Source organism: Faecalibacterium sp. AF27-11BH (assembly GCF_003603005.1).
GTDB lineage: Bacteria > Bacillota > Clostridia > Oscillospirales > Ruminococcaceae > Faecalibacterium > Faecalibacterium taiwanense.
Genome location: NZ_QVGS01000009.1, coordinates 56,610 through 114,074, shown reverse-complemented (window position 1 = coordinate 114,074; position 57,465 = coordinate 56,610). Strand labels below are relative to the sequence as shown.

Here is a 57,465-nt window from a genome sequence, read left to right as displayed (position 1 = left end):
CGACATCACTGAAATTTCTAAAGTCTACGGCGTATCTCGGCCCACTATTAGTATCAAAATCAAGAGAATTACTAAATTTTTGAAAAACTTCAATTTCAATGCTACGAATTGACCTTTCTCGTCGGCTACCAAGTGAGAGGACGATTTCCCAAGCGGCACCTGCCGCAGGGCGAAACGTCCGACCTCAGGGACCTTGAAAACTGAATAGTTCCGTCATCTGGTACTCCGATAATGATACTTCCGTAATTCGCGGCCCGGTCACAAAGCAGACGGGGTGGCTGAAATGCCAATGAAGCGGTACAAGTCCGCTGCCAGATGTTCATGCCCCACTCGCAGGGAGCCGAGGGCGAATATGCGAGACCTTTAATCATATTGATCCGGGAACTGTCGGGTACGTTCCACGCATCCGGCAGTTCCCGTTTTTTACGTACTCTTATTTATTCTTTATCCGAATATTCACTTTTGATACATAGGAGGACACTTTTATGGACGAGTTGAACCCCACGGTGCGCGAGCAGGAGATCTACGAGGAGATGGAGCTGACCCCTGAGATGGTCAAGTCCATCCGAACTCTCTGCGGTACCTGTCTGCGGCACTTTGTGGATGCAAAGGCTTTCAAAATCGCGCTTGTACCCAGCCCAGACCGGAGCATGGACACATGCACCGTCTGCCAGATGCGGCGCGGCTATGATTATGTGGTCATGCACCGCAGACCCAACCATACCACCATACCTTGAACGAAGCTCGTTGCGGAACATCCGGCAGCGGGCTTTGCACATAACAACATGGAGGTACAATTTTGCAGCAAAACTGGAAATTCCAACGCGGAGACATCTTCTTCACCCATTTCGGGGCGAGCACCGGCTCGGAACAGCACGGTGACCGCCCGGCGGTCATTCTTCAGAATGACGTGGGCAATTATCACTCTCCGACCCTGATCGTTGCGACCATGACAAGCAAGGCGGAAAAGAAAGTAAACCAGCCGACCCACTGCCTGTTGGAAAACGCAGGGTTGAATATGCCGTCCGTTGTGCAGGCAGAGCAGATCTTCACCATCGACAAAAGCCGGGCACTGAAGTATCTGGGGCATCTGACCCCAGAGGAGATGCGCCGGGTGGATGATGCGGTTCGCATCAGCCTTGCGCTGAACCCTATGGGCAGCATCCAGCAGATAGAGCCTATCCGGCGCTCTACGGCGGTTTATGCGCCGCCTGAGGTGGTGGATGGCAAACCGCCTGTCTACCCCTATACGCCCATCCGGTCGTCCTTTGAGAACGCCGGAAGCATCGAGGAAATGATGCTGTACACCGAACTGCAATCCGCGGTTCATGCCATGATCCAGCGGCTCGAATATAGCTTCACCTTCAATCCCAGCCTGCTCACCAGCCCGAAGCGTAAGCAGCAGGTGACTGAGATCTTAGAGGAAGCCGAGAAGTACATTTGGAGGATTAAGGAGGAAATGCGATGCGCCTGAACGACAACAATACTTTCATTGGTATCAACCCGCCGTACCAGCTCATGGTCATCCACAGCAGCAAGCTGATCTATCCCCGCGAGATCTACCAGCGGGGCGTAGAGCGCAAGAGGGTGGAGCTGATCGCAAGGGACTTCAACGAGTACATCGTTAACGAGCCGAAGGTCAGCTTCCGCAACGGCAGGTACTATGTAATGGATGGGCAGCACACCATCGAGGGCTGCATCCTCCTCAACGGCGGCGAGGACCGCCCGATCCTCTGCAAGGTCTACACCGGTCTGACGATGGAGCAGGAAGCCCTGCTCTTTGCCGAGCAGAACGGTCACGCCGCACCCCTGTCGGCGGGCATCAAGCTGCGCGCCAAGGTGGTGGGCGGCGATGCGCCTTCCAAGGCGTTTGTCGCAGCCACTAACCGGGCGGGGCTTTCCCTCAACTACGACAGTATGCAGCTGAGCGACTACCGCATCGGCTGCGTGGGCACGGCGCTGAAGCTGTACGACCAGCTGGGCGAAGAGATCTACTGCGAAGCTCTGCGGCACATCGTGGAAGCGTGGGAGGGCAAACCGGATTCCTTCCGGGCGGCTGTCCTGCGGGGCGTGATGTACTTTGTGCAGCTGTATCATGGGCAGTACAGCGAGGAGCGGCTTGTCCGTGCGCTGAGCGGCGTCCATCCCATGGAGCTCTACCGTGTCAGCCGGGATAACCCCGCCAAGCTTCCGGGCTGGCGGCGGTACGTTTACCCCATCTACACCACCTACAACGGCAAGTGCAGGAAAGACGCACTGCCGATGAAGTTCTAAGCTCAAATATCTCCTTTGGCAAGTGAGATGGTCCCCGAAAAAGACCATCACACTTTACATATAGTATTTTCTGCTGAATAATCGACATATTGAACTAGAAAGAGAGGACAGGAATGAGCGAGATCGCAGCCTGCACTTTGATTCAGGAAGAGCCTGACCGAAAGACGGAGAGGTATCTGACGATGTTCAAGGACTACCCGGATGTGGTGACGGTGGAGCATCTTCAGGAAATGCTTGGCATCTGCCGGAAGAATGCGTATCTGTTGGTCAAGCAGAATAAGATCCACTCGGCGCGTGTAGGACGCAGCTATAAGATACCAAAACTCTGCGTGGTAGAGTACCTGCTCGATCAGGATCGGCAACTTGGAGGGATGCACCTTTCAAACTCCCTTGTGCCATCCTTGCAAAACACTCCAGAATCTTCTAAACTTATGATGCCTAAGCAAAGGACGTTTGGCTGCGAACAGAAAGGAGCATAACTATGACAAATGTGGCCGGACATTTAAGAGAACAAAACGGTATGTATCAGATGATTCTGAGCTGGAAAGACACAGATGGAAAGCGCAGAACCAAATCCATCAGCACAGGACTTCCTGTTAAAGGAAACAAAAAAAGAGCTGAATCTCTGTTGCGTAAAACACAAAAAGAGTTTAACCCTGAAACGATGCAGCAGGTTTCCGACCTGCCGGTATCGGAATATCTGAACCGCTGGCTTCGGGAAAGCGTGATGAACCTTCCGCCCGAAACCTATGGCAGATATGCTTATGATCTGGGAAGAGTAGTTGTCCCATACTTTGAAAAGAAGCGGCTGTCTTTGAAAGCACTCTCTCCGCGCGATCTGGAAACGTTCTTCCGCTATGAGCGTCAGCAGGAGGAGGCCAGTGTACAGCAGCTTCTGGATTGGCACAAGGAGTTGACCGATGCCCTACAATATGCCGTTGACAATAATTGGCTGAAGGTCAGCCCCATCAAAGAAGTTGACCCCTGCCTTGATAACTCCCCGGTACTTTTCACCGACTTCATCACGGACTGGTTGAAAATGATGAAGTCACGAGTGGAAATCACAACCTATACCAGCTATGAAAGAGCAATCGTTCACAAGATCGTCCCATATTTTGAACCGCTCCACTATACATTGCAGGATATGGAACAGCATCCCAAATACATCCAAGACTTCTACCAGCATGAGTTGGATCGTGGCCTTACGGCAAACACCGTCATTCACTATCACGCCAACATCCGCAAATGCTTGCAGTACGCTTTTCAAATCGGCATGATCCGTTCCAACCCGGCAGATCGCGTTGAACGTCCTCGTAAGGAAAAGTTCAAGTCGGAGATTTACAGCGGTGAAGAACTGGAGCAGCTTTTCAAAGCGATTCAAGGTGACCCTTCGGAGTTTGGCGTTATCATGGCTGCATTCTACGGCCTGCGGCGCAGTGAAGTTGTTGGCTTGAAATGGGATGCCATTGACTTTGAAAACAAGAAAATCAGCATTCAGCATACGGTTGTGACCGCAAAGGTCAACGGAACGCTAACAGAAATCGCACGAGATAAGACAAAAACAAAGTCGAGCTGCCGGACACTTCCCCTAATCCCTGCCTGTGAGCAGATGCTCAATAAAATGAAAAAGGAGCAGGAGCAGAATCGGAAGGTCTGCGGCAAAAGCTATTGCACCGATTATCTTGACTATATCTATGTAGACCCGATGGGAAAACGGATTCGGCCCGATTTCCTGAGCCAACATTTCCCGGATTTTCTGGTCGCACACCAGATGAAGCGTATCCGCTTTCACGATCTGCGCCATAGCTGCGCCAGTCTGCTCTATGCCAATGGCGTGAGCCTGAAGGAGATTCAGGAGTGGCTGGGGCACAGCGACATCAGCACGACAAGCAACATTTATACACATCTGGATTTCTCCAGTAAGGTATCTTCGGCGAATGCAATCGTCAATATCTTCCCAGAAAACGCCAAAGTATAAAAAATGGACAAAAAAGAAAAACAGCCTAAAATCTTTCGATCCTAAGCTGTTTTATGATGGAGTGCCGATGGTGGGACTCGAACCCACATGGTTTCCCGAACGATTTTGAGTCGTTTGCGTCTGCCATTCCGCCACATCGGCTTATATTCAATTTTGGGACATTAGTACCGGTTTCTGGAGATTGGAGGGATGTTCAGGAGGGATGTAAGAAATCTTGCTCCGACAAACCCTCAAAATCCAACGTATACTCGTGAATTTCTCGTACAGACACGGAAAATCACGAAGGGGATTTTGAGTCCCCCTCGTCTGCCATTCCGACACACCGGCTGATATACAATTCAAAAGAACGTTACTATTATAGCGGATTCTGCGCACAAAATCAAGACTGAGTTTCCGGCGGAAACACGTGGACTGTTCCCGGGCAGAGCGGGCAGCAGACGGCCGGAAAACTGCACTCCCCAATTTGCGTCGCTTTGTGCGGCACAGTACGGTGTCTGATGAGGAAATTTGACAAAAATAAAGAGCTTACGTTGATTTTACAGGATCAAAACGACACATTCCGCACCGCGGGCTGCAAGGGGTGAAGATTGACGTATTCTGGTAAAAAATAGTATAATGTTATTCGTGAAGGAATGCCGTGCGGCCCAAAACGCGCGGTTTTGCAGCGGGGGATATGCGATGACGAGCAAAAAAAACAGAACACGCCAGCAGATGGAAGAGGAAATGCGCCAGCTCCGCAAGGTGTTCATGACGGTGCGCCTGATGAAGGCGGACGAGGTGCAGGGCGGCAAAAAGGGCAGCGCGCCCTGCTATGCCCAGTGGCGGCGCAGCCGTCCGTGTGAAAACTGCGTGGCAAGGCAGGCGCTGGAAAAGAACACCCGGAAAACAAGGCTGGAATACTTTGGGCAGGAGCTGTACGAGATCACGGCCAGCTGTGTGCAGGTGGATGGCCAACTCTGTGTGCTGGAGCTGACCCGCAAGATCGACCGCAGCGTTCTGTTGGACCCGGAAAACGGTGAGCGGCTGCTCAACAGTATTACCGACGAGCGGGAAAAGCGCTACCGCGACCCGCTGACCGGTGCCTACAACCGCACCTATTACGATGAGAACTACCGCTACCGCAGCATTACCGCCGGTGTGGCGATGCTGGATATGGACGATCTGAAGTTCTCCAACGATGTTTACGGCTCCGGTGCAGGCAATAGCGTGCTGGAAACGGCGGTAAGCACCATCCGGCGCGGCCTTTCGGAAAAAGACCGCCTGATCCGCTACGACGGCGGCAGGCTGCTTTTGCTGCTACCGGACATCCGGCAGGAACAGCTCAGCCCGCGTCTGGAACAGATCCGTCTGCAGCTGCAGGCGGCCAGCGTGCCGGGCTACTCCCGCATCCGCATGTCGGCCAGCATTGGCGGCGTGTGGATCGACGACGAAAATGTGGACGATGCGGTGCAGCACGCGGAACGACTGATGCACTATGCACGCATCCAGAAAAACACCGTGATCACCGAGCGTCAGCCGGAGCCGCACGCCCTGCAGCCCACCCACAGCCGCCAGAGTGTGCTCATCGTGGACGACTCGGCCATGAACCGGATGCTGCTCAGCCAGATGCTGAACAGCCAGTTCGACACTGCCGAAGCGGCTTCCGGCGAGGACTGCCTGCGCCTGCTGGAACAGAACCCCACCGGCATCTCCGTTGTGCTGCTGGATATCCACATGACCGGCATTGACGGCTTTACCGTGCTGGAAGCCATGAGCCAGCGCGGAATGCTGGAAGAGATCCCGGTCATCATGATCTCCAGCGAGGACAATGTGGACACGGTGCGCCGCGCCTTTGATCTGGGTGCGTCCGATTATATCAGCCGCCCCTTTGATGCAAGGGTGGTGTATCAGCGCATTACCAACACCATCCGCATGTATGCAAAGCAGCGCCGCCTGAGCGCCATGGTGGCGGATCAGGTGTCGCAAAAGGAAAAGCGCAGCCAAATGATGATCGGCATTCTGAGCCGGGTGGTGGAGCGACGCAACGGCGAGAGCCGCACCCATGTGCAGCACATCAGCACCCTGACCGGAATGCTGCTGGACCATCTGGTGCAAAAGACCGAGACTTACCCCCTGACGCAGGAGATGCGCCGTACCATCAGCATGGCCTCGGTGCTGCACGACATTGGCAAAATGGAGATCGGGGAGCAGGTCCTGAACAGCCCGGAGCCGCGCACGCCGGAGGATGAAGAAACCATGCGCCAGCATACCCTGCTGGGTGCACGGATGCTGGAAGAGCTGGATGCCTACCGCGACGAAGATTTTGTGCGGGTAGCCTATCAGATCTGCCGCTGGCACCACGAGCGGTACGACGGCAGCGGCTACCCGGACCAGCTGGTTGGCGAACAGATCCCCATTGCGGCACAGGTGGTCGGTCTTGCGGATGCCTACGAAACGCTGACCACTGGCAGCGGAAGCCAGCCGCCGGTACCCTGCACGGCTGCAGTGCAGATGCTTTGCACAGGCGAGGCCGGGGCGTTCAATCCGGTGCTGCTGGACTGCCTGCGGGAGATCGAGAACGAGATCGACGATGCCATGCGTCGTCGGCCGGAGACCTTATAAATCAGACCGGAGAGCAGCCCGAACGGGAAAGGCCCTCCGGTTTCTTCTTTGTCCAGATGTGAAAACGAAAGTCCAGTCCTTGCCCGCAGGCGCAGGCTGTGTTACACTGTAAAAAATACAGTCAGAAATCTGCAAAAAACAGGAGGAGATCACTTTTGAAACATCTGCATCGGTTTGTGCGCCGCGCGGCGGCGTTTGTGCTGGCAGCAGCACTGTGCGTTTGCGTGCTGGCCCCGGCGGCTTCGGCAGCCACCACTATGGGCGGCGCGGACACGACCCTGATCCCTGCCGAGGAGGAAAACTGCCTTGCATGGCTCTTTGGCACCAGTGATACCATCACCATGCCTTACCTCAACATCAAGGGAAAAGGCCTGCAGCGCAATGTCACGCTGAACCTTGTGGACTGCCTTGTGGGCATTACCTACACGGAGCTTGGCTCCATTGGCAGCTATGTCAGCGCCAGCGCCGCCCAGCAGGCGTGGAAGGCGCAGGCGGTGGCCATCCATTCCTATCTGGAATACCACAAGCAGTACGGCGCCTCTTCCAATGCGCTCATCTACACTCCGGTGGATCAGATCCCGTCCTCGGCACGGGAAGCCATCCGCAGGGCGGTGGAACCGGTGAAAAATGAGATCCTTACCTACAACGGCAGCGTCTGCGACGCCGTGTGGTCGGCCAGTGCGGGCTATAACACCCAGACCGGCGTGTACGGCACCTGCTCCAGCCGGGACGCATGGGGCACCGATGTGCCCTATCTGCAGAGCGTGGAGAGCCCCTACGAGGAGCAGTACCACAACAAGCTGCGCCGGGTCATCGGAAAAGACTATACCTATAAAGAGTATAACGACAGCCGCACCGGCGAGCCCTACGTCAGCGCCGACACCACCCACAAGGATCTGGGCGGCTTTGTGCAGTACAACACCTTTGTTTCCAATGGCCGCAGCTACCGCTATATCGGCCAGTTCGTTTCCTCCCGCTACTGCTTCGACTTTGGCGCGGACGAAAGCGGCACTCCCTGCATGACCTATTACGGCTTTGGCCATGGCGTGGGCATGAGCCAGTGCGGTGCTGTGGGTTACGCACAGGAGCAGGGCATGGGCTACCGGGAGATCCTGAGCCACTACTACACGGGTGTGAGCATTTCCACTTCCGGCAGCTCCGGCGGTGGGTTCTTTGGCTGGCTGCACAGCCTGTTCCACTGGTAAGCAGTGGAAAACTGCAAAGAAATGCGCGCAAAACCTTCTCAAATCATGCCGGATTTGGTATACTATAAATCGTGTGATTTTTTGAGAGATCATTTTAAGATAAAAAAGTTCCATAGGAGCGGAGATCGGAATGGATCAGGAAAAAGAAACCAAACGACAGGCCGAGCGCTGCCGTGCACTGGCGCAGCGCATCGTGCGGGAGCTGACCCCTGCCAGCATTCAGGTGCTGGGCGGCAGCGGCGCACTGGCCGAAGCACTGGAAAAGGCCGGCGCACAGCTGCTGCCGGAGAATGCAGAGCAGGGCACCGCTGCCCTGCTGGTGGTGGAGGACCCGGAATGGGTGGATCTGCCCGCACTGCAGTGTGCACAGGTGCTGCTGGTATGCACCGATGCATCGGCCATGGCTGACTGTGCAAAGCAGCTGGCCGCACAGGGCCTGTACCGGGATTTTGAGTGGAAGAACCGCGGCAAAGCCCAGCAGACCGCGCTGTTCTGCCGCAGCGCCGCTGTGCAGGATGCACAGCAGCTGCTGGCAGGCTACGAGATGACGCTGGACGATCTGCGAGAGCGGATGCAGCAGGCCGAGCGCACCAGCGAAGAGCAGACGGCTCAGCTGGAACGCCTGCGCAGTGATCTTTCGCTGAGCCGCAGCCATGAGCAGGATCTGGAAAAGACACTGAACAATGTGACCAGCTCTACTTTCTGGAAGATGAGCTGGCCGCTGCGCTACTTTGTCAGCAAGGGCCGTCAGCTGGCACACACCTTCCCGCCGTTCGTCTTTCTGGGCCAGCTGCGTCGGGTGGGCATTTCCGGCGTGCGTGCGCAGGCAAAGGCCAAAAAGGAATACGCGAAGCTGTTCCCGGGCAGGACCATGCGCGCCGACCGCTTTGCCAGCGCAGAGCTGCTGGTAAGGCAGGCGGCCGACCAGCCCGCCGCGCCGCGCATCAGCATCGTGGTGCCGCTGTACAATACGCCGCAGCAGTTTCTGGTGGAGCTGCTGGACTCGGTGCAGAACCAGACCTATCAGAACTGGGAGCTGTGCCTTGTGGATGCCGGTCAGGACGAGACGGTGGGCCAGACCGTAGCAGCCCGTGCTGCGGAAGACCCCCGCATCCGCTACCAGAAGCTGGAAAAGAACGAGGGCATTGCGGGCAACACCAATCAGGGCTTTGCGCTGGCAACGGGCGAGTTCATCGCCCTGCTGGACCACGATGATATCCTGCACCCCTGTGCTCTGTGGTACGTGGCACAGGCCATTGCCGAACAGGGCGCAGACTTTGTGTATACGGATGAAGTGACCTTTGAGGGCGACATCGACCATCTGACCGTTTACCATTTCAAGCCGGATTATATGCTGGATAATCTGCGCTCCAACAACTATATCTGCCACCTGAGCGTGTTCAGCGCAAAGCTGCTGGCCGCTGTGGGCGGCGATGAGCGTGCAGCCTACAACGGCAGTCAGGACTATGACCTCTACCTGCGCCTGACCGAAAAGGCGCACAAGATCGTGCATATCCCGCATCTGCTGTACTACTGGCGCTCCAGCCCCACCAGCGTGGCAAGCAACATTTCGGCCAAGACCTACTGTCTGGAAGCTGCGGTCAAGGCCCTGTATGCTCACTACGAGCGTGTGGGTGTGCCGGTGGATGAAGTTTCCATGATCCCGGGTACGCCGGGCTTCTATAAGACGGACTATACCATCACAAAGCCGGGCCGGGTCAGCATCCTGATCCCCAGCTGCGACCATTCTTCCGACCTGCGCACCTGCGTGGAGTCCATCTACCGCAGGAGCACCTATGAGGATCTTGAGATCATCGTCATCGAGAACAACAGCAGGGAGCCTGCCACCTTCCGCTGCTATGAAAAGCTGCAGAAGGAGCACAAGAACCTGAAGGTGATCACATGGCGGGGCACCGGCTTCAACTACAGCGCCCTGAACAACTTTGGCGCAAAGGAAGCCACCGGCGAATACCTGCTGCTGCTCAACAACGATACCGAGGTCATTTCTCCGCGCTGGATCGAAGAAATGCTCATGTACGCCCAGCAGGACCGTGTGGGCTGCGTGGGCGCAAAGCTGCTTTATCCGGACAACACCATCCAGCACGCGGGCATCGGCTTCGGCTTTTTGACCCTTGCGGCCCACATGCACAAGAACTTCCCGGTGGGCCACCCCGGCTATATGGGACGTCTGGTCTATGCACAGGATGTGTATGCGGTCACTGCCGCCTGCCTGATGGTGCGCAGGAGCGTCTACGAGCAGGTGAATGGTCTGGACGAGAGCTTTGCTGTGGCCTTCAACGACGTGGACTTCTGCGTGCGCGTGCGCGAAGCGGGCTATACCAACGTGTTCACCCCGTTTGCACAGCTGTACCACTACGAGAGCAAGAGCCGTGGTCTGGACGAGAACCCGGTCAAGCGCAAGCGCTTTATCTCGGAGGTGGAGCGCTTCCAGAAGCGGTGGGCAAAGCAGCTGGCCGCAGGCGACCCCTGCATGAACCCGAACTTTGACCTGATGAAAGAGGACTTCAGCTTTGACATCAAACCGCTGGAGTGAACGACATGGAACTTTCTGCTTGTATTGTAGTTTATAACGGCGCGGATGAAGCGCTCAGGGCGGCACAGACCGTGCTGGACTGCACCCGCCGCCACCCGCTGACGCTGTATCTGGTGGACAACGCCAGCCCGGACGGCAGCGGCCAGTGCCTTGCCAAGGCCGCAAAGGACGGCACCCTGCACATCCGCAAGGACCAGAAGGTGGAGGTGCTCTGCCGCATGGAAAACGGCGGCTTTGGCACCGGCCACAACACGGTGCTCAGCCTGCTGCAAAGCCGGGTACACTTTATCCTGAACCCGGATATCCAGCTCACTGCAGATACGCTGAGTGACCTTGCAGACTGGATGGCACAGCACCCCGGCGTGGTGATGGCGCGGCCCGCGCTCACCTTCCCGGACGGGCGGCCCCAGCGCCTGCCGCTGCGCCGGTGCAGTGTGCGGGCCATGGTGTACCGCCAGCTGCCCTGCCTGAAATTCTGGGCAAAGTACAACGAGCGCTATCTCATGGCGGACAAAGACCTGACAAAACCCACCGAGATCGAGTTCTGCACCGGCAGCTTCTCGGCCGTGGACACTGCGGTGTTCAAGGCTGTGGGCGGCTTTGATGAGGACTACTTCATGTATGTGGAGGACGCCGATCTCACCCAGAAGATGCGCACCCGGGGCAAGGCGTATCTGGTGCCCCAGTACACCGCCATCCATGCATGGCACCGCGCGGCGCACCGCAGCCTGAAGCCCTTTTTGTGGCAGCTGCGCAGCCTGCTGCGCTATTTCTCCAAGTGGGGCTTTGCGTGGTAACTCCCCCAGTCAATGCCTGCGGCATTGCCAGCCCCCTCGGAGAGGGGGCCTTTTGGGCGGAACAAATGCGAGATTGAAGGAGTTTCAGAACGGCTTTTCCGGAAAATTTTTCGGGAAAGCCGTTCTTTCTTGCTTTTTGTGTGATTTGATAGTAAAATAAAGTGAACTGCTATTCCCATTTTGCCATTTTGGGCAGGGGGGAGCGGCTCCTGAATTTGTTTACAGCGGACGCAGCTCCGCTTTGAATCCATACGTCATCCGGGCGGTCTCCCGTCTGGGCGGCGTACAGCTGCACAACTTTTCAATCTATTTTAAAGGAGTGCACAAATATGAAAGGTATCATTCTTGCCGGCGGTGCCGGCACCCGGCTTTACCCGCTGACCATGGTCACCAGCAAGCAGCTGCTGCCGGTCTACGACAAGCCGATGATCTATTACCCCCTGTCCACGCTGATGCTGGCAGGCATTCAGGACATCCTGATCATCTCCACCCCGACCGATACGCCTCGCTTTGAGGCGCTGCTGGGTGATGGCAGCCAGTACGGCATCCATCTGCAGTATAAAGTTCAGCCCTCTCCGGACGGTCTGGCACAGGCCTTCATTCTGGGTGAAGAGTTCATTGGCGACGACTGCTGCGCCATGATCCTGGGCGATAACATCTTCTACGGCAACGGCTTCTCCAAGATCCTCAAGACCGCCGCTGCCAATGCGGAAAACAAAGGCCGCTGCACCGTGTTCGGCTACTATGTGCAGGACCCGGAACGCTTTGGCATCGTGGAGTTCGACAAGGACGGCAAGGTGCTCAGCGTGGAGGAAAAGCCTCAGCATCCCAAGTCCAACTACGCCATCACCGGCCTGTACTTCTATAACAAAGAGGTCGTGAAGATGGCAAAGCAGGTCAAGCCCTCTGCCCGCGGCGAGCTGGAGATCACCACCCTGAACGACATGTATCTGAAGAAGGACGAGCTGGATGTTCAGCTGCTGGGCCGCGGCTTTGCATGGCTGGACACCGGCACCATGGACAGTCTGGTGGAAGCAGCCGATTTTGTGCGCATGATCGAGAAGCGCCAGGGCATCAAGATCAGTGCGCCGGAAGAGATCGCCTTCAAGTACGGCTGGATCGACCGCGACACCCTGCTGGAAAGCGCTGAGCGCTACGGCAAGAGTCCTTACGGCCAGCACCTGAAGAACGTTGCAGACGGCAAGCTGCGCTATTAAGCAAAAGAGAGGCATACCCATATGAAAATCATTGTTACCGGCTGCAAGGGTCAGCTGGGCACCGAGATCCTCAAGCAGCTGCGCGAAGGCCGCAGCGAGATCGGCCCCATCCCCGAAAAGCTGCTCAATGCCACGGTGATCGCCGTGGACCTGCCGGATCTGGATATCTCCAACTACAAAATGGTGGACGAGTTCATCCGCCGCAACCGCCCGGATGTCATCATCAACTGCGCTGCTTACACCAATGTGGACGGCTGCGAAGTGAACCATGATGCCGCCTTCAAGGCAAATGCCCTCGGCCCCCGCAATCTGGCACAGGCAGCGGAAAAGACCGGTGCACGACTGGTACACGTCTCCACCGATTATGTGTTCTCCGGCCGTGAGAACGGCGGCGTTGCACAGGACGAAGCCACCATTCCCGGCCCCATCAGCGCCTACGGCTCCACCAAGCTCATGGGTGAAAAGTACGTGGAACAGTTCTGCCACCGTCACTTCATCGTGCGCACCGCGTGGCTCTACAGCTACTACGGCAAAAACTTCGTCAAGACCATCGTGAACGCAGGCAAGAAGTTTGGCAAGCTGGAAGTGGTCAATGACCAGTGCGGCAACCCCACCAATGCGGTGGATCTGGCCCACGAGATCCTGCAGCTGTGCGTGACCCACGAGTACGGCCTGTACCACTGCACCGGCGAGGGCATCTGCTCGTGGTATGATTTTGCGTCCGAGATCATCCGCCTGTCCGGCGTGGATGCCGCTGTGGCACCCTGCACCAGCGAGGAATACAAGGCAAAGCACCCGGAAAGCGCCGACCGCCCCAAGTGGAGCGCACTGGACAACCGGATGCTGCGCTGCACCGTGGGCAACGATGTGCGCGACTGGAGAGACGCTCTGGCCTGCTTCTTCGCCCACTGGGACGGCGACAACGGGATGAAAGACTGAAAAGAGGAAATTGAACCTATGAAAACCTATCTGATCACCGGCTGCGCCGGTTTTATTGGCTCCAACTTTGTGCATTATATGCTCAAGAAATACCCGGAGATCCTGCTGGTCAATCTGGATAAGCTGACCTACGCCGGCAATCTGGAAAACCTGAAGGATGTGGAGGGTGACCCCCGCCATGTGTTCGTGCAGGGCGATATCTGCGACAAGGAGCTGGTGGAAGGCCTGTTCCAAAAGTACGATTTCGATTACGTCATCAACTTTGCCGCCGAGAGCCACGTGGACCGCTCCATCAAGAACCCCGAAATTTTTGTGCAGAGCAACGTGATGGGCACCGTCAACCTGCTGCAGCGCGCCAAGGAAGCATGGTATGATGCCGATGCCAAGACTTGGAAAGAGGGCAAGAAGTACCTGCAGGTGTCCACCGATGAGGTGTACGGCGCACTGGGTGCGGACGGCTTCTTTATGGAGACCACCCCCCTGTGCCCCCACAGCCCCTATTCTTCCTCCAAGGCCAGCGCCGATATGTTCGTTATGGCATTCCACGATACCTACGGCATGCCCGTGAACATCACCCGCTGCTCCAACAACTACGGCCCCTACCAGTTCCCGGAGAAGCTGATCCCCCTGATGATTAACAACGTCAAGCACCACAAGCAGCTGCCCGTCTACGGCGACGGTATGCAGATCCGCGACTGGCTGTATGTGGAAGATCACTGCAAGGCCATCGACATGGTAGCCAACGGCGGCAAGATCGGTGAGGTGTACAACGTGGGCGGCCACAACGAGCGCCCCAACATCTTCATCGTCAAGACCATCATCAACCAGCTCCACGACCGTCTGCAGGACGAGGGCATCAGCGAGGACCTCATCAAGCATGTGGCCGACCGTCTGGGTCACGACCGCCGCTATGGCATCGACCCCACCAAGATCAAGAACGATCTGGGCTGGTACCCCGAGACCCCCTTTGAGAAGGGCATCGTGCTGACCATTGACTGGTACCTGAACCATCAGGAGTGGATGGACCATGTCACCAGCGGCGATTACCAGAACTACTATCAGGATATGTACAAGAATAAGTAACAGCCTGTAAACCAAGCAAAACCAAAAGCCGGACAGCCCGCAAGCTGTCCGGCTTTGTTTGGTTCAAGGGGTGTTCTTCCGCTTTGCTATATGGCACCTTGGTCTTGCCGGCGGCGCGGAAGCCATTTCAAATCGTCTCGCTTTGGGTGGTGTCTACCACAAAATCCGCCGTCTCCGCAATGTGGTACTGGGCAAAATAGCCCTCCTCCAGCGGCACCCACCGGGCGGCAAAGTTTACATATCGCTCCCCCTCCCGCGCCTGCAGGCGGTGGGTCTGCTCTTCTTTTGCGCAGGTCAGGAACACCCGCAGCGTTTCGCAGCCGGTCAGCAGCGGGTGGTGGCTGTAGCTGCCCTCCAAAATCACCAGCGGCTGCGCGGCCAGCTCCCGCGCGGGCAGGTACGCACCCTCGCGGCAGGAATAGGCACGGTACTGCACCGGCTGGCCCTCGTAGGCTGGGCGCAGGGCTTCGTCCCGCAGGCGGTCAAGGTCCATATTGGCGCAGGGCGTTTTCTCCCAGCTGCGGATGCGCTGTGCAGGCGGCAGGTAAAAATCATCGGTGTGCAGGGTGATGCTGGCCGGGAACTGCCGGGCCAGCGTATTCGCAAGGGTGGTCTTGCCGCTGCCGCAGCGGCCATCCAGCGCCAGCACCAGCGGCTTTGTGGGCTGCTGTGCCAGTGCGGCGGCAAGAAGGGAGATCAGGCCCGGCGGTGCAATGTTCTGTGGCATGGATGCGTGCTCCTTTTATAAGATAGAACCCTCTCAGTCATTGCTGCGCAATGCCAGCTCTCCCGAAGGGGAGAGCTTTTGAATGCGCTGACTCTATAAAGAGCTCCCCCTTCGGGGGAGCTGGCGCGTTAGCGCCTGAGAGGGTTTTCCTTATTATACCACAGCCTGCGCCAAAACGGTAGAATGCACAAAAAGCGAGGTGGAGAAAACTGCGGTTCGTCACGAATAACTTTTTTCAAGAAAAGTGTTGACAACGGCCCACCGCTGTGGTAAGATACAGTCACGTTAGAAATAACTAACCGCAAGAAACAGATCGGCAGGCCGAAGCCTTGAATGCTCCGTGCAAAGCTGCTTCTTTTTTGGAATCAGGGTTAGAAATATCTAACTTATAACCACGGCGCATCCGGGGAACAATAGCCCGGAGAAACAAGGCGGGAGGGCGCAGACATGGAGCGTAATTTTGAAACGGTCATGATCGAACAGTGTGCCCCGGTGCTGGCAAGCCTGAAACCGGCAGGCCTGTTCCGCTATGAGACCCGCGACTGCGCCGACCTTGCGCGCCGGGTGAAAAACTGGAACACTCAGCTGAACCCCAAGGGCCTGCGTGTGCGGGTGCTCAAGGGCTGCGTGCTCAACCACCGGTATCTTGTGTATGTCTACCGCGAAAGCAAGCTGGCTGCCGTGCTGGCAGATGAAAAGGTGCAGAGCTTTCTGCGGCAGGAGGGCTACCGCCTGCCGGAAGCGGGCGAAGCACCGGATGTGGGCAATATGCTCACTCAGCTTTCCCGCAAGCTGTGCTGTTCGGCAGAATTTCCGCATGAGATTGGGGTGTTCCTCGGCTATCCGCTGGGCGATGTTGTGGGCTTTATCGAGAACCGCGGCAAAAACTTTACCTGTTGCGGCTGCTGGAAGTCCTACGGCGACCCGGATGCAGCGCAGAAGCACTTTGACCAGCTGAGCAAGTGCACAGCAGTCTATCTGCGGCTGTTCCACAGTGGAACACCCATTCTCCGCCTTGCCGTGGCGGCTTAAAAATTGTCATTCTCTTTTCAAATACTCTCTTTTTATCCTGGCACCTGCTGGTGTCCACGCACTGGCAGGAAAGAAATCCTCCTTTTGACACGCGGCCGCGCGGTGCAGACTGACCACTGTACCACGCGGCTGTGTCATTTGCAGCAAAAGAGCACAGCAGAGCAGAGAAAAAGCTTTGTGATAGTTTACAAGATGCCGCCAAAAAAGAACAAGAAAATGTAAACAATAGCTAACTTTGATTCAATAATTTGAGTTAGTTGTTGTTGATTGTGGTGAAAAAACGGAAAAAATCAGGCAGAAAAATTGTTTGTTCATATGAACTAACTTTTAATTGTGAAAAAACTATTGACATAAAAGGTTAGTGAGCGTAAACTATCCACGTTGGTAGTTGCGGCTGACTAACCGCAGCGATATCCCAGATTCAAACAGGAAGGGAAGCGGAAGTATGATGCCTTTGACAATGGCAAAAGCAGGGGAGACCGTCACCATCAAAAAGATCACCGGCAAGGACGAGATCCGGCTGCATCTGGCAGAGCTGGGTTTTGTGGTGGACAGTGAGGTAACGGTCGTCAACGAGATCGCAGGCAACCTGATCATTCAGGTCAAGGAGAGCCGCATCGCGCTGGACAAGACCATGGCAAACCGTATCATGATTGGCTGAACAGTGCCCAGGCGCTGTTTGGGAGCTGCTCCGAAACTGGAATAGTCTCTCTATAAAGACAAGCAGAGGAGGATGGTTAAGTATGAAAACTCTGAAAGACGTAAAGGTCGGCGAGACCGCTACTGTGGCAAAGCTGCACGGTGAAGGCCCGGTCAAGCGCCGCATCATGGACATGGGCATCACCAAGGGTGTTGAGATCTATGTCCGCAAGGTGGCACCTCTGGGCGACCCCATGGAGCTGACCGTGCGCAACTACGAGCTGAGCGTGCGCAAGGCCGATGCTGAAATGATCGAAGTAGTCTGATCCCAAAGGGAGGAAGGATTAAGCAATGAGCATTAAAATTGCACTTGCCGGCAACCCGAACTGCGGTAAAACGACCCTGTTCAACAATCTGACCGGCTCCAACCAGTATGTCGGCAACTGGCCCGGCGTTACGGTGGAAAAGAAGGAAGGCAAGCTGAAGGGCGATAAGGATGTTATCATTCAGGACCTGCCCGGTATCTACTCGCTGTCTCCGTACACGCTGGAAGAAGTGGTTTCCCGTACTTATCTGGTCAAGGAGAAGCCCGATGCCATCCTGAACATCATCGATGGTACCAACATTGAGCGTAACCTGTACCTGACCACCCAGCTGATCGAGCTGGGTATCCCGGTGGTCATGGCTGTGAACATGATCGATCTGGTGCGCAAGAACGGTGATAAGATCGACCTGAAGAAGCTGAGCGCAGAGCTGGGCTGTCAGGCGGTGGAGATCAGCGCACTGAAGGGCGAGGGCACCGAGGCTGCTGCAAAGGCTGCTGTGGCTGCTGCAAAGGCTACCAAGGCTGCTGAACTGCCCCATGTGTTCACCGGCAGCGTGGAGCACGCCATTGCCCACATCGAAGAGTCCATTCAGGGCAAGGTGGATGACCGCTTCCTGCGCTGGTATGCTGTCAAGCTGTTCGAGCGCGACGAGAAAGTCATGGACGAGCTGAAGCTCGACAAGAGCCTGATCGACCACATCGACCAGCACATCAAGGACTGCGAAGCTGAGATGGACGATGACGCTGAGAGCATCATCACCAACCAGCGCTATGCATATATCAACACCGTCGTGGGCAAAGCTGTTAAGAAAAAGGCCCGCGTGGAGCACCTGACTGTTTCCGATAAGATCGACCAGATCGTGACCAACCGTATTCTGGCTCTGCCCATCTTCGCACTGGTCATGTTCCTGATGTACTCCCTGTCCATGGGCACCTCCATTGCAGACGGCGGCTGGGCCATTGGTACCTTTGCCACCGACTGGACCAACGATGTCCTGTTCGGTGAAATTGTTCCCAATGCTCTGGGCGGCTTGCTGGAGAGCGTCGGCGTGGCAGGCTGGCTGTACGGCCTGATCATGGACGGCATCGTTGCCGGTGTCGGCGCAGTTCTGGGTTTCGTTCCCCAGATGCTGGTGCTGTTCTTCCTGCTGTCCATTCTGGAGGATGTGGGCTATATGTCCCGTGTCGCCTTCATCATGGACCGTATCTTCCGCAAGTTCGGCCTGTCCGGTAAAAGCTTCATCCCCGTGCTGGTCGGTACCGGCTGCGGCGTGCCCGGTGTTATGGCTTCCCGTACCATCGAGAACGAGCGCGACCGCCGCATGACCATCATGACCACCTGCTTCATCCCCTGCGGCGCAAAGATGCCCATCATCGGCCTCATCGCAGGTGCGATGTTCGGCGGTTCTTCTCTGGTGGCTGTCTCTGCTTACTTCATTGGCATGGCTGCCATCATCTGCTCCGGCGTGATCCTGAAGAAGACCAAGCTCTTCGCAGGTGATCCCGCTCCCTTCGTGATGGAGCTGCCCGCATACCATGTGCCTGCATGGGGCAACGTGTTCCGTGCAACCTGGGAGCGCGGCTGGTCCTTCATCAAGCGCGCAGGCTCCGTCATTCTGGCCGCTACCGTTGTGCTGTGGTTCCTGCAGGGCTTCGGCTTCGAGAACGGTGTCTTCGGCATGGTCGAGGATCAGGACAACTCCGTGCTGGCTGCGATCGCTACCAAGGTCGCATGGATCTTTGCACCTCTGGGCTTCGGCAACTGGCGTGCAACTGTCGCTTCCGTCTCCGGCCTGATCGCAAAGGAGAACGTGGTTGGTACCTTCGGTGTTCTGTATCACTTCGGCGGCGAACTGTCTGAGAACGGCGATGAGATCTGGGCTGCTGTTGCGCAGGACTACACCGCTCTGTCGGCTTACGCCTTCATGATCTTCAACCTGCTGTGCGCTCCCTGCTTCGCTGCTATGGGCGCCATCAAGCGCGAGATGAACAACGGCAAGTGGACGGCCATCGCCATTGGTTACATGTGTGCTCTGGCTTACTGCGCAGCTCTGGTGGTTTACCAGCTGGGCGGCATCATCACTGGTGAGGTCGGCTTCAACTTCTTCACCATCGTGGCTGCTGTGGTTCTGGTCGGCTTCATCTACCTGCTGGTCCGTCCCAACAAGTATGCTGGTGACAACGAGGTCAAAATCGATATCTCCAAGATCTAAAAGAACGCTTTGCACGGAAAGGGTGTGTTTTGTATGATGGAATTTCTCGCCGCGAACTTTAATTTGCCGACGATCATCGTGGGTGCTATCGTGTTTGGCGGTGTGGGCTGGATCACATGGCACTCCCACAAGCATGGCGGCTGCAGTGGGTGCAGCGGCTGCGGTGAAGGCGGCTGCAATGGCAGCTGCAGCGGTTGCAGCGGCTGTCACTGAGCATTGAAATGATCCGCAAAGGGCGCGGGCTGGAAGTTTCGGCTCGCGCCCTTTTTTCAAAAGAAAAAAGTTAGCCTTGAGTAACATCAAAACGAAAGAGAGTGATCGGGATGGAACTTACGTCGGCGCATCTGCGCTATCTGCTGGCGATCTACGAAGTCTCACAGACCCATCTGGATATCAGCTCCCGCAGCATTGCCGAAAAGCTTGGCGTGACCAAGCCCTCGGTGGTGCGTATCATGAATCTGCTCATGGAGCGCGGCATGATCGTAAAGGAGCACTACGGCAAGATCTATATGACAGACCGGGGCATCTGGGTGGCAAAACAGGTGGATCGGGAGCTGAAAACGATCCTGACCCATTTCCCACCGGTCAGTGAGCCGCTGAGCGAAGAAGAGCGCTTTACCGCTGCCCTTGCCATGACCAGTGCACTGCCGGAGCGCATCTTTACCGGCGAATATGAGCGTCTGTTTGGCAGTGATGCAGAAAAAGCAGAAACGGAGAAAGCCCAGTGATCAATAAAAAATTGCTGTCCTTTGACCGCGGTGCGCTGCGGTATGTGGGAGCCAATGTGGCTTTCCAATGGCTGGGGATGCTGTGCAACGTGATCTTTGTGCGGGCCATTGCCCAGCTGGTGGGCGCAGCCTTTGCGGGCAGCCTGACCAGTGCACAGCTGTGGCAGAACCTTGTGCTCTGCCTTGCCACGGTGCCCATGCGCTTTGCCTTTACCATGCTGGCATCGGCCATGAGCGATCAGGCTTCCAAGGATGTCAAGCGCACCCTGCGCAGCAGCATTTACGCAAAGCTTGCCCGCCTTGGCCCCAACTACACCGAGACGGCGGCCACCAGCGAGGTGGTGATGCTGGCCAGCGAAGGGGTGGAGCAGATCGACACCTACTTTGCAAAATACCTGCCGCAGCTGTTTTACAGCCTGCTGGCACCCGTTACCCTGTTTGTGCTGCTGGTGGGCGTGCACGCACGGTCGGCCATCATCCTGCTGTGCTGCGTGCCGCTGATCCCCATGTCCATTGTGGCAGTGCAGAAGTTTGCCAAAAAGCTGCTGGCAAACTACTGGGGCGAATACACCACCCTTGGCGACAGCTTCCTTGAGAACATTCAGGGCCTGACCACCCTGAAAATTTATCAGGCCGACGGCTGGAAGCACGAGCAGATGAACGCGCAGGCTGAGCGCTTCCGCAGGATCACCATGAAGGTGCTCACCATGCAGCTGAACTCGGTGACACTGATGGACCTGATGGCTTACGGCGGTGCGGGCCTTGGCATCATCAGCGCGGTGGCTGCGTTTGCGGCAGGCCGGCTGACCCTGACCGCCACATTGACCATCGTGCTGCTGGCGGCGGACTTTTTCCTGCCGCTGCGGCTGCTGGGCAGCTACTTTCACATTGCCATGAACGGTGCCGCTTCGGCAGAGAAGATCTTCAAGCTTCTGGCAGCGGAAGAGCCTGCCGACGGCGACCGCGTGCCCGGAGAGAATACGACTCTGAAGCTTGAGCATGTCACCTTTGGCTACGAGAAGGACCGCACCATCCTGAACGATGTCTCCTTTACCATTCCGCAGGGCAGCTTTGTCTCGCTGGTGGGTGAGAGCGGCTGCGGCAAAAGCACCATTGCGGCGCTGCTGTCCGGCAGCCGCACCGGCTATACCGGCAGCGTGACGCTGGGCGGCGTGCCGGTGCAGGAGCTGCAGCAGGAACAGCGTCTGCGCACCCTGACGCTGGTGCCCCACAACGCCGCCATCTTCAAGGGTACGGTGGAGAGCAACCTGCGCATGGCAAAGCCGGACGCGGACGAGGCACAGCTCTGGGCGGCATTGGAACAGGTGAATCTGGCCGATTTCTGCCGCAGCCAGAACGGCCTGCAGACCGCTCTGCATGAGGGCGGCAGCAATCTTTCCGGCGGCCAGCGCCAGCGCCTTGCCATGGCCCGCGCCCTGCTGCATGATACGCCCATCTACCTGTTTGACGAAGCCACTTCCAATGTGGATGCCGAGAGCGAGAACGACATCATGCAGGCCATCCACAGTCTGGCCGGAAAAAAGACGATCATCCTGATCTCCCACCGTCTGGCCAATGTGGTGCACAGCGACTGCATCTATGCAATGAGCAATGGCAGTGTGATCGAGCAGGGCACACACGTCGAATTGCTGGCAAAGCAGGGGGCTTACAGCCGCCTGTATCTGGCACAGCGGCAGCTGGAAACACTGGAAGAGGAGGATGCCTGAGCATGAACAAGAGCAATCATCGCAGCCCCTTTGCCATTGTGGGACGGCTGATCGTACTGGTAAAGCCCATGCTGCCCGTTATGCTGGCAGCGATCGTGATGGGGGTGGCAGGCCACTTCTGCGCCACCTTCATTACCATCTTCGGCGGCTTTGGCATCCTGCGTGCGCTGGGCCTTGCCAGTCCGCTCAAAACCGTGAGCACAGCCTTTGCCTGTATTCTGGTGTTTGCCCTGCTGCGCGGTGTTCTGCGCTATGCAGAGCAGGCATCCAACCACTATATCGCCTTCAAGCTGCTGGCCCTGATCCGCGATAAGGTGTTCGGTGCCTTGCGCCGTCTGACCCCTGCAAAGCTGGAAGGCCGTGACCGCGGCGACCTGATCTCGCTGATCACCGCCGACATCGAGGCGCTGGAGGTGTTCTATGCCCACACCATTTCGCCCATCTGCATCGCGTGCATCTGCGTCATCGGCATGACGGGCTTTGTGGGCAGCTGGCACATCCTGCCTGCGTTGGTGCTGCTGGCGGGCTATCTGCTGGTGGGCGTGGCCCTGCCGGTGTGGAGCGCAAAGCGCGGCGACCGTGCCGCCCGGGAGTACCGTCAGGCACTGGCCGATACCAACAGCTATGTGCTGGAAAGCCTGCGCGGCCTGAAGGATACCCTGCAGTATCAGGACACCGCAGCCCGCGCCGAGGGCATCACGGCCCACAGTGAGATGCTGGGCGAAAAGCAGAAGGCGATGAAATACCGCGAGGGCCTGACCGTGGCCATCACGAACACCTTGATCCTGCTCACGGTGCTGGCCGTGCTGGGTGTGAGCCTGAACCTTTACCAGAGCGGTAAAATGGGCGTGGAGGGCGTACTGGTGTGCACCCTTTCGGCCCTCAGCTCCTTTGGCCCGGTGGTGGCGCTGGCAAACCTTGGTGCCAGCCTGACGCAGGTGTTCGCCAGCGCAGACCGCGTGCTGGACCTGCTGGACGAACAGCCCGTCACCGCCGATGTGACCGACGGCACAGACACCGCATTTGCAGGTGCTGCGGCAGAGCATGTGAACTTTGCCTATGCCAATGAGGAGGTGCTGCATGACCTGAGCCTGACCATTCCGGAAAAGAAGATCGTGGGCATCACCGGCCGCTCCGGCAGCGGAAAGTCTACCTTCCTGCGGCTGCTGATGCGCTTCTGGGATGTATCCAGCGGCAGCATCCGCTTTGGCGCAGAGGATATCCGCCGCGTGAACACCGCCGCCCTGCGCGAACAGGAAAGCCTTGTGACGCAGGAGACCGAGCTGTTCGACGATACCATTGAGAACAACATCCGCATTGCAAAGCGGGATGCCACCCGGGAAGAGGTGGAAGCAGCCTGCAAAAAGGCTGCGCTGGACGGCTTTATCCACAGCCTGCCCAAGGGCTATGATACCCCGGTGGGTGAGCTGGGCGGTGCACTTTCCGGCGGCGAGCGCCAGCGCATCGGTGTGGCGCGTGCCTTCCTGCATGATGCACCCTTCCTGCTGCTGGACGAGCCTACCTCCAATCTGGACAGCCTGAATGAGGGGGTGATCCTCAAGGCTGTGCGGGCAGAGTGCAAAGACAAAACGGTGCTGTTGGTCTCCCACCGCAAGTCTACCATGGCGGCGGCAGATATCAGCTTTTCGGTGGAAAGCGGCCGGCTGAGCTGAAAACAGAACAGCGCAAAAAAAGCCTGTCTCGTAAAATGAGACAGGCTTTTTTGATGGAAAGCTCACTTCAGAGCATTCAAAATCTGGTTTGCAATGTACTGGTGGCCCTTAACGGTGGGGTGGCCGTCGGCAGCGGTCTGCGCACGGGGAATGTCCACATAGATCAAGCCTTCCTGTGCGGCAAGGTCTTTGGCAAAGCGGTTCAATTTGCTGAAATAGCTGTTCCATGCGGGCAGCAGCGGCACGGGATTGGTGTAGCCCAGCAGCACGATTTTGGCATCCGGGTTCAGTGCGCGGATACTGGCCACGATCTGCGGCAGGCTGGCGGTCACATTGGTATAGGCCTGATCGCAGATCTCATCCATGCCGCGGAACAGCAGGCGGTTGGTGGCGCGGCTCTCGTCAAAGGTAAGGGTCATACGGTTCAGCGCTTCGAGGAAGAGCCCAAGCTTCTGGAAGTTGAAATCACGCAGGGCACCGCTGACCATCAGTGCGGCAAGCTGCTCGCTCTTCCAGTTGGTGGCCTCGCCCAGACCTACGATGCAGGGCACCAGCGCGTCGTTGGAGCCGATCTGGATGGAAATGATATCGGCCTTGCGCAGATACTCCTGATATTCCGGGTAGACGTAATATGCGCCGGAAGCCTGATTCATCTTGGGCATGGCGCTGTTCTGCACCATATCCAGCATGTCAGGGCTCATCAGGCCGGGCAGGCCCAGATTGATCGCGTGCTGGCGGTCCAGCCCAAGGCCCTTGCCCACAAGGGCGGTGTAGCATTGGGAAGGGTAGCCCTCAAAGTTCGGCTGCAGATCGTAGCCGATCTGGGCGATGTTGTATTTCATATCGGCAAGGCCGACACCGGAGGTGATGCTGTCGCCCAGCGCCACATAGGTGAGCTGCTGCTCCGGTTCGCCGGCTGTCTGGGCATCGGCGGGCAGGGCGGTCTCCTGCTCGGCAGGCGCTGCGGTCTGCTCCTGCTGAACCTCTGCTGCTTCGGCGGCAGGCAGCTCCGTCTGTTCGTCGGCAGCAAATGCAGGCATGGCCAGCAGCACAAGCGCTGCCGCTGCGGCCAGAAAGCTGGCAAACTTTTTGTTTTTCATTGTAATTCCTTCTTTCTGGAATGACTGCACCTGTGCGGCACAGCTGTTGTCTCTATGATAAAATGGAAAGTAAAAATTGTCAACTGACAAAATTCAAAAAATTGCGGCCATCGCTGCGTCCGTATTCTGCGGTTCCTTCCATACAAAAAAGCTCTCCCTTTCGGGAGAGCTCAGTGTCTGAAAAATTACAGGGTGAAGTTCAGAATCAGTAATCGCGGGGAGTGATCTCTTCTTCCAGCTTGCGGTAGTCCACCTTGCCAACAGGGGTAAAGGGCATTTCGGAGATGAACTTGTAGCCCACCGGCTGCACATACTCCGGCAGCTCTTCATTGCACAGCTGGCGCAGTTCCCGCACGATCTGGCGCTTTTTCTTGTCGCCTTCCGGGTCCAGCACCACGTAGACGAAGGGCAGACGGCCCTGCACATGGTCCTTATCGGTGCAGCCCACCACCGAGCATTGATGCACGGCCGGGTGGCGGCTGATGACGTTCTCGATCATGGACGGGAACACCTTGAAGCCATCGTGACGGATGATCATGCGCTTGATGCGGGAATCCAGATACACAAAGCCGTCCTCGTCCATGTAGCCGACATCGCCGGTGTGTGCCCAAATCTGGCCGTCTGCATGGCGGCGCAGGATCATATCGGTCTCCTCGGGTTTATTGTAGTAGCCCTTCATGACGGTGGGGGTGCAGATGCAGATCTCGCCGCGCTCACCGATGGGCAGTTCGGTCTCGGTGCCAGGCTCAAAAATGGACACCACCGTGTTCAGCATGGGAATGCCCACGCTGCCGGGCTTGGTCACGTTGCCGGCGGCAACGGTAGCGGCAGAGGCGACCTCGGTCATGCCGTAGCCCTTGGCCAGCGGATATTCCACGTTGTGCGCCTTCAGGAACTCGTTCACAGTCAGCTCAGCGCCCAGCGGCAGCGAGTCGCCGCCGGCGGCATAGTTGCGGATGAAGGAGAGATCCTTCTTCTTCTTGAGCAGCGGAGAAGCTGCCATCTGCTGGTAGTGGGCCGGAACGCCGAACATGTGCTCGGGCTTGTGCTTCCAGATCAGTGCGCCCAGCTTGTCGGGGTCCAGATTGGGGATGATGACGACATGCAGGCCCATGACCAGCGGCATGTGCACGCCGCAGGCATAGCCGTAGGCAATGAACGGAGGCATGACGTTCATCAGCTTCTGGCCGCGGCAGAACAGGTTGCTCTGGGCGATGAATTCGTGGGCCAGAGAGTTAAAGCAGTCGTCGGTCAGCATAACGCCCTTGGGCGAACCGGTGGTGCCGCCGGTGTGCACCACCACGCAGGCGTGCTGCGGGTCGTAGGGTTCGGCGTTCATGCTCTGATCCTTGCCCTGTGCAATAAAGTCCTTCCAGTGGATCACATTGGACTTGTAGCGGTTCTTATCGGGGTTGGTCAGCTTGTAGCCGACGGCCAGATGCAGCGGCAGAGAGTCTGCGGGGCTGATGACCAGAACGCGCTCCACATTGGTGCGCTTTTCTGCCTTGTGGCAGCGCTCATAGGTCACATTCAGGCAGATCAGCAGGCGGGAATCTACCTCTTCGATGTACTCGTGGATGCCCTCAACGCTGTAGCGCGGGTCCACCAGATTCAGCGTTGCACCGATCATATCGACAGCGTAGAAGGCGTAAATCACCTCGGGGGTCATCACGCTGACAACGGTGATGATGTCGCCCTTTTTCACGCCGAGAGCACGGAAGGCGGCCGCGGTTTTCTTGACATTCACAAAGAGGTCTGCAAAGGTGAATTTGCGGCCATAATACTCCAGAGCGGTCTCGCTCAGATGGTTCTTGTTCTGATGGCAGAGATACTCAAAGGCGCTGCACTTGGGCAGGGGCATGTCGATGTATTTCTGGTCATAGTACTTCAGCCAGGGCTTCGCAGTGGACGCATAGAGCGGTTCACGCTGTTCAGTAGTCATAGAATAAAGTCCTCTTTTCTTTCTTCTTCTTTTCATTGCCAAAAGCCGACAACTTTGCAAAGAAGATGAAAGCCGCCGGTCAGAACACGCTAATAACTCAAAAATCAGAATCAATGATGCAGATTCTATTGTAGTGGAGCTGCCGGAGAATGTCAAGAAATAAACTTTGAATGTTGCGTAAAAGAGCCGTAAAACAACGATTCAGCCCGAAATGTTGGGGGTCAGCGCGGCAGCCACTGCTCGGCTTCGGCAGCGCTGCACAGTACAAAATGCTCAGGCCGCAGTTCGCGCCACTGGGGGGCCTCTCTGGAGTAGTCGTGCATGGCGGGGTCGTACACCAGCAGCTTTTTCTGCCGCTCCCGGCGGGGGTCCGGCATGGGAATGGCGGAAAGCAGGCTGCGGGTATAGGGGTGGATGGCGTGGGCTGTCAACTCTTCGGCCCCGGCCAGCTCCACGATGCGGCCCTTGTGGATGACGGCGATGCGGTCGGAGATGTAGCGCATCACGGAAAGATCGTGGGCGATGAACAGGTAGGTGATGCCGCGTTCCTTCTGCAGGCGGCGCAGCAGGTTCAGCACCTGTGCACGGATGGACATATCCAGTGCACTGATGGGCTCATCGGCAACGATGAACTCCGGCTCCACGATCAGGGCCCGGGCAATGCCGATGCGCTGGCGCTGTCCGCCGGAAAATTCGTGGGGGAAGCGGGAGGCAAATTCCGGCAGCAGACCCACGTCCAGCAGAGCCTGACGCACCTTTTCCTCCTGCTGGGCGGTGGAAAGATCAGGCCGGACGTTCTGCAGGCCTTCGCCTACGATGTAGCTCACCTTGGCGCGCTCGTTCAGCGAGGACTGCGGGTCCTGAAAGATCATCTGGATCTCTTTGATGATCTGCCTGTCCAGCTGGCGGGAAATTCTGCCGTTGATCTTCTGGCCCTTATAAAGGATCTCGCCGCCGGAGGTGGGCAGAATGCGCAGGATGGCGCGGCCAATGGTAGTTTTGCCGCTGCCGCTTTCGCCTACAAGGCCGAAGGTCTCGCCCTTATAAATTTTAAAGTTGGCATCCTGCACAGCTTCATATGCTTTTTTGCCGGAGCCGTAGGTTACGTTCAGGTGGTTCACTTCCACAAGAACTTCGCGTTCATTTTTCATCTTACAGCCCCTCCTCTCGCAGCGTTTTTACCGCAGCAGGCGGCTCAATCTTGGGTGCCCGGGGGTCCAGCAGCCATGTTTTGGCCTTGTGGGTGGGCGTTACCTCAAAGTAAGGCGGGCGCTTGACAAAATCGATCTTCAGTGCCTGCGGGTTGCGGGGCGCAAAAGCATCGCCGCGAATTTCCGCAAACAGGTTTGGCGGTGTGCCCACGATGTTGAACAGGTCCTCGCCCTTCACGCCCATCTGCGGCATACTGGAAAGCAGCGCCCATGTGTAGGGGTGGCGGGGATCGTAATAAATTTCGTCAGCAGTGCCGATCTCCACAATGTCGCCTGCGTACATCACAGCCACGCGGTCTGCAATGTTTGCCACAACGCCCAGATCGTGGGTGATCATGACGATGGTCAGATCGTACTTGAACCGCATCTCCTTCAAAAGCTGCAAAATCTGGGCTTGAATGGTCACGTCCAGTGCGGTGGTAGGCTCGTCGCAGATCAGGATCTTGGGGCTGCAGGCCACCGCAATGGCAATGACCACACGCTGGCGCATGCCGCCGGAGAACTCGTGCGGGTACTGCTTAAAGCGCTTTTCCGGGTCAGAGATGCCCACATCCCGCAGGTATTCCAGCGTTTTTTCCTTGGCGGCAGCACCCTTTAAGCCCTGATGCAGGGCAACGGCTTCCATGATCTGTGCCCCGATGGTCTTCAGCGGGTTCAGGCTGGTCATGGGGTCCTGCATGACCATGGCAATCTCTCGGCCGCGTACCCGCAGCCAGTCCTTTTCGGTTCTGAGGTCAGAAAGGCGCAGCGGCTTGCCGTCCGCCATGCCGTAGTAATCAATGGTGCCGCTGGTAATGGAGCCGTTGGCATCCAGCAGGCCCATGAAGCTCTTGGTAAAAACGCTCTTGCCGGAGCCGCTCTCGCCTACGATGGCAAGCACCTCTCCCTGATAGAGGTCAAGATCGATGCCACGGATGGCGTGCAGCACTTTTCCACGCAGGTTGAACTGGATGTTGACATCTTTTGCGGAGAGAATGAGCTGGTTGTGTTCCATGATATCCCCTCCTTACTGCAGATGGTTTTTCGGATCGGCAGCATCCGAGAAGGCGTTGCCGATCAGATAGAACGCAATGGTAACAAAGCTCAGGATGAGGGTGGGATACAGCAGCTGGTAGCGCAGCCCGGCTTGCATCATCACCTTGCGGCCGTCGTTGACCAGGTTGCCCAGCGAGGGGGTCTCCACGGACAGGCCCAGACCGATGTAGGTGATGAACACCTCGTTGCCAATGGCTTCCGGGATGGTGAGGGCCATGCGCAGCATGATGACCGAGACGAGGTAGGGCAGCAGGTTGCGCAGCACGATGCGGATGGTGGGCGTGCCGATGCAGCGGGAAGCCACATTATAATCCCGGTCGCGGATGATGAGGATCTGGTTGCGGATGAAGCGTGCCATTTCGATCCAGCCCTTGATGGCCATGCCAAGGACCATGGTCCAGATGCTGGGGGTGGCTACATAGGAAATGAGGATCAGCACGATGGCGGTGGGAATGTTATCGAAGATGTTGTACAGCTCGGTGAACACAAAGTCCAGCCCGCGCACATAGCCCCACAGCACACCGGCGGTAATGCCCACCACAGCTTCGATGAGGGCCACGAAGAAGGCGATAGTCAGACTGGTGCGTGCACCGGCCCAGATGCGTGCCCACAGGTCCTGACCGATGGAGTTGGAACCCCAGATAAAGCCGTCCTGCCCGGGGGCGATGTTGCGGTACTGGATGCCGGTCACAGGGTCCACAGCGCACAGGTTCGGGTCTGCCTGACCGGGCAGGTGGGGCTGGATGAAGGCAAAGGCAACCACGACCACCAGCGCGATCAGCAGGGCCACGGCGAACTTGTTCTTGAAAAAGGCACGGAAGGTGCTGCCCCAGTAGCTGTAGTTGGAGCTGGCGGTGGCTTCGGCCTGTTCCTCACTGAACCCGGCGGGGGTGAACAGCTCATCCTCTGGCAGATTTTCCCAGCCGGTGCGGCGCTGTGCCTGAGCAGCATTCAGCTGATCCTCCAGCTGCTTCGATTTTTCGCGTTTCAGAAAAGAGAGCATCAGCGTCCACCTTCTTTCTTGCCAAAGTTGATGCGGGGGTCAATGAGCACCATGAGCACATCGCCCAAAATCAGGCCGATGATGCCCACGCAGGCGTACAGCAGCACGATGCCCTGCACCATGGTGTTGTCGTGGCGCTGCACACAGGTGACCAGCAGGCCGCCCATGCCCGGGATGCTGTACAGGCTTTCGATGTAGATGGAGCCGACGACGGTGTTCAGGAATGCGGAGGGAATGTACTGCACCAGCGGCACCATGGCGTTGCGGAATACGTGGTGCAGGGCGATATTGTTCTCGCTCACGCCCTTGGCGCGGGCCAGCTTGACGTAGTCCTTGTTGCTCTCGTCCACCATATAGCGGCGCAGCCACATGGCGTAGAACGCAAGGTTTGCAAGGCTCATGCTGCACACCGGCAGCACCCAATAGCGCCAGTTGGCGGCATCGAACAGCAGGCCCACGCCCATGGCGGTGGTGCCGTACATCTGGATATACAAAAAGTACACTGCCGCAGGCACCGCCTGAATGAGCACGATGAATGCCGTGCCCAGCTTATCCGGCCAGCGACCCTTATAACGGCCCATGACAAGGCCCAGCGGGATGCCCAGCACAAGGCTCAGCAGCATGGCCAGCACACCCATTTCGATGGAAATGGGCAGCTTCTGGGCAAGGATCTTGGTCACGGGAGCGTTGAGCTTGTAAATGTGGCTCACGCCCAGATCACCGTGCAGCGCATCCCGCCAGAAATGGCCGATCTGCACCGGCAGCGGGTCCAGCAGGCCCATGGACTGCAGCCCGGCCTGGATCTGTGCCTCGGTCATTTTTTCGTAGTTTGCAAAGTAGCCTTCCACCGGCATGAGCCGCAGCAGGCAGAACACCAGCGTCACAATGACGAACAGGGTCAGAATGGAGCGCCCGATGCGTTTTGCGAGATATTGCACCATAGCTGTGCACCTCTCTTTTCTTTATAAATACAGATAAGTATAGAATAACGCAAAATCTTACGTTTGGAAAGTGATTTGTGAGTTTTTGCGGGAAAAATGGGGAGCAAACAAAAACTCCCTCAGCCTTTGCTGCGCAAAGCCAGCTCCCTCGGGGAGGGAGCCCTTGGCATGACGGGAAAGTTTCCGGTTTCGCCAGAGGCCCCATCCCAGAGGGGGCTGTCTGCGCAGCAGACTGGGGGAGTTTCCGATTCAGTTTTTACCGGGCGTCGCGGTTCTGGTTGTACTCCTCCATGGAAACGTAATGGTCGAGGATGTGCACGCCCTTCAGACGGTTGGTGGAAAGGCCTGTGGGCGCGTACTGGCCCTCCCACAGGTTCAGGCGGGTGGCAATGTAGGGCGGCACCGGCATCCCCAGCGGGATGACCAGTGCGTTCTCGATCAGAAAAGCTTCTGCATCTGCAAAAGCTTCGTACCGGGCATCCAGATCCTCGGTGATGGTCTTGGCGTTCTCCACCATGGACATGTACTGCATCACGAGGTCGGCGGTCTCGCCGGTCACGATGCCGTCCTCCACGCCGGTGCGCAGGAAGCTGTAGCAGGTGCCGCGGTCGCCGGCTTCCTGATAGAAGGGGTACACCTCGGTCTCGGGGTCGGAGTAATCGGCACCCCAGTAGTAGGACATCAGCTGGTAGGCACCCACCCGGCGCACCGCATTCAGGAAGTTGTCGGACGGACCCTGCGTGATGATGATGCTGATGAAGTCGAAGCCGTCGTTCAGCACGGCTTCCACCTGCTGCTTGAACACCTGACACTGCTTGTCCCAGTCCACCACAGCGGGGTTGTACGGATACTGGATCTTGATGGGGAAGGTGACACCGGCGGCGGTCAGCTCTTCCACGGCGGCATCACGGTACTCTTTGGCCTTGGCTTCGTCAAAGAAGTCGGAGAGGTTTGCAAGGCCGCCGCACTCAGTATAATCCACGCCTTTGCTGTTGGCACAGAAGGACGGCGGAGTGATGGTGTGCAGCTTGTAGTTATCGTAGCCTTCCGGCGCGGTGACGGCCAGCGTCACAGACGGATTGATGGCATACAGGAAAGCCCTGCGGAAGTTGGTGGAGTTGATGGCCTTGGCCCAATTGTCCGGCTCGTACTGGGCATCCACGCCGGTCACGGTCCAGTTTGAGAACTCGTGGCGGTAGGGCAGGAAGTTGAAGATGTAGAAGTAGCTCTTGCCGGTTTCCGGGCGCTCCATGGAAACCATGTCCTTGGTGGTGTCGTCGGCCAGCCAGCTGTCCAGAATGTCGGAGCTGATGGTAGCCTGATCGATCTCGCCGCGCTTGACCATCTCCGGGCCGCTGATCAGCTCTTCCTGATTGTAGATGTAGCGCACCGTGTCGATATAAACGCTGTCGGCATCGTAGTTTTCGGGGTTCTTCTTCATCACCCAGTTTTCCAGCGGAGTGTACTCGGCCAGATAGAACGCGCCGCAGCTGCAGGCGGTCTCGGCACTGGTGCAGAACTGGTCGGCAAACTCCTCCAGCAGCGGGCCGTAGGCAGGCTCGTAGGGAGCGTAGCTCAACAGGCTGAGGAAGCCGGGAAAGTCGAAGTTCAACGTGTAGGTCAGGGTGTGGTCATCCACAGCCTTCACGCCCACGGTGGAAAAATCCACAGCCGGGTATTCGGTGGTGGTGCCGTCGGCGGCAGCGGCGGTCACGGTGCCGTTGGCATCAATGGCGTAGGTAGTGCCGTCCTCGGCCACGGTGCCGTTATTGGCGTTGTTGCGGTAAACGCAGTAGTTATAGTAGTCGTCCGCACCGGCCACATAGGGGGTGACAAGGCTTGCAGTGGAGGAAGCGTAGTCCGGGTTCAGCACATAGGCCAGCGCATCCACAAAGTCCTGCGCGGTCACAGGGCCAAGCACCTCGCCGTTGCAGTCCACCCAGTTCTCATCCCGCAGGTGGAACGTCCATGTCAGGCTGTCGGCATCCCACTCCCAAGCAGTGGCAAGGCCCTCCCGGATCTTGCCGCGGTTGTCGTACTCCACCAGCGTGTCGATGCACTGAGTGCCGTGGTAAAGGTCCGGGTCAGCTGAGCAGACCAGATAGTTCAGGGTGGCGGGCTGACGGGAATACAGCACGGTGTAGGTGGAGCTGCTGCCGGCAGCGCCGGTGCTGCCGCCATTGGAAGCGGAAGAGCCGCCGCAGCTGCTCAGCAGACCAGCCGCTGCTACAGAAAGGGCGGCTGCACCGCTGCCTTGCAGGAACTGGCGGCGGGAGATGGAATGAGCCATAGTAAAATCCTTCTTTCGTAAGATCTTGGCAAAAGCTTGCTTCGTGCTTTGGGATAAGAAAGGGGTAACGGAAATAGCTCCGTTACCCCTTTGTAACAGTCGGTGGCCACGGTGCGTGGTCTTATGGTCAGTATAGCATTGAATCTGTGCGCCGTCAATCGTTTTTCGGTGTGTCGGGCACATCCTTTTCTGCGGTGTTTTCCGGTGCGGCAGCAGGGGTTTCGTCCAGCGCGGCGGGGGCTGCTTTTTCCGGGGTCAGTGCTGTGATCACGGAACCGGCCGCAGCGGTTTCTGCGGGGGCGGCAGCCATCTGTACAGCTGTCTCAGCAGCGTCGGCACCGGCTTCGGCTGCTGCCTTGGCGGCTTCCTCTGCAGCCTTTTTGGCTTCGCGCTCCTCACGCAGCTGCTTTGCCTTGGCAGCGGCTTCTTCCTGCCGCTTTTTGGTGCGGGCCTTGATGCGGCACACGGTGCACACACCATCCACACTGCCCGGCGCAATGGGCTTGCCGCATTCCTTGCACAGGGTCTTGGTGCATTTGTGTACACTTACCGGGCCAAGGGTGGTGAGCTGGCGCAGCTTCATGCCGTTGATGCCATGGTTGGAGCAGGAGGCCACGCACACCTCGCACTCGCTGCACTTCCACGGCGTGATGACGATGCGGGTCTGGCCGTCGGGCAGGTCCTCCAGCTTCAGCGCACCGGCGCGGCAGGCCTTTTCGCACTTGCCGCAGCCAAAGCATTTATCGGTAAAGTTGGGCAGGTAGTAGCCGTACTTCAGCGGCGTTTCCATGGATGCCTTCAGCTGCTTTGTGCGCTGGTGCAGCAAAAGGCGGAAATCCACACCGCCGTCGTCCTCGCTGTGCAGGCCGGGCAGCATCTGCAGCAGCTTTTTGGTGCCACTTTTGGAGCCGTGGCTCACCTGCTCAAACATTTCGCGGCGGCTCAGCTCCTTTACGTGGTAGAGCGCTTCGTCCGGCTCGTAGGCCAGAGTGAACCGTGCCTCGAACATGGGCTGGCCAAAGAAATCCACAAGCCTTGTCAGCTCCTTGCGCAGCTGGGCGGCGCACAGGTCGTTCTCACATTCACCGCAGGGGGTCAGGTCCAGCACGATCTTTTTGTTCAGGGCAAGGTAGGCCAGTGTCTCCCATGTGAGGGCAGAGATGCAGGTGCGCACCATGGAATTTTTGCGGGTGGACTTTTCGCAGCCGATCCAGATGGTGTCATTGTCGGTATCGGCGGCAGAGGTGTCCCGCTGCACCTGCTCCGGCGAAGGGATGATGCAGCCGCTGCGGCAGGCAGAGACACACAGGCCGCACTCGGTACAGGGGTCCCAGTCCTTCACAAGGTTCGGGCGGGTAAAGATCTGTTCGCCATAGGGGCAGATATCCTTGCACTCGGTGCAGGGCTTGCGATGGGGATGCAGGTTCCAGCACTGGCGGCGGTTGATCTCGGGATGGGTAGTTTTCATCAGCATATCCATCGCGGTGCGTGTAAAAAAGCCCATAGTTTACTCCTTTTCCACAACCGAAGTGATGTTTGCGTGGTCGATCAGGAAACGCTGCACCTTCTGAGTGGTCACGGCAGAGGCCACAGCGTCCCGGCTGAGCACATTGCGGATCTCGGCTTCCGGGGTATCGTGCAGCTTGGAAAGGCGGACGTACTCGGCATCCACCTCTGCGTTGGACACGGTGATCTGTTCGGCCTTGGCTATGGCCTGCACCGCAAGGATGCTGCGCATCTTGCGCTCGGCATCCCGGCGGAAGGCGGCGCGCACCTCGTCCGGTGTGGTCTGGCCTGCCTTGCAGTACAGCTCCATGGTCATTTTGCTGCGGCGCAGCCGTTCGCGCAGGGCGTTCATGTCATGGTCGGCATTCTGGTCCAGAATGGCGTTATCCAGCTCCGCCGTCAGATTGGCACCGGCCATGCCCAGCAGGGCGGCTCCGGCAATTCGGTCGGCGTTGGCCTCGTGGGAGCGGCGCTTTTTCTCGCGGATGCTCTCCTTCAGGGCATCCACCGTATCAAAACCCAGTGTCTTGGCAAAGGCATCGTCCAGCGGTACAGGCTGCTTTTGCTCCACGGTGTGCAGGGTGATGGCGAATTGCGCTGTTTTGCCGGAAAGCTCCGGCACCCGGAACTCGGCGGGATAGGTAAAATCGAACCGGAAGCTCTCGCCTGCTTTGTGGCCGTACACGGCATCCTCGGCGGCGGGCATCAGCTGACCGGTGCCCAGCACCACGGTCACATTTTCCATTTTGCTTTCCGGGATGGGTGCGCCGTCCATGAAGCCCTCAAAATCCAGCGTGACGCGCATCCCGCGCGCGGCGGACTTTTCCACCGGTGCAAAGGGGGCGTGGGTGCGGGTGAGGTTCGCCGCCTCCAGCTCCACGGCCTTTTCCGATACCGGGCGCACCCGGCGGGTGAATTCCAGCCCCTTGTATTGGCCCAGCGTGACCTTGGGCAGGGCGTTTGCATTCTGTTCCATGGGAAATACTCCTTTTATATCCAAAGCGTTTGCAATTTAAAGTCCATGTCCGGCAAGCCAGGCTTCCGCCACCTGCGAGAACATTTCGGGGTAGAGGGCATCCTCCTGCGCGAAGGCATCCAGATAATACTCCACCTCAGCCCGGTCGGCAGGCTCGGTGCGCTCCCACACGGTGAACACGGTGCCGTTGCCCATGTCAAAGCTGGCGGCCTGCGTAAAGTGCTCATCCCGCGCGGCGCAGAAGAGGGCATTCCACCGGCCGGAAAGCTCGCCACCGCTGACAAAGGTCTGGGGGAGCGGCTCTGCGGTGAGCACATACTTTGCTTCGAAGAACCGCACCGGGAACTCGTGGGTGCCCGGGATGGAGATGCCGGCGGCCAGCTTGCCCTGCAGCTGGATGTCCGGCAGGGCGGCGTACTGGAACATGTCTGAGTTGTACAGCATATCGTGGGGGATCATGTAGGCGAACTCACCCTTTTCCGCATCGCAGTGGGCATCGATCCAGTCGTCCACGCGCTGGATCTGGGCGGCATCGGTGCGGTCGTAGGTGAGCTTGTCCAGCCGGACGAATTCCGACACGGCCTTGAGGGGAAAATGATCCACCACAAAGCCCGGCAGAGCAACGGTGGTCAGCGGCGAGCAGCGCACGGACACCGCAAACACCATGGTAAAGCCCCAGTAGCAGAGCTTGACGGCGGTGTGCTTTTTCAGGCCGTCGGCCAGTGCGGCGGAACCAACGAGGAACAGCAGCAGCCACCCAGGCACGAACAGCAGCATCTGGTGGGAGCCGGTGTTCTGTACCCGGGTAAACAGCACAAGGCTCACCAGCAGCTCTGTCCCTGCAAGGCAGGGCAGGGCAGGCAGACGGCGTTTTGCGGCAAACCACAGCCCCATTCCGATGAGGATGAAGTTCAGCAAACCGATGCGCAGTGTCTGTGCGGCCAGCTCCAGCGTGATGCCGCCGAAGTTGTAGTAAGAGTAGCGCCCGGCGTAGTCAAAGCTTAAAATTTTGCGCACCATGGGCAGAAGCAGCAGCACCATGGCCCCGGCCGCACACAGGCCGAACACCACCAGCCGTACCATGCGGTGCACAGCGCGGCTGGGTTGGCCATCTTTTGCCAGCCGGATGCTGGAAACTGCCAGCAGCAGCACGTAGGCAAAGCAGTAGCCCACCACAAAATATAAGTACCAGCGCCGGGTGAGGATGATGCCCGCTGTGGCGGCGAAGATGAGCAGATAGCGGGGCAGGTCGATGCCGTCAAAGCGGTAGTCCAGTGTGAGCAGCATAAGCATGAAGGCAAAGATCAGCCCGAACCAGTCCGGCTGGCCCAGCACCGCCGACATGCGCACGAACGGGAAGGTAGCGCACCACGAAAAGCCGATGAGGAAATACCAGAACCGGTTCTTTACCCGTAGCATCCGGCCCACCTTGACCGTCAGGCCCGCCAGCAGCACCAGCAGGCTGGGCAGTACGCTGAATACCTGACAGAATGCGTAGTCGTCGCCGGTCTTGCCGCTCAGGCAGAACGGAAACTCGGTGAACAGGGTGATAAAATTCGTATAGTCCTCGGTGATGGAATCGAGGAGAAACCGGAAGCCTGCGCCTGTGCTCTGGGCAAAGGCGGCTTCGGCATGATACTGCTTTAGAATGTAGTTTACGTAGTCCCAGTGGTAGAGGAAGGTGCGGCTGCCGAGGGTCCAGTAAAAGTAAAGCACGGCCGCTGCCCACAGGCCCACCAGCACCGCCTTGTGGAACAGGTCCAGCTCCACACCGGCCCGGCGCAGCACCAGCAGCGCCAGTGCAAACAGTGCTGCATTGCACCACAGGCTCAGCAACGGGAAAAACAGGCCGCTGCCCGGTGCGGCAAGGCCGAATACGATAAGCGCCAGCGCCCCGGCAGCAAGGCCCAGCCAGACCTTTCCAAGGACAGACAGACGGGAAACGATTCCACTCATCCCAAAAACCTCTCAGCTGCAGAATATCACAGCTACAGTATAGCAAGCAAAATCTGCACTGTCCAGCCGCAGGGCGCGGAAAACAGCAAAATGTCCCGCAGCTTTGAACGCAGACGGGACATTTTGAAACGAATATTACTTGTTGGAATTGGCTGCGGCCTTTGTGCTGCGGGCAGCGCGGCGCTTTGCGTTCAGGGCTTTGTTGGCGCTGATGCGGGCCGCATCGGGGTTCGGGGCCTCCGGCGCAAGGCGCAGCAGGCAGCTGCCCATGGCAGGCAGGTCTACTGTAAGGGTATAGTCCCGACCAAACACACCGCCATCGGTGGTGTGAAGCTTTGTCTTGCGGCGGCCCTTCAGTGCACCGCCCCACTCGGGGGATTCGGTGTTCAGCACCTCCTCGGCACTGCAGGGAAAGCGCAGATACAGCGGGAACTTTTTGTGGGCGTGGTCCTGCGTGTTCATGGTGCACAGCAGGCTTTCGCCCCGGCCCTTGCGCAGCCATGCGTATACGCCCTCGCTGCGGCTCTCGCAGGCCACCCACTCAAAGCAGTCGGGGTTGTACTCGCCATCGTAGAGTGCAGGCTCAGTGGAATACACCCGGCACAGGTGGGCAAAGTATTTCTGGAAGGCATCGTGGAAGGGATATTTCAGCAGATCCCAGTCCAGCTCCCGCTTTTCGTCCCACTCCCGGAAGTGTCCCATCTCGTTGCCCATGAAGTTCAGCTTCTTGCCCGGGTGCATGTACATATAAAAATACAGGGTGCGCAGCTGGGCGCATTTTTCCGCATAGGTGCCCCACAGCTTATCGATGATGGTCTTTTTGCCGTGCACCACCTCGTCGTGGCTCAAGGCCAGCAGATACAGCTCGTTGTAGAAGTAGTGCATGCTGAAAACGATCTTGCCGTAGGCATTTGGCCGCTCACCGAAGGGGGTAGCAAAATAGTCCAGCGTATCATGCATCCAGCCCATATCCCACTTGTAGTCGAAGCCCACGCCGTCGTAGCGGGTGGGAGCTGTCACCTTGAGGAAGTTGGTGGAGTCCTCGGCGGTGTAGATGCCGGTGGGCCAGCGTTCGTTCAGGCCGTGGTTCAGGCTGCGCAGAAAGTTCACGGCACCCTCGTTCACGCCGCGGTTCGGGTCGCCCTGCCAGTACAGCGCGCGGGAGATGGCATCCATACGGATACCGTCGCAGTGGTATACGTCCATCCACAGGGCGGCAGCGCTGTTCAAAAAGCTGCACACCTCGCGGCGGTAGTAATTGAAGTTGCAGGTGCCCCACTCGCTGTGGCCCACATCGCTGTCGTACTCGTAGAGGTAGGTGCCGTCAAACTTTGCCAGAGCGTCGGCGTTGGCGGCAAAGTGCACCGGCACAAAGTCCATGATGACGCCGATGCCCATGCGGTGGCAGGCGTTGACGAAGCCGGCAAACTGGGCGGGAGTGCCGTAGCGGCTGGTAACGGAAAAGTAGCCGGTGGTCTGGTAGCCCCAGCTGCCATCGAAGGGATGTTCGGCCAGCGGCAGCAGCTCCACATGGGTAAAGTGATGGTCCAGCAGCCATGGGATCAGCTCCTTGGCCAGCTCCTCATAGTTATACCAGCCGTCTGAGCCGTCCTCCTGCTTGCTGCCGGGCTTGTGCCGCCAGCTGCCAACGTGCATCTCGTAGATGTTCAGCGGGCGGTTGCGGCATTTGTCGCGGCGCTCCATCCATGCGCTGTCGTCAAAGTGGAAGTCCAGCTTTGTCAGACGGCTGGCCGTGCCCGGCCGCAGCTCGGTGGAAAATGCGTAGGGGTCGCTGCGCATCACCACACTGCCGTCGGCACCATGCACCCGGTATTTATAAAGGTCGCCCTCTGCAAGGCCGGGGACGAATGCGCTCCACACGCCGGTATCGGCTTTTTCCATGGGCACGCCTGCCTCCCAGCCGTCGAAGCCGCCGCAGACTTCCACTGCCGTGGCACCGGGGGCCCACACCGCAAAGCGCCACCCTTCGGTGCCGTTGTCAGAGCAGGGATGCGCACCAAGGATGCGGTAGGCATCAAAGCAGTCTCCATTGAAGAATTCACGGGGAATGGCGGGGTAATTCATGCAAAGATCTCCTTACATTCTATGATAGGCAGCGCCCGGCGGCACTGCATGTGACACAGGTGTTTGGGCAATATATCCAATAAGAACAAGACGAAATGGGGCATAGTGGCTGATATTCTTGTAGATTCTTGACAAAAATCGGCAAAAATTAACATGTTTTACAGATTCTGTGCTATACTATTCCTGCCGCCGCAGTGGGCGGAGGCTGATTTTTTTGTATGGGAGCGGTATGAACAATGGCTTGGTATGACAACGCGGTATTTTATCACATCTATCCTCTGGGGCTGTGCGGCTGCGCACATGAGAACGATGGGCAGGCGGTGCCCGGTGCGTTTAATAAACTGAACGCATGGGCTGAGCACGCAGCGGACATCGGCTGCACGGCCATTTATATCGGCCCGCTGTTCGAGAGCGGTTCCCATGGCTACGACACCATCGATTACCGGCTGGTAGACCGCCGCCTTGGCACGAACGCAGAGTTCAAGGACTTTGTGGCCCGGTGCCATGCCCGGGGCCAGAAGGTGATCGTGGACGGCGTGTTCAACCATGTGGGCCGCGATTTCTTTGCGTTTCAGGACCTGAAGGCAAACCGCGAGAACGCCCGCTATAAGGACTGGTTCTGCGATGTGAATTTCTGGGGCAACAACGAGTACAACGACGGCTTTTCCTACGGAAACTGGGGCGGCTTCAATCTGCTGGTCAAGCTGAACCAGCGCAACCCGGAGGTGCAGAACTACCACTACGATACCATCCGCTTCTGGGTGGATGAATTTGACATTGACGGCATCCGTCTGGACGCAGCCGATGTGCTGGACTTTGACTTTATGCGCGGTCTGCGCCGCCTTGCCAACGAGGTAAAGCCAGAGTTCTGGCTCATGGGCGAGGTGATCCACGGCGATTACAGCCGCTGGGCAAACCCGGAGATGCTGCACTCGGTGACCAACTACGAGCTGCACAAGGGCCTGTGGAGCGGCCACAACGACCACAACTATTTCGAGATCGCCCACACCATGCGCCGTCTGCAGGGCCTGTGCCACGATACCCGGCTGTATCTGTTCTCGGACAACCACGATGTGGAGCGCCTGCCCAACAAGCTGCGCAACCGGGAGCACATCCGCCACATTGCAATTCTAGTATATACGCTTTGGGGCATTCCGTCCATCTATTATGGCTCAGAATTTGGCATTGAAGGCAAAAAAGAGTGGGGAAGCGATTGGCCGCTGCGCCCCTGCCTGGAACTTTCCGACTTCAAGGACGCTGAGACCACCAACCCTGTCACCAGCGTGTATGCCGCACTGGGCAGACTGAAGGCGGAGCTGCCGGAGCTGACCGACGGCGAGGTGAAAGAGCTGCAGCTCACCACCCAGTGCTATGCTTTTGCCCGGGTGCTGGATGGAAAGGCCTGCGTCGTGGTGCTGAACAACGGCGACAGTCCCGCACAGCTGGAATTCCAGCTGCCGGTGGAGGCATCCTCTGCAAAGGACCTGTTGGCCGACACGGTGGGCGCACAGCCCGTTTTGACCAGCATGGAGTGGGGCCGCATGAAAGTGCAGCTGCCCTCCAATTATGCTACCATCCTGCAGCTGGAAAAGTAAACGCATTCTTGCATGATCCGCCGTCTTTTGCTACAATAAGAGCATAATACCGTAAAGCGGAAAGGAAGCTTTGAAAACCATGAATGCAGCGCAGCGCAGAGAATCCATTCTGAAACGGCTCAGCGGGGCCGAAGCACCGGTCAGTGCCAGCGCACTGGCGGCTTTGCTGGGGGTCTCGCGCCAGATCGTGGTGGGGGATGTGGCTCTGCTGCGGGCAGGCGGTGCGCAGATCGATGCAACGCCCCGGGGCTATCAGCTGCACCCGGCGGAAAAAGGCTATACCGCCATTCTGGCCTGCGTGCACAGCACCGAGGACGAGATGCGCACCGAGCTGTACACCGTGGTGGATCAGGGCGGCATCGTGGTGGATGTGGCCGTGGAGAACAGCCTGTATGGCGAGCTGCGCGGCAACTTGAACCTTGCCAGCCGCTACGATGTGGACAACTTCATCCAGCAGGCCAAAGACACGCCAGAAGCGCTTTTGAGCCGCATGACCGGCGGCGTGCATCTGCACACCCTGCACTGCCCGGATGCCGGGAGCTTTGAGCGCATCAAAAAAGAGCTGGAAGAAAAAGGCATCCTGTACCGCAAGGAGTGATGCGGATGGGGATAGACCCAGTATAAAAAAGGCTGAGGGCCTTGTCTATCCGCAAAACAGGAAAATGGTTGGATAATCAACGAAAAAGCAAAAGAGGTGGGTTTTCTGGATATTCGCATTGAAAAAACGGAGCGTGCCATCAAGCAGGCATTCATGGAGCTGCGGGCGCAGAAACCGCTGGAAAAGATCAAGGTCAAGGAGCTGTGCGATCTGGCCTGCATCAATAAGTCCACCTTTTATGCGCATTATCAGGATATCTATGCGCTGGCCAACGCCATGGAGGACGAAATGGTGGAGGTGGTGGTGGAAAGCCTGCCGCAGCTGACCGCCCGTGATGTAAGCGAGCGCACCGAGTGGCTGACCCGGGAAATGTTCCGGGCGTTTACCCGGAATCAGACCGAGATCGGCATTCTGTTTTCCGGCTCCCGTCAGGGGCTGTTCATCAACCGCGTGGAAGCTGCAATGAGCAAATGCATCTCGGAGAGCGACCCCTCGTTTGATGCCGACGTGGTGCGTAAGATCGTGCTTTCCTTCTGCGTGCAGGGCTGCTACTACACCTTCACCAGCTACTGCGGCCAGATGGACGAAAAGCGGCTGGTGGCTCTGCTTGCGTCCATTGCACGCGCGGCACAGAAGATCCGGATGTAACACAACAATTTAGAATGCCCGCCGCGTGCGCTTTGGGCATGAATAGCGGAAAAATAATTTTAATAGAGCAATGCCGGGCGGTCTGCGGACCGCCCGGCATTGCATTTTCACAGATGGAGCTTGGACGGCAAGGGGCGGATGCCGCGCCTGCTTCCTATGGAAGCGGCGGCGTAGCGGGGGAAGAGCTAGCCCTCTCAGCCTCGCTCCGCTCGGCAGCTCTCCCAAAGGGAGAGCCCTTGGCATGGCGGCAAGGTTTCCAGTTTCGCCAGAGCCTCTCCCTTTGGGAGAGGTGTCACCGCAGGTGACGGAGAGGGTTCCCTCTCGTGAAAAAGTAGATCGGGAAAATCCGCAGATTTTCCCGATCTACAAATTATAGAATATTCTTTCCGCTATTCATGCGCAAAGCAAAGCGGAGCGCATTCAAAATGGTCTGGCGTTACACGCCGGAAGCACCGTAGTTTGCCAGCACGCGGGCCGAGGGGTCGTTGACGTTGCAGTTCGGCCATGCCTTGTTGGGCATCCAGAAGCCCACGATGGTGCGGCTCTGGTCGTGGTAGTACTTCTCGAAAATTTCACGGTAAAACAGGCTTTCCTTGGTGAACGGCATGCAGTGGGCCGAATAGTTTGCCCGGCGCAGCTGGAACTCTTCATCGGTGTAAAGGCTCTCGGCATACTCCTTGATATCATCCACCATGCTGTGGCCCACAGCGTCCGAGAAGGCGGCCTTCTCGCGCCACAGGATCTCCGGCGGTAGCCAGTCGCCCTCAAAGGCCTTGCGCAGCAGGTACTTGCCCTTGCCGTAGCTGTTCAGCTTCTTTTCCGGGTCAATGGCCATGACGTAACGCACAAAATCCAGATCACCAAAGGGCACGCGGGCCTCGATGCTGTTGGAGGAGATGCAGCGGTCGGCGCGCAGCACATCGTACATGTACAGCTCACGGATGCGCTTCTGGCTCTCCTGCTGGAAAGCATCGGCGGTGGGGGCGTAGTCGGTGTACTTGTAGCCGAACAGCTCATCGGAAATCTCGCCGGTCAGCAGCACCCGGACATCGGTCTGCTCGTGGATGGCCTTGCACAGCAGGTACATGCCCATGCTGGCGCGGATGGTGGTGATGTCCCAGGTGCCCAGCAGGCGGATGACCTCTTCCAGACTGTTGATGACCATATCCCGGTTGATGATGATCTCGTGGTGCTCGCTGCCCAGATATTCTGCGGTCTGGCGCGCATATTTCAGATCAATGGCATCGGTGTCCATGCCAATGGCAAAGGTGCGGATGGGTTTGCCAAGCTTCTTGGCGGCAATGGAGCACACCAGCGAGGAATCCAGACCGCCGGAGAGCAGGAAGCCCACAGGGGCATCTGCGTCCAGACGCTTCTCTACGCCTGCGATCAGCTTTTCGCGGATGTTCCGCAGCACGGTGTCCATGTCGTCCTGCATGGGGGCGGGCACATCGGCAATGTCCTCATAGCGGACGAAGCGGCCATCGCAGTAGTAGCTGCCAATGGGGAAGGGCCGGATGTCGTCGCACCAGCCAATGAGGTTCTGCATCTCGGAGGCGAATGCAATCTGGTGGCTGGACTTGGAGTAGCCGTAGAACAGCGGACGGATGCCGATGGGGTCGCGGGCGGCGATGAGCCGGTCCTTGCGGGAATCGTACATGATAAGCGCGAACTCGGAGTCCATGTGGCGGAACATATCCAGACCGTACTCATAGTACAGCGGCAGCAGGATTTCGCAGTCGCAGTCGGACTGGAACTTGTAGCCGCGGCGCTTGAGGATCTCTTTCTCAAAGCGGAAGCCGTACAGCTCGCCGTTGCACACCACACAGTCGGCACCGCGGTAGAAGGGCTGCATGCCTTCCGGCGTCAGGCCCATGATGGCAAGGCGGCCAAAGCCCATCAGACCAAAAGGCCCTTCCACCACACGCTGGTCGTCCGGGCCGCGCATGACCGTGCGCAGCAGGTATTCCTTGAATTTGGCGGCACTCAGATCGTGCCCGGTATAGCCCATAACACAACACATATTTCTTACCCCTCTTTTTAAATAAAAAATACGGCAGCCCATTCATCCCAATCGCTAGGACGAATATGCTGCCGTATCCGTGGTGCCACCTAAATTACCGACATAAAACCATGCCAGTCACTTTTGTGCGCTCTCCCCGTTGAAAGCACTGCCGCGATAACGAGCGGCGCACGTCAGCCCCTACTGCTGCATAAACAGGTTCAGGGTGAAGCTTGCGGGTGTTCGTTCGGGTTTCGCTCTCTGCGCGGCTTCCACCTACCCGCACTCTCTGAAAGAGGACATTGAAACCTTACTTTTCCCGGTCAACGCTTTTTCTTGCATGCATTGTATCACGGCTTTTTGCCCGTGTCAACACAGCAGGCGCATTTTTGTGCGGTTTGACCATCAGAGTCGGACTGTTCCTCTTTTTGGGCGCAGTGGCGGCACAAACCATACAGAACGCTGCCCTCGCACTGCAGGGTAAAGCCATGCTCTGCCATCAGGTGGGCGCGCACCTCGTCCATGAAGTGGCAGTCCAGATGATAGATGCGCCCGCACTGCACGCACTTGAGGTGCAGATGCTCCCGGCAGTGGCGGCCCTCGTCCACGTACTGGAACACAGCTTTTTCGCCCTTGTCGGCAACGTATTTCATGATGCGCTGCTCCCCGGCCAGCTTGTCCAGATAGCGGTACACCGTGGTGGGGTTGGGGCTTGCGCCCTGCTCTTCCAGATGCTCCAGAATGTTGGAAGCACTCACCGCGTGCTGCCGGTTGTTGATGAGATAATCTAAAATCAGTTGACGGGTCTTGGTATTGTAGCCGTCGCTTCGTGCCATAAGAGAGATCCACACCCTTTTCAATATTTTTTACATTGTAGCATATTTTTGCATTGGATGCAAAAGAACCGGGCCAAAAGAAGCGGCATTGGCTACAAGCACAAAAAAACTTGTTAATTTTGGCAAAAATGAGACATAAAAATTAGATAAAACATAAAACGCGCTAAAGTTCACAAAAAAGTATTGTAATAATTGCCCTATTATGAAATAATAGAACTGGAATACTACTTGGATTGCAGCAAGAATACAAGATGCTTTGAAGTTAGAAAGCATGCGCCCCAGAGTATTATAGGAGAAGAACCTTTTTCTTTGCAAGGGAAAAGGGAATAGGAGTTGTGCAGAACATGAAAGAAATGGAGTCGCAGACCAAAACGAGCCTGAAGCTGCAGGCATACCAGTACCTTAAGACCAAGATCCTGAACTGCGAGTACCGGCCCAACGAGTTTTTGAACGAGCAGAAGCTTTGTGCCGAGATGGGCAACATCAGCCGCACCCCCATGCGGGATGCTCTTGGCCGCTTGGAGCAGGAAGGCCTGATCACCATTCTGCCCAAGAAGGGCCTGATGGTTTCCGGCATCACCGAGGAGGACGTGCACAGCATGTTCGAGATGCGCCTGCTGGTGGAGCCTTACGCCCTGCGTACTTATGGCAGCGGCATCCCGCGGGAACAGCTGGAGACATTTGCCGAGTTGATGCATCACCCGGACAGCATCACCGACTTCTGCGAGTCGGACGATGAGTTCCACGAACTGCTCATGAGCACTTTGCCCAACAAGTACCTGCGTTCGGCGTATGACCGCATCACCGGTCTGAACACCCGCTTCCGCATCATGACCGGCAAGGTGAGCATGATCAATCAGGAGCAGACCTGTGACGAACATCTGGAAATTCTGGATGCCGCTCTGGCCGACAACTGGGACAGTGCTGCAGATTCCCTGCAGCACCATCTGGAGCTGGCCCGCGATAAGGCGGAAAGTGTGATCAAGGTCATCCGGTTGTGGTAAGAACTGCATAAAAAAGACCGTTGCACGAAAAACGTGTGACGGTCTTTTTTGTTATGAAACTCCCCCAGCCGCCTGCGGCGACAGCCCCCTCAGAGATGGGGCCTTAAAGCCTCCCTCTTTGAGGGAGGTGGCATCGCGCAGCGATGACGGAAGGAGTTACAGTGCGTCCAGCTCCTTTTGCAGCTGTGCCAGAGAATCGCGGATGGGAAGCTTCTGCGGGCAGACGGCTTCGCACTTACCGCAGCGCACACAGTGCAGGGCCTTTTCGCTGTCCGGGAAGCAGGTGGTCCACTGGGCTTTGATGGCGTCTTTCTGGCCGAACATGCCCAGCTTGTTCCAGATGCTGAAATTGTCCGGGATGTCCACCCCCATGGGGCAGGGCATACAGTACCGGCAGCCGGTGCAGCCAATCTTGATGCGGCGGTGCAGCTCGTTGGCTACGCTTTCCACAGCGGCATTCTCGGCGGGGGAAAGCGGTTCAAAATGGCCAAAGGTGGCAAGGTTGTCGGTCAGCTGATCCTCAGCACTCATGCCGGAGAGGATGACGTGCACGTTTTTGTGGCTGCCCACCCAGCGCAGCGCCCACGACGCATCGGTGGCGTCTGGACGCAGAGCGCGCAGCGGTGCAGCGGCGTCTGCAGGCAGGGAGGCCAGCGTGCCGCCCTTGACGGGTTCCATGATGATAAGCGGCACGCCGCATTCTTCGGTCAGCTGATAGCCCCGGTCACCGGAGATCTCCTCGGCACGGTCGTCCCGGTCCAGATAATTGTATTGCAGCTGGCAGAAATCCCACGGCTGGTCGCGCAGAATATACTCAAACCCGGCGGCGTTGTCGTGGCAGGAAAACCCAAAGTTCCGGATGCGCCCTGAGGCCTTCTGCTGCCACAGCCAGTCCACGATGCCCATAGCCTTTCCGGTTTCGTACCGGGCCTTGTGCAGGGAGTGCAGCAGGTAGAAATCGATGTAGTCAACGCCAAGACGCTGGAACTGCTCTTCAAAAATACGCTTGGCATCGTCCAGACTCTTGCAGCTCCACAGCGGCATTTTGGTGGCAAGGTAAAAGCTGCTGCGATCCCACTTGGCGATCACGCGGCCCACAAACGGCTCACTCTGGCCGTTGTGATAGGGATAGGCAGTATCGAAGTAGTTGACACCGGCGGCCTTAGCGGTGTTCAGCAAAGCTTCGGCGCGCTCTTCGTCAATGGTGCCGTCAGCTTTGGTGGGAAAACGCATACAGCCGTAACCCAAAAGGGAAGTGCGGATGTTGTTTTTGTTCCAGTTGCGGTGTTCCATAAACTCTCTTTTTGCGGCAGAGGGGACAAAGGTTCTGCCGTTCCTCCTGTTGAGAACAGTATAGCATAGTTTTTGAATGCAGAAAAGGCGAATTGCATTTGGATCACGGGCTCGCCCTCTCAGCCTCACTTTGTTCAGCAGCTCTCCCGCACACTTTGCAATTGAGCCGGAAACTTTGCCGCCATGCCAAGGCCTCTCCCTTTGACAGACTCCCCCGGCCGGGGGAGGTGGACACGAAGTGCCAGAAGGGGAACAAGGTGGCATTGCGTATGCAATGACGGAGAGGGCGAGGCTGCTAATAATTTTGCACAACAAAAAAGATGCCCGCACCTTTCGGTACGGGCACCTCATTGTTCAAGAATGAACGACTCTCAGAAGAGGTTCAATTACTTGACCTCGACCTTAGCGCCAGCCTCGGTCAGCTTCTTCTGGATGTCCTCAGCCTCAGCCTTGGAGACCTTCTCCTTGACAGCCTTGGGAGCGCCATCGACGATAGCCTTAGCTTCCTTCAGGCCCAGACCGGTGATCTCCTTCACCAGCTTGATGACCTGCATCTTGGTAGCGCCAGCCTCAGCCAGGATGACGTCGAACTCGGTCTTCTCTTCCTCAGCGGCAGCAGCAGCGCCAGCAGCAGCGGGAGCAGCAGCAGCAACAGCGGAAACACCGAACTCTTCGCAGTAAGCGTCGATCAGTTCCTTCAGCTCCAGAACGGACAGCTCCTTAACGGAGTCGATGATGGCAGTAATCTTCTCAGAAGCCATAGTAGTAACCCTCCAATATCAATGGTTTTGTTTGTTAGTTTCTTGTTTTGTTTAAGCAGCGGTCATGCAGCAATCAGGCTGCAGGCTCCTCCTGCTTGTCGGCATAAGCCTGCATTGCAACGGCCAGACCAGACAGAGTGCTGGTGAGGGCGCCTGCGAACATGGACAGCATGCCTTCGCGGTTGGGCAGCTTTGCGATTGCGTTGGTCTCGGCAGCGTCCATGACCTTGCCTTCCATGAAGCCAGCCTTCACGACGAACTTCTTGGACTTATCGCCATCCTGATACTTGCACAGGATGCGGGCAGCGGACATGGGATCCGCTTCGTGAGCAAAAGCGATAGCGGTATCGCCCTTGAACTGCTCAGCCAGGCCCTCCAGAGAGGTACCCTTGACAGCCAGACGCAGCATGGTGTTCTTCACGACCATGTAATCGACGCCTGCCTCACGCAGCTCCTTACGGAGCTTGGTGTCGTTCTCGACGTTAATGCCGCCGTAAGCGACGACGCAGCCGGAAACCGCACTCTCAAACTTTGCCTTCAGATCAGCGACATAAGCCTGCTTTTCAGAAAGAATCTTTGCACTGGGCATTCGGTTTCACCTCATTTCAAAAACTTGTATCGAAAACCGGAGCAAGTATGAAAAAAGCCTCTTTCCCGCACTTGGTCGAGAAAGAGGCATAAAACAACTTTACGCACGTTTCTCGGCAGGCGGCATAGCCTTATACTGGACTCCAGTACCTGCTGTCTCAAAAACAGCATGATTATTTTACCGCAAACGTGCGGAGTTGTCAAGTCTTTTTTGAAATTTTCTGACAAAATTTTTCTGCCGCCCATACGAACGGCAGAAAAACGATCAGAACTTCAAATCAGACACCGTACTTCAGGGTGTTCAGACGGATGCCAGGGCCCATGGTGGTGGCGATGGTAGCGCTCTTGAAGTAGGTACCCTTTGCTGCAGCGGGCTTTGCCTTGGCAATAGCCTCCATCACAGTGTCCAGGTTGGCGTACAGCTTTTCTGCACCGAAAGAAGCCTTGCCCACGGGCACATGGATGATGTTCTGCTTGTCCAGACGGTACTCGATCTTACCAGCCTTGGCCTCGGAAACAGCCTTGCCCAGGTCGGGAGCAACGGTGCCGGCCTTGGGGTTCGGCATCAGGCCGCGGGGGCCCAGGACCTTACCGAGACGGCCAACGCGGCCCATCATATCGGGAGTGGTCACGACAACGTCGAAATCCATGAAGCCGCCGGCGATCTTTGCGATCAGCTCGTCATCACCGACGATATCAGCGCCAGCAGCCTCAGCAGCGGCAGCTGCGGGACCCTTGGCGATTGCGCAGACGCGGACGGTCTTGCCGGTGCCGTTGGGCAGAACGACAGCGCCGCGGACCTGCTGGTCAGCGTGACGGCCGTCAACGCCCAGACGGACGTGCAGCTCAACGGTCTCGTCGAACTTGGCAGAAGCGGTCTTGCAAGCCAGCTCCAGAGCCTCGTTCACATCATATGCCTTAGTAGAATCGACCAGCTTTGCAGCGTCGACATAGTGCTTGCCATGTTTCATTGTATATCCTCCTGTGTGGTCATGCGGGCAGTTTTATGCCCTCCCACTGTTTATGTCTCAGCCCTCGACGGTGACACCCATGGAACGGCAGGTGCCGCGAACCATGCTGCATGCAGCTTCCAGAGAAGCAGCGTTCAGGTCGGGCATCTTGGTCTTGGCGATCTCTTCCACCTGAGCGGCGGTCAGAGAAGCGACCTTTTCCTTGTTGGGCTTGCCGGAAGCGGTGTTGATGCCAGCTGCCTTCTTGATCAGAACGGCTGCCGGAGGAGTCTTGGTGATGAAGCTGAAGGAGCGGTCAGCATACACAGTGATGACGACGGGGATCACATAACCCATCTGGTTCTTGGTACGCTCGTTGAACTCCTTGGTGAATGCCATGATGTTGACACCCTTCTGACCCAGAGCAGGGCCAACAGGGGGAGCCGGAGTTGCCTTGCCGGCCTCGATCTGCAGCTTAATGTAGCCAGTAACTTTCTGTGCCATAATAAATGCACCTCCAAAAATCTGTGGTGAGTTGCGGCACGGTGTCTCCGTGCCTCCCACGAGCATGTGCACAGTGCACACGCTCTATAAGAACCGCACTGCGGTCTTACCTTGGTAAACGATTTGTGCCGGTTGGTTACGGCAGCTCGACCTGACCGATCTCCACCTCTGCGGGGGTCTCGCGGCCGAACATGTTGACCTTGAGCTTCACTTTGAAGTTCTCGGTATCGATCTCCTCCACAAGGCCCATAAAGCCTTCCAGAGGACCGGCGGTGATCTGCACGGTGTCGCCGACGTTGAAGTCGACTGCCAGAGGTGCAGCCTTTTCCACGCCCATCTTCTCTACTTCTTCAGCAGAGAGGGGAACGGGCTTGGATGCGGGGCCGACGAAGCCGGTGCAGCCGCGCGTATTGCGCACCACGTACCAGGTATCGTCGTTCATCACCATTTTGACCAGAACGTAGCCGGGGAAGAGCTTGTGCTCCACCATCTTCTGCTTGCCGTTCTTGTCAATTTCGGGAACCATCTCGACGGGAACCTTGATATCGCAGATCAAATCCTGCAGATGACGGTTCTCCACCATGGTCTGCAGGTCGTTCGCGACCTTGTTCTCATAGCCGGAATAGGTATGCACTACATACCAAAGTGCCTCATTGGATTGTTCTTCCATTTTGGTCTGCCCTCCGTTTCAAGATGATTCTCAGGCGCCGATGATCAAGCCCAGGATGCCGCCGAAGATGGCATCCAGCAGGATCATCACGACCGCTGCGATGGCGACGGTCACGAGCACGACGACGGTGTTGGTCTTAACGTCCTCTTTGGACGGCCACACCACCTTCTTCAGCTCGCTCTTGGTGTCGCGGAAGAACTTGGCACACTTGCCAAAGAAGTTCTTCACAGCGGCCTTTGCTCTGGCCACAAAGCCCGGCTTGTTCTCGGTTTTGTCTGCCATGATGCGTCCGCCTTTCTTACTTGGTTTCGCGATGAACGGTGTGCTTCTTGCAGAAACGGCAATACTTCTTCATCTCGAGACGATCGGGGTTGTTCTTCTTGTTCTTCGTGGTGTTGTAGTTGCGCTGCTTGCACTCGGTGCAGGCCAGAGTGATTTTAACGGTCATTTGTTGACACCTCCATTATAACGGTTGTTTTGAACCTCCCTCGGGTTGCGGGTGGTACCTGTAAAACAGGCGCACTTAATAACCCCGCAAAAGAGGTGATATCATTGTACCACGCACTTTTCCATCCGTCAAGCGGAAATCTTCGATTTTTGGAAAGTTTTTTTGAAAAATATCTCTTTTACCCACCGGCAGCTTTTTGGCATTCTGCTTGCATCGCGCGCATAGATATTGTATAATAAGCCAGAACGGCATTTTTACCGGTTATATCCCGCCCAGGTCTTGGGCTTTGTAAATAGGAGAGAGTTATCATGCAGTCTGAAAAAATGTGCGTTGTGCTGCTGTTCGGCGGTATGTCCAGCGAGCACGAGGTCAGCCGCGTTTCTGTGGGCAACTTCGTCAACAACATTGACCGTGAAAAATATGAGGTGCTCACTGTGGGCATCACCAAGGAGGGCCGCTGGCTGTACACCGAGGCCACGGCCGCCCAGATGGCCGATGGTAGCTGGGAAGAGCTGGCAGGCAACATGGCCTGCGTCATCAGTCCGGACCGCGCCGACCACGGCATGATCCTGTTCACCCCGGAAGGCCATGTGGAAAAAGTGCATGTGGATGTGGTCATCCCGGTGCTGCACGGCCTGTGGGGCGAGGATGGCACGGTGCAGGGCCTGCTGGAGCTGGCCGGCATCCCCTACGTGGGCTGCGGCGTGCTGGCAAGCGCGGTGTGCATGGACAAAGCCGTGGCCAATGCTCTGTTCGAGGCCAACGGTGTGCCCCACACCAGATGGCTGGCTGCCGACCGCTGGGAGATCGAGTCCGATCTGGAAGGCGTGTGCGAGGGTGTGGAAAAGAAGCTGGGCTGGCCCGTGTTCGTCAAGCCCGCAAACGCCGGTTCCAGCGTGGGCATCTCCAAGGTGTCCAGCCGTGACGAGCTGAAAAAGGCCATCGACCTTGCACTGGAAAATGACCGCAAGGTGGTGTTTGAAGCCTTTGTGGACGGTCAGGAAGTGGAGTGCGCCGTGATCGGCTCCGACCCCGCCGTGGCTACCCGTCCGGGCGAGATCCTTGCCGGTGCCGAGTTCTATACCTATGACGACAAGTACAAGAACGGCGTGAGCCAGACCGTCATCCCGGCTCACCTGCCGGAAGCAAAGCTGGACGAGGTGAAGACCTACGCCGCCATGGCCTACGCTGCCCTGAACTGCGAGGGCCTTGCCCGCTGCGATTTCTTTGTGGAAAAGGGTACTGGCCGGGTGCTGATCAACGAGATCAACACCTTCCCGGGCTTCACGTCCATCAGCATGTACCCCAAGCTGATGGAGCACGAGGGCCTGCCGGTGCCGCAGCTCATCGACCGGCTGATCGCGCTGGCGCTGGAAAGGAAGGAAAAGCAGCATGGATAACCGCCCGATCGGCGTATTCGACAGCGGCCTTGGCGGCCTGACCGGTGTGCGGGAGCTGCGCAAGCGCCTGCCCCACGAGGAGATCATCTATTTTGGCGATACCGGCCGCGTGCCCTATGGCAGCCGCAGCCCGGAGACCATCCTGCAGTATGCCCGTCAGGACGTGGCATTCCTGCTCTCTAAAAATGTAAAGTGCATCATGGCGGCCTGCGGCACCGTGTCCAGCACCTACCCGGCTGCAGAAGCGGCAAAGCTGCCGGTGCCGTATCTGGGCGTGGTGGATGCTGCCGCCCGGGAAGCAGCCTTTGCTACCCGCAACCGCCGCATCGGCGTGATCGGCACCGCTGCCACCATTCGCTCCCGCAGCTACGAAAAGCTGCTGCGTCAGCTGGTACCGGGGGTGGAGATCACCGCGCAGGCCTGCCCGCTGTTCGTGCCGCTGGTGGAGGCCGGTTACGTGGACCACAGCGAGGAGAGCCGACAGCAGGTGACGAAGCTGGTGATCGCTCAGTACCTGACCGAGGTGCGTGAGGCCGGTGTGGACACCCTGATTTTGGGCTGCACCCACTACCCGTTGCTCAAGACCATGATCGGCGAGTTCATGGGCCAGAGCGTGACGCTGGTGGATCCGGCCAAGACCGCCGCCCACCATCTGGAACAGATGCTCTCCGAGCGCGGCCTGAAAGCGGCGCAGGAGCACGAGGGTCAGGCGCACTTCTACGTGAGCGATGTGCCGGACAGCTTTGTGCAGACGGCAGACCTGTTCCTGGGCGAGTACAAGGGCGGCCCGGTGGATCAGATCGCCATTGATAAATATTGATAAGGACAGAAAAACGTGAGCAAACCGCTGAAGGAAGATTATATCATCCGCATCAAGAGCCGCATTGAGCAGCATGTGAAAGAGCCTGTGGAGCAGGAAGAAAAGGAAGAGTTTGTGGAGCTGATGACCCGCGGCCAGTTCGTGCAGAAGGGCGGCAGCTACTACATTACCTATAAAGAGACCGAGACCACCGGCTACGAGGGCTGCACCACCACCCTGAAAATTGCCGCCGACGGCAGCCGCGTGGCGATGCTGCGGTTTGGCAAGGGCGGCGGGGCCGGCACCCAGCTGCTGATCGAAAAAGGCAAGCGCAACCTCTGCCACTACGAGACAGGCTACGGCTCCATGACGCTGGGCGTGACCGCCGACGAGATCGAGTGCGGCCTGACCGAGAAGGGCGGCACCGCAAAGTTCGGCTACCTGCTGGATGCCAACAGCGCCGAGCTTGTGAGCCGCAACCGCCTTGAAGTGACCGTGACCCACGTAAACTGAGATATTTCCCAGACTGTGAAAGGAACCAGACCAATGACTGAATTTGAAAAGATCTACCAGAACTATAACCCCCGTCAGGCTGCGCTGGACGAGGCACGCGCTCTGCTGACTGCTGCTGCCAAGGCCGCCATGGCCGATGGTGCTCTGCCGGAAGCTGAGCTGCCCGCCTTCATCGTGGAGATCCCCGCCGATACCAAGAACGGCGATATCGCCTCCAACATCGCCATGGCCGGTGCACGCAGCTGGCGCAAGGCTCCCAAGATGATCGCGGATGCGCTGCTGGCACATCTGCCCTCCATCGAGAACAGTGTGTTTGCCAAGGTGGAAGTGGCTGGCCCCGGCTTCATCAACCTGTTTTTGGCTCCGTCCTTCTGGGCCAGTGTGGTGCTGGGTGCCTGCTCCAACAAGGAGTATGGCCGCACCGATCACGGCAAGGGCGCCAAGTACAATGTGGAATTCGTTTCCGCCAACCCCACCGGCCCTATGCACATGGGCAACGCCCGCGGCGGCGCTCTGGGCGACTGTCTGTCCGCTGTGCTGGACTGGTCCGGCTATGATGTGACCCGTGAGTTCTATATCAACGATGCCGGCAACCAGATCCAGAAGTTCGGCAAGAGCCTTGCCGTGCGCTACCTGCAGAAGTACTGCGGCGAGGAAGCCTATCCGCTGCCCGCCGAGTGCTATCAGGGCGGCGACATCAAGGTGCTGGCCGGTGAGTTTGCCGAGCTGAACGGCGACAAGTACGTTGCCGCTTGCAAGGGGATGGACGAGGAGACTCTGTTCGAGAGCGAGGCCTTTGCCGCCCTGAAGGACGCACTGGTGGCCTACGCTCTGCCCAAGAACATTGCTGCCCTCAAGCGCGATCTGGGCAAGTACCGCATCGACTACGATGTGTGGTTCCATGAGAGCACCCTGCACGAGTCCGGCGCGGTGATGGCCGTGGTGGATAAGCTGCTGGAGCTGGGCGCATGCTATAAGGCGGAGGACGGTGCCATCATGTACCGCAGCGCCCAGTACGCTGCCAAGTACGGCACGGTGAACAAGAAAAAGACCGAGGACGGAACCGAGGAGGAAGCCAAGGACGAAGTGCTCGTCCGTGCCAACGGCATCCCCACCTACTTTGCCGCCGATATCGCCTACCACTACAATAAGCTGGCCACCCGTGGCTTTGCCAAGGCCATCGATGTCTGGGGTGCAGACCATCACGGCCATGTGGCCCGCATGAAGGGAGCCATGGATGCCATCGGCCTGAACGGCGAAGATCTGGACGTTGTGCTGATGCAGATGGTCAACCTGATGCGCGACGGCCAGCCTGTGCGGATGTCCAAGCGCACCGGCAATGCCATCACCCTGACCGACCTGCTGGAAGAGGTGCCCATCGACAGCGCACGCTTCCTGTTCAATATGCACGACGCAGGCAGCGGCATCGATTTTGACCTCGATCAGGCTGTCAAGACCGACAACGATAACCCCGTGTACTATGTGCAGTATGCCCATGCCCGCATCTGCTCCATCCTGAAAAAGATGGAGAGCGAGGGCGTGCAGTTTGCCGGTGCCGAGAAGGTGGATGCCACCCTGCTCACCGAGCCTTCCGAGATGGATCTGATCCGGATGCTGGCTGCCTTCCCGCAGGAGATCGTCATGGCGGCCGAGAAGTACGACCCCAGCCGCATCAACCGCTTTGTCATTGATCTGGCCAGCGCCTTCCACCGCTTCTACGGCAGCTGCCGCATTCAGGGTGCAGACCCCGCTGTGCAGCAGGCACGTCTGGCCCTGTGCATCGGCGTGAAGAATGCCATCTTCAACGTGCTGACCATGTTCAAGATCAACGTGCCGGAGAAGATGTAACATGCAAAAACCCTCTCAGTCAAAACCTTACGGTTTTGCCAGCTCTCCCGAAGGGCGAGCTTTATGCGCTATGAAGATAAACGATTTCTTCACCCGCAAGAAGCCTGTTTCGGGCAGATGAAAAGGCTCCCCCTTTCGGGGGAGCTGGCACGGCGCAAGCCGTGACTGAGAGGGTTCGTACCCCAAAAATCTGGCTCCCCTGCGGGGGAGCTTTTTTCGATAACAGCGAGGAACAACCAATGGAACCTTTGAAAATCGGCAATATCATCCTGCCGCACCGGGCGGTGTTCGGCCCGATGGCGGGCTTTACGGATGCACCCTGCCGCCGCCTGATGGCCCAGCACGGTGCAGGCTTTACTGTGAGCGAAATGGTGTCCAGCCGGGCGCTGGTGTACGGCGACCACAAGACGGTGAGCCTGCTCAAGGCCGAACCCAACGGTGCACCCTATGGCGTGCAGATCTTTGGCGAAGTGCCCGAGATCATGGGCGAAGCCACCGCCGCCATCGAACAGTACGAGTTCGACTTTGTGGATATCAACATGGGCTGCCCGGCCCCCAAGATCGTGTCCGGCGGCGCAGGCAGCAAGCTGATGCTGGACCCGGACCGCTGCGGGCGCATCGTGGAGCAGGTTGTGGCAAATACAAAACGGCCTGTCACCGTGAAAATGCGCAAGGGCTGGGATGCCGACCACATCACTGCAGTGGAGTGTGCCAAGGCCTGTGAGCAGGCCGGCGCAGCCCTCATTGCGGTGCACGCCCGTACCCGGGAGCAGATGTACACCCCCGGCATCGACCCGGAGATCATTGCCCGGGTGAAGGATGCCGTCAGAGTGCCGGTGCTGGGCAACGGCGACATCCACTCGGCAGAGGATGCGATGGAGATGATGCAGGCCACCGGCTGTGACGGCGTGATGATCGCCCGGGGCGCGCTGGGCGACCCGTGGCTCTTTGAGCGGGTGAACGCCGCCATTGAAGGCCTGCCTGCACCCAAGGCACCCAACCTGCAGGCCCGCATGAATGCGCTGCGCCGTCAGGTGGAGGAGATGGTGGAGCAGAAGGGCGAGTTCGTCGCCATGCCGCAGGCCCGCTCTCAGACCATGCACTATATGAAGGGGCTGAAAGGTGCGGCCAATCTGCGCCGCTACTGCTGCACCCTGACCCATCTGGAAGATCTGGACGAGCTGATCGATGCTGTTTTTGAAGAGCAGCGCAAAGCGGGCATCGACCCGGACGACGTGCGCGAGGTGCCGT

52 protein-coding genes, 1 tRNA gene and 1 other annotated feature (2 of these 54 running past the window's edge) are annotated in these 57,465 nt (G+C 57.7%); of the genes, 30 read left to right on the top strand and 23 right to left on the bottom strand.

Translation table 11 applies throughout. The features are described from left to right. The 6 genes from DWY76_RS10010 to DWY76_RS09985 form a co-directional block, all read left to right on the top strand. Positions 1–112 carry the end of a sigma-70 family RNA polymerase sigma factor gene (locus DWY76_RS10010; RefSeq protein ID WP_015565818.1) on the top strand. The gene continues 380 nt to the left of window position 1, outside the view, so the window shows 112 of its 492 coding nt (coding positions 381–492); its start codon lies off the left edge, out of view; it ends in the stop codon at positions 110–112. Between the two features lie 373 nt (positions 113–485). After that, a complete protein-coding gene (locus DWY76_RS10005) occupies positions 486–737 on the top strand; it encodes a hypothetical protein (protein WP_120081249.1) in 252 nt (83 codons plus the stop codon). Positions 738–799: 62 nt separating this feature from the next. Next, positions 800–1,474, top strand: a complete 675-nt coding sequence (locus DWY76_RS10000) for a type II toxin-antitoxin system PemK/MazF family toxin (RefSeq protein ID WP_097771475.1) — start codon at positions 800–802, stop codon at positions 1,472–1,474. Next, the gene (locus tag DWY76_RS09995; RefSeq protein WP_120081248.1) at positions 1,465–2,274 is read left to right on the top strand and encodes a DUF6551 family protein; all 810 of its coding nucleotides are present in this window, start codon (positions 1,465–1,467) and stop codon (positions 2,272–2,274) included. Before DWY76_RS10000 ends, DWY76_RS09995 begins: the two co-directional genes overlap by 10 nt. A gap of 113 nt (positions 2,275–2,387) precedes the next feature. After that, positions 2,388–2,753, top strand: a complete 366-nt coding sequence (locus DWY76_RS09990; protein ID WP_113993110.1) for a helix-turn-helix domain-containing protein — start codon at positions 2,388–2,390, stop codon at positions 2,751–2,753. 2 nt (positions 2,754–2,755) lie between these two features. After that, a complete protein-coding gene (locus tag DWY76_RS09985) occupies positions 2,756–4,252 on the top strand; it encodes a site-specific integrase (RefSeq protein ID WP_097775163.1) in 1,497 nt (498 codons plus the stop codon). A gap of 62 nt (positions 4,253–4,314) precedes the next feature. Here DWY76_RS09985 and DWY76_RS09980 read toward each other — a convergent pair. Then, positions 4,315–4,393 (bottom strand) — tRNA-Leu (locus tag DWY76_RS09980). Positions 4,394–4,963: 570 nt separating this feature from the next. Between DWY76_RS09980 and DWY76_RS09975 the strand changes: the two genes are divergently transcribed. The 7 genes from DWY76_RS09975 (at position 4,964) to rfbB (ending at position 14,648) form a co-directional block, all read left to right on the top strand. Next, positions 4,964–6,853: an HD domain-containing phosphohydrolase gene (locus tag DWY76_RS09975; RefSeq protein ID WP_207665847.1), complete on the top strand. Its 1,890-nt coding sequence runs from the start codon at positions 4,964–4,966 to the stop codon at positions 6,851–6,853. Positions 6,854–7,008: 155 nt separating this feature from the next. Beyond that, positions 7,009–8,058 carry a SpoIID/LytB domain-containing protein gene (locus tag DWY76_RS09970; protein ID WP_165852616.1) on the top strand — a complete coding sequence of 350 codons (1,050 nt, stop codon included), beginning with the start codon at positions 7,009–7,011 and terminating at the stop codon, positions 8,056–8,058. 130 nt (positions 8,059–8,188) lie between these two features. Beyond that, positions 8,189–10,612 carry a glycosyltransferase gene (locus DWY76_RS09965; RefSeq protein WP_120081246.1) on the top strand — a complete coding sequence of 808 codons (2,424 nt, stop codon included), beginning with the start codon at positions 8,189–8,191 and terminating at the stop codon, positions 10,610–10,612. Positions 10,613–10,617: 5 nt separating this feature from the next. Next, positions 10,618–11,409, top strand: coding sequence for a glycosyltransferase (locus DWY76_RS09960; protein WP_120081245.1), 792 nt, complete (start codon positions 10,618–10,620; stop codon positions 11,407–11,409). Between the two features lie 329 nt (positions 11,410–11,738). Continuing rightward, positions 11,739–12,626: a glucose-1-phosphate thymidylyltransferase RfbA gene (gene rfbA / locus DWY76_RS09955; RefSeq protein ID WP_005944568.1), complete on the top strand. Its 888-nt coding sequence runs from the start codon at positions 11,739–11,741 to the stop codon at positions 12,624–12,626. Positions 12,627–12,647: 21 nt separating this feature from the next. Continuing rightward, entirely contained in the window at positions 12,648–13,565 is a 918-nt protein-coding gene (rfbD, locus tag DWY76_RS09950) for a dTDP-4-dehydrorhamnose reductase (RefSeq protein WP_097775168.1), read from the top strand. Positions 13,566–13,583: 18 nt separating this feature from the next. Then, entirely contained in the window at positions 13,584–14,648 is a 1,065-nt protein-coding gene (gene rfbB / locus DWY76_RS09945; RefSeq protein ID WP_097776439.1) for a dTDP-glucose 4,6-dehydratase, read from the top strand. A gap of 127 nt (positions 14,649–14,775) precedes the next feature. Here rfbB and DWY76_RS09940 read toward each other — a convergent pair whose 3' ends face one another. After that, positions 14,776–15,375 (bottom strand): uridine kinase, encoded by a 600-nt coding sequence (locus DWY76_RS09940; protein ID WP_120081244.1) that lies wholly within the window; start codon positions 15,373–15,375, stop codon positions 14,776–14,778. 447 nt (positions 15,376–15,822) lie between these two features. Between DWY76_RS09940 and DWY76_RS09930 the strand changes: the two genes are divergently transcribed. From DWY76_RS09930 to DWY76_RS09895, 8 genes are all read left to right on the top strand, one after another. Then, entirely contained in the window at positions 15,823–16,407 is a 585-nt protein-coding gene (locus DWY76_RS09930; protein WP_097776441.1) for a DUF3793 family protein, read from the top strand. 445 nt (positions 16,408–16,852) lie between these two features. Then, on the top strand, positions 16,853–17,068 hold the full coding sequence (locus DWY76_RS09925; protein WP_005944556.1) for a FeoA family protein: 216 nt from the start codon (positions 16,853–16,855) through the stop codon (positions 17,066–17,068). 82 nt (positions 17,069–17,150) lie between these two features. Next, positions 17,151–17,372, top strand: a complete 222-nt coding sequence (locus DWY76_RS09920; protein WP_005944554.1) for a FeoA family protein — start codon at positions 17,151–17,153, stop codon at positions 17,370–17,372. A 25-nt stretch (positions 17,373–17,397) separates the two neighbouring features. Then, positions 17,398–19,584, top strand: coding sequence for a ferrous iron transport protein B (gene feoB, locus DWY76_RS09915; RefSeq protein ID WP_120081243.1), 2,187 nt, complete (start codon positions 17,398–17,400; stop codon positions 19,582–19,584). A gap of 33 nt (positions 19,585–19,617) precedes the next feature. After that, on the top strand, positions 19,618–19,797 hold the full coding sequence (locus DWY76_RS09910; RefSeq protein WP_120081242.1) for a FeoB-associated Cys-rich membrane protein: 180 nt from the start codon (positions 19,618–19,620) through the stop codon (positions 19,795–19,797). Positions 19,798–19,907: 110 nt separating this feature from the next. Beyond that, entirely contained in the window at positions 19,908–20,312 is a 405-nt protein-coding gene (locus DWY76_RS09905) for a MarR family transcriptional regulator (protein WP_005944549.1), read from the top strand. After that, positions 20,309–22,039 carry an ABC transporter ATP-binding protein/permease gene (locus DWY76_RS09900; RefSeq protein WP_120081241.1) on the top strand — a complete coding sequence of 577 codons (1,731 nt, stop codon included), beginning with the start codon at positions 20,309–20,311 and terminating at the stop codon, positions 22,037–22,039. The genes DWY76_RS09905 and DWY76_RS09900 overlap by 4 nt, the downstream gene beginning before the upstream one ends. A 2-nt stretch (positions 22,040–22,041) precedes the next feature. After that, a complete protein-coding gene (locus DWY76_RS09895; RefSeq protein ID WP_120081240.1) occupies positions 22,042–23,712 on the top strand; it encodes an ABC transporter ATP-binding protein in 1,671 nt (556 codons plus the stop codon). Positions 23,713–23,774: 62 nt separating this feature from the next. Here DWY76_RS09895 and DWY76_RS09890 read toward each other — a convergent pair whose 3' ends face one another. The 11 genes from DWY76_RS09890 to glgB all read right to left on the bottom strand — a co-directional run bounded on the left by DWY76_RS09890 (position 23,775) and on the right by glgB (position 39,757). Beyond that, entirely contained in the window at positions 23,775–24,812 is a 1,038-nt protein-coding gene (locus DWY76_RS09890) for a GDSL-type esterase/lipase family protein (RefSeq protein WP_120081239.1), read from the bottom strand. Positions 24,813–25,017: 205 nt separating this feature from the next. Continuing rightward, positions 25,018–26,754 carry a class I adenylate-forming enzyme family protein gene (locus DWY76_RS09885; protein ID WP_120081238.1) on the bottom strand — a complete coding sequence of 579 codons (1,737 nt, stop codon included), beginning with the start codon at positions 26,752–26,754 and terminating at the stop codon, positions 25,018–25,020. 221 nt (positions 26,755–26,975) lie between these two features. After that, positions 26,976–27,905 (bottom strand): ATP-binding cassette domain-containing protein, encoded by a 930-nt coding sequence (locus DWY76_RS09880; RefSeq protein ID WP_120081237.1) that lies wholly within the window; start codon positions 27,903–27,905, stop codon positions 26,976–26,978. A 1-nt stretch (position 27,906) separates the two neighbouring features. After that, positions 27,907–28,959, bottom strand: coding sequence for an ABC transporter ATP-binding protein (locus tag DWY76_RS09875; RefSeq protein ID WP_120081236.1), 1,053 nt, complete (start codon positions 28,957–28,959; stop codon positions 27,907–27,909). A 12-nt stretch (positions 28,960–28,971) separates the two neighbouring features. After that, positions 28,972–30,003, bottom strand: coding sequence for an ABC transporter permease (locus DWY76_RS09870; protein WP_005944541.1), 1,032 nt, complete (start codon positions 30,001–30,003; stop codon positions 28,972–28,974). Then, on the bottom strand, positions 30,003–30,944 hold the full coding sequence (locus tag DWY76_RS09865) for an ABC transporter permease (RefSeq protein WP_097776451.1): 942 nt from the start codon (positions 30,942–30,944) through the stop codon (positions 30,003–30,005). The genes DWY76_RS09870 and DWY76_RS09865 overlap by 1 nt, the downstream gene beginning before the upstream one ends. Positions 30,945–31,200: 256 nt before the next feature. Continuing rightward, positions 31,201–33,234 carry an ABC transporter substrate-binding protein gene (locus DWY76_RS09860; protein WP_243112007.1) on the bottom strand — a complete coding sequence of 678 codons (2,034 nt, stop codon included), beginning with the start codon at positions 33,232–33,234 and terminating at the stop codon, positions 31,201–31,203. Positions 33,235–33,388: 154 nt separating this feature from the next. After that, the gene (locus DWY76_RS09855; protein WP_120081234.1) at positions 33,389–34,738 is read right to left on the bottom strand and encodes a 4Fe-4S dicluster domain-containing protein; all 1,350 of its coding nucleotides are present in this window, start codon (positions 34,736–34,738) and stop codon (positions 33,389–33,391) included. A gap of 3 nt (positions 34,739–34,741) precedes the next feature. Then, positions 34,742–35,716, bottom strand: coding sequence for a trigger factor (tig, locus tag DWY76_RS09850; RefSeq protein ID WP_005944537.1), 975 nt, complete (start codon positions 35,714–35,716; stop codon positions 34,742–34,744). Positions 35,717–35,752: 36 nt separating this feature from the next. Beyond that, on the bottom strand, positions 35,753–37,672 hold the full coding sequence (locus tag DWY76_RS09845) for a mechanosensitive ion channel family protein (RefSeq protein ID WP_120081233.1): 1,920 nt from the start codon (positions 37,670–37,672) through the stop codon (positions 35,753–35,755). Positions 37,673–37,807: 135 nt separating this feature from the next. Next, complete coding sequence (gene glgB, locus DWY76_RS09840; protein WP_120081232.1) at positions 37,808–39,757, bottom strand: 1,4-alpha-glucan branching protein GlgB; 1,950 nt, start codon at positions 39,755–39,757, stop codon at positions 37,808–37,810. 236 nt (positions 39,758–39,993) lie between these two features. Here glgB and DWY76_RS09835 point away from each other — a divergent pair, with 236 nt between their 5' ends. The 3 genes from DWY76_RS09835 (at position 39,994) to DWY76_RS09825 (ending at position 42,598) form a co-directional block, all read left to right on the top strand. Next, positions 39,994–41,352 (top strand): alpha-amylase family glycosyl hydrolase, encoded by a 1,359-nt coding sequence (locus DWY76_RS09835; RefSeq protein WP_005944533.1) that lies wholly within the window; start codon positions 39,994–39,996, stop codon positions 41,350–41,352. Between the two features lie 79 nt (positions 41,353–41,431). After that, entirely contained in the window at positions 41,432–41,950 is a 519-nt protein-coding gene (locus DWY76_RS09830) for a transcription repressor NadR (RefSeq protein ID WP_005944532.1), read from the top strand. Positions 41,951–42,046: 96 nt separating this feature from the next. Beyond that, the gene (locus DWY76_RS09825) at positions 42,047–42,598 is read left to right on the top strand and encodes a TetR family transcriptional regulator (protein ID WP_097776457.1); all 552 of its coding nucleotides are present in this window, start codon (positions 42,047–42,049) and stop codon (positions 42,596–42,598) included. A gap of 436 nt (positions 42,599–43,034) precedes the next feature. On the opposite strand, the gene asnB is transcribed toward DWY76_RS09825, so the two are convergent. Together asnB and DWY76_RS09815 are read right to left on the bottom strand one after the other, a co-directional pair. After that, on the bottom strand, positions 43,035–44,609 hold the full coding sequence (asnB, locus tag DWY76_RS09820; RefSeq protein ID WP_005944530.1) for an asparagine synthase B: 1,575 nt from the start codon (positions 44,607–44,609) through the stop codon (positions 43,035–43,037). Between the two features lie 64 nt (positions 44,610–44,673). Beyond that, positions 44,674–44,936: a binding site (T-box leader), on the bottom strand. Between the two features lie 14 nt (positions 44,937–44,950). After that, a complete protein-coding gene (locus tag DWY76_RS09815) occupies positions 44,951–45,436 on the bottom strand; it encodes a transcriptional repressor (protein ID WP_005944529.1) in 486 nt (161 codons plus the stop codon). Positions 45,437–45,780: 344 nt separating this feature from the next. Between DWY76_RS09815 and DWY76_RS09810 the strand changes: the two genes are divergently transcribed. After that, the gene (locus DWY76_RS09810) at positions 45,781–46,440 is read left to right on the top strand and encodes a GntR family transcriptional regulator (protein WP_120081231.1); all 660 of its coding nucleotides are present in this window, start codon (positions 45,781–45,783) and stop codon (positions 46,438–46,440) included. Between the two features lie 156 nt (positions 46,441–46,596). On the opposite strand, the gene DWY76_RS09805 is transcribed toward DWY76_RS09810, so the two are convergent. The 8 genes from DWY76_RS09805 to rpmG form a co-directional block, all read right to left on the bottom strand. Then, entirely contained in the window at positions 46,597–47,733 is a 1,137-nt protein-coding gene (locus DWY76_RS09805) for an aldo/keto reductase (protein WP_120081230.1), read from the bottom strand. Positions 47,734–48,119: 386 nt separating this feature from the next. Then, the gene (gene rplL, locus DWY76_RS09800) at positions 48,120–48,494 is read right to left on the bottom strand and encodes a 50S ribosomal protein L7/L12 (RefSeq protein WP_005944525.1); all 375 of its coding nucleotides are present in this window, start codon (positions 48,492–48,494) and stop codon (positions 48,120–48,122) included. A 73-nt stretch (positions 48,495–48,567) separates the two neighbouring features. Next, positions 48,568–49,083: a 50S ribosomal protein L10 gene (rplJ, locus tag DWY76_RS09795; RefSeq protein WP_005944524.1), complete on the bottom strand. Its 516-nt coding sequence runs from the start codon at positions 49,081–49,083 to the stop codon at positions 48,568–48,570. 277 nt (positions 49,084–49,360) lie between these two features. Next, the gene (gene rplA, locus DWY76_RS09790; RefSeq protein WP_005944523.1) at positions 49,361–50,053 is read right to left on the bottom strand and encodes a 50S ribosomal protein L1; all 693 of its coding nucleotides are present in this window, start codon (positions 50,051–50,053) and stop codon (positions 49,361–49,363) included. 57 nt (positions 50,054–50,110) lie between these two features. Next, the gene (gene rplK / locus DWY76_RS09785; protein ID WP_005920496.1) at positions 50,111–50,536 is read right to left on the bottom strand and encodes a 50S ribosomal protein L11; all 426 of its coding nucleotides are present in this window, start codon (positions 50,534–50,536) and stop codon (positions 50,111–50,113) included. 136 nt (positions 50,537–50,672) lie between these two features. Beyond that, a complete protein-coding gene (nusG, locus tag DWY76_RS09780) occupies positions 50,673–51,206 on the bottom strand; it encodes a transcription termination/antitermination protein NusG (protein WP_005944521.1) in 534 nt (177 codons plus the stop codon). 30 nt (positions 51,207–51,236) lie between these two features. After that, positions 51,237–51,488 carry a preprotein translocase subunit SecE gene (secE, locus tag DWY76_RS09775; protein WP_005944520.1) on the bottom strand — a complete coding sequence of 84 codons (252 nt, stop codon included), beginning with the start codon at positions 51,486–51,488 and terminating at the stop codon, positions 51,237–51,239. A gap of 16 nt (positions 51,489–51,504) precedes the next feature. Next, entirely contained in the window at positions 51,505–51,654 is a 150-nt protein-coding gene (gene rpmG, locus DWY76_RS09770; RefSeq protein ID WP_005920501.1) for a 50S ribosomal protein L33, read from the bottom strand. A gap of 308 nt (positions 51,655–51,962) precedes the next feature. Here rpmG and DWY76_RS09765 point away from each other — a divergent pair, with 308 nt between their 5' ends. The 5 genes from DWY76_RS09765 to dusB form a co-directional block, all read left to right on the top strand. Continuing rightward, positions 51,963–53,054, top strand: a complete 1,092-nt coding sequence (locus DWY76_RS09765) for a D-alanine--D-alanine ligase family protein (RefSeq protein WP_120081229.1) — start codon at positions 51,963–51,965, stop codon at positions 53,052–53,054. After that, a complete protein-coding gene (murI, locus tag DWY76_RS09760) occupies positions 53,047–53,874 on the top strand; it encodes a glutamate racemase (RefSeq protein WP_005944516.1) in 828 nt (275 codons plus the stop codon). The genes DWY76_RS09765 and murI overlap by 8 nt, the downstream gene beginning before the upstream one ends. Positions 53,875–53,889: 15 nt before the next feature. Further along, complete coding sequence (locus DWY76_RS09755) at positions 53,890–54,366, top strand: DUF1934 domain-containing protein (RefSeq protein WP_097775187.1); 477 nt, start codon at positions 53,890–53,892, stop codon at positions 54,364–54,366. A 33-nt stretch (positions 54,367–54,399) separates the two neighbouring features. Further along, the gene (gene argS / locus DWY76_RS09750) at positions 54,400–56,214 is read left to right on the top strand and encodes an arginine--tRNA ligase (protein WP_120081228.1); all 1,815 of its coding nucleotides are present in this window, start codon (positions 54,400–54,402) and stop codon (positions 56,212–56,214) included. 239 nt (positions 56,215–56,453) lie between these two features. Next, positions 56,454–57,465 carry the 5' portion of a tRNA dihydrouridine synthase DusB gene (gene dusB / locus DWY76_RS09745; protein ID WP_120081227.1) on the top strand. The gene runs 8 nt beyond the window's last position, so 1,012 of the gene's 1,020 nt are visible here — the first part of the coding sequence; it begins with the start codon at positions 56,454–56,456; its stop codon lies beyond the right edge, outside the window.

What these genes read in the sequence shown, in the direction of transcription:
- DWY76_RS09885 (WP_120081238.1), bottom strand. Translation starts at nt 26,754, where the DNA reads ATGACTACTGAACAGCGTGAACCGCTCTATGCGTCCACTGCGAAGCCC.
- DWY76_RS09925 (WP_005944556.1), top strand. Translation starts at nt 16,853, where the DNA reads ATGATGCCTTTGACAATGGCAAAAGCAGGGGAGACCGTCACCATCAAA.
- DWY76_RS09805 (WP_120081230.1), bottom strand. Translation starts at nt 47,733, where the DNA reads ATGGAACACCGCAACTGGAACAAAAACAACATCCGCACTTCCCTTTTG.
- rplA (WP_005944523.1), bottom strand. Translation starts at nt 50,053, where the DNA reads ATGAAACATGGCAAGCACTATGTCGACGCTGCAAAGCTGGTCGATTCT.
- argS (WP_120081228.1), top strand. Translation starts at nt 54,400, where the DNA reads ATGACTGAATTTGAAAAGATCTACCAGAACTATAACCCCCGTCAGGCT.
- DWY76_RS09870 (WP_005944541.1), bottom strand. Translation starts at nt 30,003, where the DNA reads ATGCTCTCTTTTCTGAAACGCGAAAAATCGAAGCAGCTGGAGGATCAG.
- DWY76_RS09940 (WP_120081244.1), bottom strand. Translation starts at nt 15,375, where the DNA reads ATGCCACAGAACATTGCACCGCCGGGCCTGATCTCCCTTCTTGCCGCC.
- rfbB (WP_097776439.1), top strand. Translation starts at nt 13,584, where the DNA reads ATGAAAACCTATCTGATCACCGGCTGCGCCGGTTTTATTGGCTCCAAC.
- rpmG (WP_005920501.1), bottom strand. Translation starts at nt 51,654, where the DNA reads ATGACCGTTAAAATCACTCTGGCCTGCACCGAGTGCAAGCAGCGCAAC.
- rplK (WP_005920496.1), bottom strand. Translation starts at nt 50,536, where the DNA reads ATGGCACAGAAAGTTACTGGCTACATTAAGCTGCAGATCGAGGCCGGC.
- DWY76_RS09830 (WP_005944532.1), top strand. Translation starts at nt 41,432, where the DNA reads ATGAATGCAGCGCAGCGCAGAGAATCCATTCTGAAACGGCTCAGCGGG.
- DWY76_RS09865 (WP_097776451.1), bottom strand. Translation starts at nt 30,944, where the DNA reads ATGGTGCAATATCTCGCAAAACGCATCGGGCGCTCCATTCTGACCCTG.
- DWY76_RS09965 (WP_120081246.1), top strand. Translation starts at nt 8,189, where the DNA reads ATGGATCAGGAAAAAGAAACCAAACGACAGGCCGAGCGCTGCCGTGCA.
- feoB (WP_120081243.1), top strand. Translation starts at nt 17,398, where the DNA reads ATGAGCATTAAAATTGCACTTGCCGGCAACCCGAACTGCGGTAAAACG.
- glgB (WP_120081232.1), bottom strand. Translation starts at nt 39,757, where the DNA reads ATGAATTACCCCGCCATTCCCCGTGAATTCTTCAATGGAGACTGCTTT.
- DWY76_RS09985 (WP_097775163.1), top strand. Translation starts at nt 2,756, where the DNA reads ATGACAAATGTGGCCGGACATTTAAGAGAACAAAACGGTATGTATCAG.
- secE (WP_005944520.1), bottom strand. Translation starts at nt 51,488, where the DNA reads ATGGCAGACAAAACCGAGAACAAGCCGGGCTTTGTGGCCAGAGCAAAG.
- DWY76_RS09810 (WP_120081231.1), top strand. Translation starts at nt 45,781, where the DNA reads ATGAAAGAAATGGAGTCGCAGACCAAAACGAGCCTGAAGCTGCAGGCA.
- DWY76_RS09765 (WP_120081229.1), top strand. Translation starts at nt 51,963, where the DNA reads ATGCAGTCTGAAAAAATGTGCGTTGTGCTGCTGTTCGGCGGTATGTCC.
- DWY76_RS09860 (WP_243112007.1), bottom strand. Translation starts at nt 33,234, where the DNA reads ATGGCTCATTCCATCTCCCGCCGCCAGTTCCTGCAAGGCAGCGGTGCA.
- rplL (WP_005944525.1), bottom strand. Translation starts at nt 48,494, where the DNA reads ATGGCTTCTGAGAAGATTACTGCCATCATCGACTCCGTTAAGGAGCTG.
- nusG (WP_005944521.1), bottom strand. Translation starts at nt 51,206, where the DNA reads ATGGAAGAACAATCCAATGAGGCACTTTGGTATGTAGTGCATACCTAT.
- DWY76_RS09880 (WP_120081237.1), bottom strand. Translation starts at nt 27,905, where the DNA reads ATGAAAAATGAACGCGAAGTTCTTGTGGAAGTGAACCACCTGAACGTA.
- DWY76_RS09930 (WP_097776441.1), top strand. Translation starts at nt 15,823, where the DNA reads ATGGAGCGTAATTTTGAAACGGTCATGATCGAACAGTGTGCCCCGGTG.
- murI (WP_005944516.1), top strand. Translation starts at nt 53,047, where the DNA reads ATGGATAACCGCCCGATCGGCGTATTCGACAGCGGCCTTGGCGGCCTG.
- DWY76_RS09995 (WP_120081248.1), top strand. Translation starts at nt 1,465, where the DNA reads ATGCGCCTGAACGACAACAATACTTTCATTGGTATCAACCCGCCGTAC.
- tig (WP_005944537.1), bottom strand. Translation starts at nt 35,716, where the DNA reads ATGGAACAGAATGCAAACGCCCTGCCCAAGGTCACGCTGGGCCAATAC.
- DWY76_RS09905 (WP_005944549.1), top strand. Translation starts at nt 19,908, where the DNA reads ATGGAACTTACGTCGGCGCATCTGCGCTATCTGCTGGCGATCTACGAA.
- DWY76_RS09855 (WP_120081234.1), bottom strand. Translation starts at nt 34,738, where the DNA reads ATGGGCTTTTTTACACGCACCGCGATGGATATGCTGATGAAAACTACC.
- DWY76_RS09990 (WP_113993110.1), top strand. Translation starts at nt 2,388, where the DNA reads ATGAGCGAGATCGCAGCCTGCACTTTGATTCAGGAAGAGCCTGACCGA.
- DWY76_RS09975 (WP_207665847.1), top strand. Translation starts at nt 4,964, where the DNA reads ATGGAAGAGGAAATGCGCCAGCTCCGCAAGGTGTTCATGACGGTGCGC.
- DWY76_RS09920 (WP_005944554.1), top strand. Translation starts at nt 17,151, where the DNA reads ATGAAAACTCTGAAAGACGTAAAGGTCGGCGAGACCGCTACTGTGGCA.
- DWY76_RS09815 (WP_005944529.1), bottom strand. Translation starts at nt 45,436, where the DNA reads ATGGCACGAAGCGACGGCTACAATACCAAGACCCGTCAACTGATTTTA.
- rplJ (WP_005944524.1), bottom strand. Translation starts at nt 49,083, where the DNA reads ATGCCCAGTGCAAAGATTCTTTCTGAAAAGCAGGCTTATGTCGCTGAT.
- DWY76_RS09960 (WP_120081245.1), top strand. Translation starts at nt 10,618, where the DNA reads ATGGAACTTTCTGCTTGTATTGTAGTTTATAACGGCGCGGATGAAGCG.
- DWY76_RS09895 (WP_120081240.1), top strand. Translation starts at nt 22,042, where the DNA reads ATGAACAAGAGCAATCATCGCAGCCCCTTTGCCATTGTGGGACGGCTG.
- DWY76_RS09890 (WP_120081239.1), bottom strand. Translation starts at nt 24,812, where the DNA reads ATGAAAAACAAAAAGTTTGCCAGCTTTCTGGCCGCAGCGGCAGCGCTT.
- DWY76_RS09875 (WP_120081236.1), bottom strand. Translation starts at nt 28,959, where the DNA reads ATGGAACACAACCAGCTCATTCTCTCCGCAAAAGATGTCAACATCCAG.
- DWY76_RS09910 (WP_120081242.1), top strand. Translation starts at nt 19,618, where the DNA reads ATGATGGAATTTCTCGCCGCGAACTTTAATTTGCCGACGATCATCGTG.
- DWY76_RS10005 (WP_120081249.1), top strand. Translation starts at nt 486, where the DNA reads ATGGACGAGTTGAACCCCACGGTGCGCGAGCAGGAGATCTACGAGGAG.
- rfbD (WP_097775168.1), top strand. Translation starts at nt 12,648, where the DNA reads ATGAAAATCATTGTTACCGGCTGCAAGGGTCAGCTGGGCACCGAGATC.
- asnB (WP_005944530.1), bottom strand. Translation starts at nt 44,609, where the DNA reads ATGGGCTATACCGGGCACGATCTGAGTGCCGCCAAATTCAAGGAATAC.
- DWY76_RS09845 (WP_120081233.1), bottom strand. Translation starts at nt 37,672, where the DNA reads ATGAGTGGAATCGTTTCCCGTCTGTCTGTCCTTGGAAAGGTCTGGCTG.
- DWY76_RS09835 (WP_005944533.1), top strand. Translation starts at nt 39,994, where the DNA reads ATGGCTTGGTATGACAACGCGGTATTTTATCACATCTATCCTCTGGGG.
- rfbA (WP_005944568.1), top strand. Translation starts at nt 11,739, where the DNA reads ATGAAAGGTATCATTCTTGCCGGCGGTGCCGGCACCCGGCTTTACCCG.